Annotated in this window: 39 protein-coding genes, 4 tRNA genes and 1 pseudogene; 4 read left to right on the plus strand and 40 right to left on the minus strand. The window is 60.0% G+C overall.

Translation table 11 applies throughout. The annotated features are described in order from the left end of the window. From rfbB to DW754_RS07015, 13 genes are all read right to left on the minus strand, one after another. Window positions 1-809 (minus strand): dTDP-glucose 4,6-dehydratase (rfbB, locus tag DW754_RS06955; RefSeq protein ID WP_118072017.1); only part of this gene is annotated, 809 nt, incomplete at its 3' end. 12 nt (window positions 810-821) lie between these two features. Continuing rightward, window positions 822-1,721 carry a glucose-1-phosphate thymidylyltransferase RfbA gene (gene rfbA, locus DW754_RS06960; RefSeq protein ID WP_117833481.1) on the minus strand — a complete coding sequence of 300 codons (900 nt, stop codon included), beginning with the start codon at window positions 1,719-1,721 and terminating at the stop codon, window positions 822-824. A 27-nt stretch (window positions 1,722-1,748) separates the two neighbouring features. Next, window positions 1,749-3,164 carry a hypothetical protein gene (locus tag DW754_RS06965; RefSeq protein ID WP_117629452.1) on the minus strand — a complete coding sequence of 472 codons (1,416 nt, stop codon included), beginning with the start codon at window positions 3,162-3,164 and terminating at the stop codon, window positions 1,749-1,751. Between the two features lie 33 nt (window positions 3,165-3,197). Continuing rightward, complete coding sequence (locus DW754_RS06970; protein WP_117629451.1) at window positions 3,198-4,430, minus strand: O-antigen ligase; 1,233 nt, start codon at window positions 4,428-4,430, stop codon at window positions 3,198-3,200. Window positions 4,431-4,439: 9 nt separating this feature from the next. Further along, window positions 4,440-5,384: a glycosyltransferase gene (locus DW754_RS06975; protein WP_158561636.1), complete on the minus strand. Its 945-nt coding sequence runs from the start codon at window positions 5,382-5,384 to the stop codon at window positions 4,440-4,442. A gap of 16 nt (window positions 5,385-5,400) precedes the next feature. Then, window positions 5,401-6,618 (minus strand): glycosyltransferase family 4 protein, encoded by a 1,218-nt coding sequence (locus DW754_RS06980; protein WP_117629449.1) that lies wholly within the window; start codon window positions 6,616-6,618, stop codon window positions 5,401-5,403. After that, window positions 6,611-7,816 carry a Coenzyme F420 hydrogenase/dehydrogenase, beta subunit C-terminal domain gene (locus DW754_RS06985; protein ID WP_117629448.1) on the minus strand — a complete coding sequence of 402 codons (1,206 nt, stop codon included), beginning with the start codon at window positions 7,814-7,816 and terminating at the stop codon, window positions 6,611-6,613. The genes DW754_RS06980 and DW754_RS06985 overlap by 8 nt, the downstream gene beginning before the upstream one ends. Before the next feature lie 12 nt (window positions 7,817-7,828). After that, window positions 7,829-8,947, minus strand: a complete 1,119-nt coding sequence (locus tag DW754_RS06990) for a polysaccharide pyruvyl transferase family protein (protein WP_117629447.1) — start codon at window positions 8,945-8,947, stop codon at window positions 7,829-7,831. Next, complete coding sequence (locus tag DW754_RS06995) at window positions 8,947-10,056, minus strand: glycosyltransferase family 1 protein (protein WP_199411460.1); 1,110 nt, start codon at window positions 10,054-10,056, stop codon at window positions 8,947-8,949. The genes DW754_RS06990 and DW754_RS06995 overlap by 1 nt, the downstream gene beginning before the upstream one ends. Beyond that, complete coding sequence (locus DW754_RS07000) at window positions 10,057-10,809, minus strand: sugar transferase (protein WP_233508901.1); 753 nt, start codon at window positions 10,807-10,809, stop codon at window positions 10,057-10,059. 85 nt (window positions 10,810-10,894) lie between these two features. After that, on the minus strand, window positions 10,895-11,485 hold the full coding sequence (locus tag DW754_RS07005) for a hypothetical protein (protein WP_117758989.1): 591 nt from the start codon (window positions 11,483-11,485) through the stop codon (window positions 10,895-10,897). Between the two features lie 326 nt (window positions 11,486-11,811). Beyond that, window positions 11,812-13,575 carry a threonine--tRNA ligase gene (gene thrS / locus DW754_RS07010; protein WP_117758988.1) on the minus strand — a complete coding sequence of 588 codons (1,764 nt, stop codon included), beginning with the start codon at window positions 13,573-13,575 and terminating at the stop codon, window positions 11,812-11,814. A gap of 218 nt (window positions 13,576-13,793) precedes the next feature. Continuing rightward, a complete protein-coding gene (locus tag DW754_RS07015) occupies window positions 13,794-14,225 on the minus strand; it encodes a zinc ribbon domain-containing protein (protein WP_055251579.1) in 432 nt (143 codons plus the stop codon). Between the two features lie 486 nt (window positions 14,226-14,711). Between DW754_RS07015 and DW754_RS07020 the strand changes: the two genes are divergently transcribed. The 4 genes from DW754_RS07020 (at window position 14,712) to DW754_RS07035 (ending at window position 19,488) form a co-directional block, all read left to right on the plus strand. After that, window positions 14,712-16,175 (plus strand): NAD(P)/FAD-dependent oxidoreductase, encoded by a 1,464-nt coding sequence (locus tag DW754_RS07020; protein WP_199411459.1) that lies wholly within the window; start codon window positions 14,712-14,714, stop codon window positions 16,173-16,175. Window position 16,176: 1 nt separating this feature from the next. Further along, on the plus strand, window positions 16,177-17,529 hold the full coding sequence (locus DW754_RS07025; RefSeq protein WP_117758987.1) for an NAD(P)/FAD-dependent oxidoreductase: 1,353 nt from the start codon (window positions 16,177-16,179) through the stop codon (window positions 17,527-17,529). Window positions 17,530-17,533: 4 nt separating this feature from the next. Next, window positions 17,534-17,932: a DUF1667 domain-containing protein gene (locus DW754_RS07030; RefSeq protein ID WP_117758986.1), complete on the plus strand. Its 399-nt coding sequence runs from the start codon at window positions 17,534-17,536 to the stop codon at window positions 17,930-17,932. A 467-nt stretch (window positions 17,933-18,399) separates the two neighbouring features. Then, window positions 18,400-19,488: a Xaa-Pro peptidase family protein gene (locus tag DW754_RS07035; protein ID WP_117758985.1), complete on the plus strand. Its 1,089-nt coding sequence runs from the start codon at window positions 18,400-18,402 to the stop codon at window positions 19,486-19,488. A 343-nt stretch (window positions 19,489-19,831) separates the two neighbouring features. On the opposite strand, the gene DW754_RS07040 is transcribed toward DW754_RS07035, so the two are convergent. The 27 genes and pseudogenes from DW754_RS07040 to modA all read right to left on the minus strand — a co-directional run bounded on the left by DW754_RS07040 (window position 19,832) and on the right by modA (window position 50,949). Then, window positions 19,832-21,175, minus strand: a complete 1,344-nt coding sequence (locus DW754_RS07040; protein WP_117758984.1) for a folylpolyglutamate synthase/dihydrofolate synthase family protein — start codon at window positions 21,173-21,175, stop codon at window positions 19,832-19,834. Between the two features lie 246 nt (window positions 21,176-21,421). Continuing rightward, window positions 21,422-24,118, minus strand: a complete 2,697-nt coding sequence (locus DW754_RS07045; RefSeq protein ID WP_117758983.1) for a valine--tRNA ligase — start codon at window positions 24,116-24,118, stop codon at window positions 21,422-21,424. 286 nt (window positions 24,119-24,404) lie between these two features. Further along, window positions 24,405-25,811 carry an ATP-dependent Clp protease ATP-binding subunit ClpX gene (clpX, locus tag DW754_RS07050; protein WP_117758982.1) on the minus strand — a complete coding sequence of 469 codons (1,407 nt, stop codon included), beginning with the start codon at window positions 25,809-25,811 and terminating at the stop codon, window positions 24,405-24,407. A gap of 1 nt (window position 25,812) precedes the next feature. After that, the gene (locus tag DW754_RS07055; protein WP_022095182.1) at window positions 25,813-26,433 is read right to left on the minus strand and encodes an ATP-dependent Clp protease proteolytic subunit; all 621 of its coding nucleotides are present in this window, start codon (window positions 26,431-26,433) and stop codon (window positions 25,813-25,815) included. 163 nt (window positions 26,434-26,596) lie between these two features. Continuing rightward, window positions 26,597-27,898 (minus strand): trigger factor, encoded by a 1,302-nt coding sequence (tig, locus tag DW754_RS07060; RefSeq protein ID WP_233508902.1) that lies wholly within the window; start codon window positions 27,896-27,898, stop codon window positions 26,597-26,599. 88 nt (window positions 27,899-27,986) lie between these two features. Continuing rightward, a tRNA-Leu gene (locus DW754_RS07065) sits at window positions 27,987-28,070 on the minus strand. A gap of 140 nt (window positions 28,071-28,210) precedes the next feature. Next, window positions 28,211-30,421: a xanthine dehydrogenase family protein molybdopterin-binding subunit gene (locus DW754_RS07070; RefSeq protein WP_369832166.1), complete on the minus strand. Its 2,211-nt coding sequence runs from the start codon at window positions 30,419-30,421 to the stop codon at window positions 28,211-28,213. 177 nt (window positions 30,422-30,598) lie between these two features. Then, window positions 30,599-31,042: pseudogene (locus tag DW754_RS11290) on the minus strand ((2Fe-2S)-binding protein); the annotation flags it as partial. Continuing rightward, window positions 31,042-31,944 (minus strand): xanthine dehydrogenase family protein subunit M, encoded by a 903-nt coding sequence (locus tag DW754_RS07075; RefSeq protein ID WP_199411458.1) that lies wholly within the window; start codon window positions 31,942-31,944, stop codon window positions 31,042-31,044. The pseudogene DW754_RS11290 and the gene DW754_RS07075, both read right to left, overlap by 1 nt. Before the next feature lie 153 nt (window positions 31,945-32,097). Next, window positions 32,098-33,453 (minus strand): NADP-specific glutamate dehydrogenase, encoded by a 1,356-nt coding sequence (gene gdhA, locus DW754_RS07080; RefSeq protein ID WP_117758978.1) that lies wholly within the window; start codon window positions 33,451-33,453, stop codon window positions 32,098-32,100. Window positions 33,454-33,715: 262 nt separating this feature from the next. Continuing rightward, a tRNA-Sec gene (locus DW754_RS10975) sits at window positions 33,716-33,812 on the minus strand. A gap of 62 nt (window positions 33,813-33,874) precedes the next feature. Next, the gene (gene selB, locus DW754_RS07085; RefSeq protein ID WP_117758977.1) at window positions 33,875-35,839 is read right to left on the minus strand and encodes a selenocysteine-specific translation elongation factor; all 1,965 of its coding nucleotides are present in this window, start codon (window positions 35,837-35,839) and stop codon (window positions 33,875-33,877) included. Next, a complete protein-coding gene (gene selA / locus DW754_RS07090) occupies window positions 35,836-37,293 on the minus strand; it encodes an L-seryl-tRNA(Sec) selenium transferase (RefSeq protein WP_158558628.1) in 1,458 nt (485 codons plus the stop codon). The genes selB and selA overlap by 4 nt, the downstream gene beginning before the upstream one ends. A 184-nt stretch (window positions 37,294-37,477) precedes the next feature. Then, window positions 37,478-38,314 carry a formate/nitrite transporter family protein gene (locus DW754_RS07095; protein WP_117758999.1) on the minus strand — a complete coding sequence of 279 codons (837 nt, stop codon included), beginning with the start codon at window positions 38,312-38,314 and terminating at the stop codon, window positions 37,478-37,480. Between the two features lie 323 nt (window positions 38,315-38,637). After that, window positions 38,638-38,711: transfer RNA gene (locus tag DW754_RS07100), tRNA-Gly, on the minus strand. Window positions 38,712-38,717: 6 nt separating this feature from the next. Continuing rightward, window positions 38,718-38,794, minus strand: a tRNA-Pro gene (locus DW754_RS07105). Between the two features lie 91 nt (window positions 38,795-38,885). Further along, window positions 38,886-40,244, minus strand: a complete 1,359-nt coding sequence (brnQ, locus tag DW754_RS07110; protein WP_117758975.1) for a branched-chain amino acid transport system II carrier protein — start codon at window positions 40,242-40,244, stop codon at window positions 38,886-38,888. Between the two features lie 67 nt (window positions 40,245-40,311). Then, complete coding sequence (locus DW754_RS07115; protein ID WP_117758974.1) at window positions 40,312-41,451, minus strand: aminotransferase class V-fold PLP-dependent enzyme; 1,140 nt, start codon at window positions 41,449-41,451, stop codon at window positions 40,312-40,314. Further along, complete coding sequence (locus tag DW754_RS07120) at window positions 41,448-41,699, minus strand: DUF3343 domain-containing protein (protein WP_117758973.1); 252 nt, start codon at window positions 41,697-41,699, stop codon at window positions 41,448-41,450. The genes DW754_RS07115 and DW754_RS07120 overlap by 4 nt, the downstream gene beginning before the upstream one ends. Window positions 41,700-41,718: 19 nt before the next feature. Beyond that, window positions 41,719-42,345: a sulfurtransferase-like selenium metabolism protein YedF gene (gene yedF, locus DW754_RS07125; protein ID WP_117758972.1), complete on the minus strand. Its 627-nt coding sequence runs from the start codon at window positions 42,343-42,345 to the stop codon at window positions 41,719-41,721. A 59-nt stretch (window positions 42,346-42,404) separates the two neighbouring features. Beyond that, window positions 42,405-43,454, minus strand: a complete 1,050-nt coding sequence (gene selD / locus DW754_RS07130) for a selenide, water dikinase SelD (RefSeq protein WP_117758971.1) — start codon at window positions 43,452-43,454, stop codon at window positions 42,405-42,407. Between the two features lie 70 nt (window positions 43,455-43,524). Then, window positions 43,525-44,289 (minus strand): acyl-CoA dehydratase activase, encoded by a 765-nt coding sequence (locus DW754_RS07135; protein ID WP_117758970.1) that lies wholly within the window; start codon window positions 44,287-44,289, stop codon window positions 43,525-43,527. Between the two features lie 159 nt (window positions 44,290-44,448). After that, on the minus strand, window positions 44,449-45,612 hold the full coding sequence (locus DW754_RS07140) for a double-cubane-cluster-containing anaerobic reductase (RefSeq protein WP_117758969.1): 1,164 nt from the start codon (window positions 45,610-45,612) through the stop codon (window positions 44,449-44,451). Window positions 45,613-45,762: 150 nt separating this feature from the next. Continuing rightward, window positions 45,763-47,046: a double-cubane-cluster-containing anaerobic reductase gene (locus DW754_RS07145; protein ID WP_117646493.1), complete on the minus strand. Its 1,284-nt coding sequence runs from the start codon at window positions 47,044-47,046 to the stop codon at window positions 45,763-45,765. 445 nt (window positions 47,047-47,491) lie between these two features. Beyond that, window positions 47,492-48,562, minus strand: coding sequence for a sulfate/molybdate ABC transporter ATP-binding protein (locus DW754_RS07150; RefSeq protein WP_117758968.1), 1,071 nt, complete (start codon window positions 48,560-48,562; stop codon window positions 47,492-47,494). Window positions 48,563-48,565: 3 nt separating this feature from the next. Further along, window positions 48,566-50,008: a molybdate ABC transporter permease subunit gene (gene modB / locus DW754_RS07155; protein ID WP_233508904.1), complete on the minus strand. Its 1,443-nt coding sequence runs from the start codon at window positions 50,006-50,008 to the stop codon at window positions 48,566-48,568. 68 nt (window positions 50,009-50,076) lie between these two features. Beyond that, complete coding sequence (modA, locus tag DW754_RS07160; RefSeq protein ID WP_117758966.1) at window positions 50,077-50,949, minus strand: molybdate ABC transporter substrate-binding protein; 873 nt, start codon at window positions 50,947-50,949, stop codon at window positions 50,077-50,079. Between the last annotated feature and the right edge of the window lie 133 nt (window positions 50,950-51,082).

The raw sequence follows: 51,082 nt of genomic DNA on the forward strand, positions 1-51,082 counted from the left end.
CCGGGGTCGCGCCCCATCGCCTCGAGGATCATGCGGAGCACGGTGATGTTGTCCCTCTCCCCATTGGCGCCGATGAGGTAGGTCTCCCCCATGCGGCCCTTGGTGAGGATGTCCCAGACGGCCGAGGAGTGGTCCTCGGTGTGGATCCAGTCGCGGACGTTCTCGCCCTTCCCGTAGAGCTTGGGGCGGACACCGTCGATGATGTTGGTGATCTGGCGCGGGATGAACTTCTCCACGTGCTGGTAGGGGCCGTAGTTGTTGGAGCAGTTGGAGATCGTGGTGCGAAGGCCGTAGGTGCGGGTCCAGGCGCGCACGAGCATGTCGGAGGACGCCTTGGTGCTCGAGTACGGGCTGCTCGGGTGATACGGCGTCTCCTCGGTGAACTTGGCGGGGTCGTCGAGCGCCAGGTCGCCGTAGACCTCGTCGGTGGAGACGTGGTGGTAGCGGACGCCGTATTTGCGGACGGCCTCCAGAAGGCGGAAGGTGCCCTCGACGTTCGTGCGCAGGAAGGGCTCGGGGTCGGCGATGGAGTTGTCGTTGTGGCTCTCGGCGGCGTAGTGCACGATGGCGTCGTGGCCCGGTACCAGCCTGTCCAGCAGCTCCGCGTCGCAGATGTCGCCCACGACGAGCTCCACGCGGTCGGAGGGCAGCCCGGCGATGTTCTCGGGGTTGCCGGCGTAGGTCAGCTTGTCCAGGACGGTGACGTGAACGTCGGGGTGGCTGTCCACCACGTAGTGCACGAAGTTGCTGCCGATGAAGCCGCAGCCGCCCGTGACGATGATGTTCTTGGGTTCGAAGATCTCGGACATGAGGGGTTCCTCCTAGTACTCGCGCGGGCTGTTGACGATCTCGCCGGCGGCGACCTTCTTCAGGTGCCGCCCGTAGACCGACTTGCCGTAGGCCTTCGCTGCCTCCTCGAGCTCGGCGGTCGTGATCCAGCCGTTCTCCCAGGCGATCTCCTCGGGGACCGAGACCGGCAGGTCCTGGGAGTGCTCCACGGCGCGAACGAACTCCGCGGCCTCGTGCAGGCTCTCCATGGTGCCGGTGTCCAGCCACGCGTAGCCGCGGCCGAGGGTGACCACGGACAGCGCCCCCTCCTCCAGGTACATCTGGTTGAGCGTGGTGATCTCCAGCTCTCCGCGGGCCGACGGCTCCACCTTGTGCGCCTTGGCGGCCACGTCGCCCGGGTAGAAGTACAGGCCGGTGACGGCGTAGGAGCTCTTGGGGCGCTCGGGCTTCTCCTCGATGGAGACGGCCCTCCCCTCGCGGTCGAACTCCACGACGCCGAAGCGCTCGGGGTCGTCCACGTGGTAGCCGAAGACCGTGGCCCTCCCCGACTCGGCGTTCTGGACGGCGCGCGTCAGGTGGCGCGACAGGCCGTTGCCGTAGAAGATGTTGTCGCCCAGCACCAGCGCGCACGGCTCGCCGGCGATGAACTCCTCGCCGATGGTGAAGGCCTGCGCCAGGCCGTCGGGGCTGGGCTGCTCGGCGTATGAGAGGTTCACGCCGTAGCGCGAGCCGTCCCCGAGCAGGCGCTCGAAGTTGGGCAGGTCGGTCGGCGTGGAGATGACCAGGATGTCGCGGATGCCCGCCAGCATGAGGGTGGACAGCGGGTAGTAGATCATGGGCTTGTCGTAGACCGGCAGCAGCTGCTTGGAGGTCACGAGTGTGAGCGGGTACAGGCGGGTACCGGACCCGCCAGCGAGGATGATACCTTTCATATTAAAATCCAATCCATTTTGATGTGACTATCGCTGCTTCTTCAGTTTGGTCAAACACGAAGCAACGCTTTTCAGCGCAGAATGATTGAGCAAGAGATAGCCAACGTAGACTAATGCATACAGAATCGCCGCAGTCCCACAAGATAAAAGCTCAGTGAACAAGACGAAAGCGACTGTAAGCAGGATCTCCTGAAACGGCCTCGTTGAACCCGGGGCGCTAAGCTGTTCGTTCAGATAGAGCTCGGACCACAACGACCTGCCAATAATGCAGATAACGGCGCCACACAGGACGGCGTCGAGCGAGTTAAGGACAAGAACACCGAATATCGAAAAAACAGCACTACAAATAACAGTGACGATATTCAACTTCAGGAGCAGCTGCTCTTTACGAAGAACCTTGAAGTAGGTCGTACAGCAAAGGCTCATCTTAGTGTTGAAGACGCATATCGGGAGTAAGAGCGCAAAGTATTTGAGGCTTACGGCATATTGAGGAAGCCATATCCCCAAAAACCAAACCATAGGGAAATAGAGTAAATAGATCGCAGGGAAAATAAGCTCGATAGAATTCCTTATGCCGATGTAAAAACGAACCCTCTCATCTTCAGAGCCTGTCCTAAGGGCAGGAAATAAAACCATACTCGCCTGTGAGACGAAGGTGATGAAGAAATTCACCAGAGAGAGGGAGAACGAAATTTTTGCAAAGGCGACGATACCCCAAAAATGATCGATAAGAAACCTAGATACCCCGAGGATCAGTGTGTCGGCGATGTTCGCAATCATCAGCTTCACGCCGACGAAGATACTGCGGATACCGTCCTTAAGCGAATTACCAAAAGACACTGATTTGGCGCGTAGGATATCCCTGCCCATCCAAGAGCAATATATGAGCGCAATAATTTTCGAAACGAGATACGCGTAGACATAGGGATGGTAGTCCGAAACCTTAAATCCAATTAAAACAAGGAGCGGTGCCAGAAACACCAGCCTGTCTAACATTGTAGAAAACGAAAAAAGCTTAGTTTCGTTCATGGCCTGAAAGACAAAGCCTAAATAACTTGTCAGGTTATAGACGACGGTGTAAAGCGCAAAAGACGCGATAACAAATACACGATTTGCGTCATCGACAAGAGGCAGCGAAACAAAAGTGATGCCGAGGCAAATCACTGCCTGGAAACAAGCACCGAAGATATACTGGGATTTGATTGAGCTCTTATCGATTTCATCACGAGAGAGACCCCCGTTAATCAGGTAGACACCATCATTCAGGCCAAGGTGAAAAAAGCCGGAATAGGTCGTATAAAACATGAACAGTTGCCAGTATCCATAATCAGCAACGCCAACGATTTTCGGCACGAGCAGCGACATGACGACACTGACCGATAGAGAAATAAACTGTGCAGCAAACGCAATCATAGTGTTGCGTGCAATAGACGAATAATTCATTCAACCTCGTTTGTTTAAACTAGCAACCTTGATTTATTCAGAAATCAAAATAGGGCCCGACTCGCACAAATCTGAATACCGAGCACTCGTTCTACCCAGAACGAGTCCACAGGAAACAAACAAGATGACCGTTGGCACCCACCAACCAAGCTCGCAATAAAACATGAGCTCCGCGCAGCATATACAGGAAACGGAAAATAGTACTTGATCGAGTTCGCAACCCGACCTGAACGAACCGATGCCAGCGGAAATTAGCAAAAATACAAAACTACAAATTCCAAGAAAACCATATTCATACAGCATTGCAAGGAAACCATTATCCACCGTTGAAAAACCGCTAATTTCAACCGTCGTGCCCAGCATAGTCATGCGACTACTGCCATAACCATTTCCAGTAAGCCAAAACAGCGGCCTGCTTAAAAAGCTATGAATAATATAGGCAATGGCTCCGGAACGCTGGCTATATGAAACATCAGTTTCAAGCTCACCAAATCGAGAAGCCACAAAGTTAAACAGTCCAAACTTGTAGAGAATGAAAACGAGTAGCAATACAGCTGGAACTAAAAGCGCAATTAAATTCCATTTAGAATACTCGGGGTTCTTTAGGCGAAAGATCAGGTAAACCGATGCTAAAGCAATGAGAATAATCCACGCGCTACGACTCTTTGTCAGAAGCAGAGCGACCAAAAGAACTACAGAGCATAAGAGACGTTTCATCCTGCACGTCTCCAATTTATAGTTAATTACCACAGCAATAACTATCATTTGGCCAAATACGATTGCATGACCGAAAAAACTACGCAGTCGATACATGGATGGATTATCAATCGTTACAGTTTGTAGAAAAGAAAAGGAACCATTTGTAACTAGTCGTTGACCTAAAGCAATTTCAAGGACAAAGCTAAATAGGCAAGCGAACACCATAACGTTGCGAAGCATAAGCAATGCAGACTCAACCCAGTCATCGTTCTTTGCTTTACCGTAAATATAACCAAGAAGAATGCAAAAGAAATACGAGCAGACCGTAAGGAGGGATTCATTAATACTTCGGGACGTAAACGCAATGGCAGAAAAGAAAACCATCGCGCCCATAACGACAATGGGAATGGCGTTATTTAAAAACACTTTGTAGAGACGCCCAGAAAGAACTTCTTTGAAAACAAGCAATCCTAGAACAGAAAAAAACAGTCCTTTAACGGGAGAAATGACACTTAAGATTGCGGCAAAAATCAAAATAGTGAATTCATTAGTAAATAGCTCAAGCATTCTAAACACCTACTTACTGTCACAGGGACTGATTAAGGCCTTAAAATCACCAAGCAGGGAACGATTTGACAGTTCATACTTACGATATTTTAGAATGGTGCCTAAATCACTTAGTTTTAGGCCGCCTACGAGCAAGTGCAGACGGGCATTTAAAACAGAACCGTAATGCTCTATATGCGCAGAAGATATACGATAATCGCTAGGATTACTACTGCAGTATTCTTCTAAAACCTCAGAAAATCTCAAGCACATCATTATCTCAGCAACACGAGATTTCTTGTCAATATGTCGCATCTCAGTTGCATTAGAGTCATGCCTGCGGAACCGAATCAAGGGCTGATTTAGAAGTCTGAGGGTCCCCTTCAGTAATGAGAAGCGCCATAACATACCATCATGCGCAAAATCATCCTGCCAATATGGCATGATTTCCCTTATAAAACTCGATTTAACGGCATAGGAACATCCGGGGCGCCGTACCGACATAAACTTGCTATCGAAAACCGGAGTCTCCAAATCGTCCAGAGGTTTGGAATCATCGACGGCACCATAGACTGTTACTTTTTTACCGCCGCTCTCATAAAACGGCTCGACGGCGCAGCTGAGAACCTCAATCGAGGGGTCCTTCTCGAGGATTGAGGACATCACAGCTATTTTATCGGGTTCCCAGATATCATCCTGGTCGCACGGAAAGACGATTCCATCGTCTATAGATGCAAGGTCGAGAAGCCGCTTAAAGCTCTTGCGCCAGCCGAAATTAGAGCGGTTCTTGTTGATGGTCCAATTATCGAGTCCGTGTTCCTCGATATATTTGACAATGAGATCGAACGACCCGTCTGTCGAGCAATCATCCGCGATTAGTACTCGGTCCGGAGACACGGTCTGAAGTCGCAAGCTGTCTAGCTGCTCAGTAAGATATCGTGTGCCGTTATAGACTGACATCACAACCGTAACCATTAAAACCTTCATCCAATTAATGCTCAGCTATTAGCTGATCGTAAATACTTATAAGACGTTCAACATATGCGGTCTTTTCAAGGCAGCTGAAGTCCGCCTTCTCAACCGCTTTCCTATAACGAGAACAAACATCAGGGTCAAGCATATTGACCATTGCGTCAGATAGCGACTCGGAACTGCCCGCGCTGAAAATTTCGCCGAGGCCTTTCGACCTCACAAAGGAGGCCGCATCGCCGACATCCGAAACGATACACGGCAGGCCGGCAGCAATCATTGCTTCATAGGCGACGAGCCCAAACGTCTCTCGACAAACCGAAGGTATAACGATCGCACGTGAGCGTCCCATAACGGAAAGCACTTCATCATGGGACAGCGCGCCCATGAATTTGATATCCGGATAGCTGTCCGACAGCCTCTTCAGTTCGGTACCGTCACCGATGACGATAGCGTCCACACCGGCCCTACTGGCGGCTTCGCAAAATAAATCGCAGCCCTTTTCAGGACTCAGGCGACCAACGAATAGGTAAGCCTCGCAATCTGCATCAAACCCATGCTGGAATTTGTCCGCATCGACGTAATTTAAACAGTCGAATCGCTCGGCATCCCAGGTTAGATAGGGCTCAATCAACCGACGACTGGAATCTGAAACGAAGGCGACGGCCGGGCGCAGCGCTCTCAAAACATAGCCCTGCACGGAAAAGCGAACGGATCGATACAGTTTTTGGATATATGAGCGCTTGTCACAGTTGTGCAGCAGGCACTTCGGAGAACCGGGGGCAATTCCGCAGTTGCAATGATTCACATAATCGTAGAGTCCACCGTTGGAACAAACGAGGAAGTACTCATGGGCTGTGATCAGGCACTTGAACTCCCGTCGCCCTATGGCCGTGAATATCGAGGGAGAAAGGGAGTGCGTCCAAGAGTGAACGTGGACGACCGTCGTCTTCGGATCGAGCTGCTTCAGTAGATCATCCAGCGCCGTTTCCGAGCGCCTGTTCCAGATACCCTGGACAGCGCCGGAGATGCCCCCGTTCAGGACGTCGTTCTGCCCGCAATTGACACAAACAACACCCGATTCGATTAAGGAGGGATCGGGGTCACCCAACGCCGAAAAGAAATAGCTGTTGACACCTATCCTCGCCAGAGCAGCTGCTGTTTCGATTGCGATTTTTGAAGCTCCGCCCCCGATATGGGGACGGTCGCAAATCGTTATCACTGTGGTGAAGTTACTCATGCACGGTCCTAGGTTTGATAGATCGGACAAACCGCTTTACACGCAGGCGCATCGACGGGGGGAGCAGCATTTTCAGACGGTCGAAAAGGGTCGCATTCGGCGCCAGGACGGAATCAAAGACTTGTAATCCTGTAGCCTCGAAATGCTCGATAACGGCATCGCGCCTCTCCTCAAGATCCGAGCGCTTATTAGGATCTTCATGCAGCAGCACATCATCCGGAGCAAGGCCGTTGTTAGAGTAGGCGACGCAATCGCTTATTTCATCGATCAATTTTGCCCCGCGCTCGGTCTTCACGATAACGGCCGAAACACCCTTCTCGGGATGTCCGCAGTCTTGGACAGACTCAGAACGCCAGGAATCACCGAGGATGATGTCGGCAGGACTGTCGCTCCCTCTGAAAGGACAGCCGTAGCAAGACGATCTGCTGATCAGGCCTTTGATGTAGGAACCATAAAAGGGATCGAATGCAGCGGGCCTCTTAATAATCCTGCCGTCGGATAACTCGATTTTTATGTTATGGCCCCATCCGAATTTCGATTTATCTCTAAAAGTCAGTGCGGTGACATCGGACTTCTCCCGAAGCTCGAGCCAGTCAACATAGGAACGAAACATGGAAGAGCTTGGTACACCGTGGCAAACAACGCTGACGGTTGTCAGCCCATCCATCGGTTTACCCAAATAGAGACGCAGCGCGGAAACCTGACAAGGAGTACCGCTGAAGAGGACTCGCTTGCCGGATTTGAGATCGCTGAGCACTTCGGGATACGATTCGCTAGCATCGCTCTGGACATATTTGGACTTTTGCAGGAGCGCGATTTCGGCAAGCTCGGATATACCGATATGCCTGACGTGATCGACGCCATCCCAGGCGGCGCCGTAAACGCGCCCGCCGTCCGATAGTATACGTTTCGCAAGAAGGGAGAAGACGCCGCCGGACGAACTTTGCGCGAGCTCGTCCGGGTCATCGCTCTGCAAGACAGAGGCGCGAATGGCCTCCGAGTCCGCGTCGACTTGGTTTTCCGCCGGACAGGTACGCAGGCAAAGACCGCAGGAGGTGCATCTCGCTGCGTCCACCACGGGATATTCGAAACCGTCGGGCGAGGTACGCATAGTAATAGCGGAAAAAGGGCATTTGGCCGCGCAAGCTCCGCAACCAAAGCAGGCCCGGTGAGAAACTGTGTCGATGTTCTTGCTCAAGCTAACTTCCCCCTATTGCTCAAGAGCATCCAAGAGCCATTTTTTCGAAAACGTGATGAGCGACTCCACGTCGGACAGTCGCTTCTCATAGCCCTCGATTTCCGTAGCGTTCATGTGACTGTCATAGCCATCTAGCAGACGATCCTCGGTATTCGAGAGCCTCGAGAGGCTCTCGACTCGAGAGTTTTGAGAGCGCTTGTCGGTCTCCTCAAATCTCTTGAAGCAGTAATAGTCTTTGCGGAAAATTTGAGAAAACAGCGTACCGTGCAGCGAATCGGTTAACACGAACCGCGCGCTCGCCAGATAAGCGAGCCATTCATCGGGACCAAGCCCGTAACGCGGATTGAGCTGCTCGTCGACAGCATTTTTACCTGAACCGACAAGCGTCACGACCTCGCAGCCGAGCTCTTTTGAAATCGAATCGACAGCTTTCCTGTAAAACGGCCTATTCCCAAGGAAATAGCAGACGATTTTCCCGGGCTCAGGACATTTACCGTTGATGAGCGGGGCCCAGTCCTCTTTCGACAGGAGCAGGACAGGGTCCACAACCTGTGAAGGGCGCTCGAGACCGAGGGATTCGACAAAATCCGCGCCCGCATCTTCACGAACAGACACAGAGCTGAACGTTTTAATCAGATCAGTAATGATCTTTTTCTTCCTCTGCGTGGTGCTCGTGACACCGAAGCTGGGTGCATACGCGATTCTCTTATCGCTGTCGCTTAGAAAAGAGAGATAGAAATTCCTATTCAAAAGATAAGGGGACCAGATTTGATCAGATCCGCAGACGTATGCATCGTATTTTCCCCGTAAATCGACCAGTCCGTCTGTATCGACAATCCGATCAGTGGTCTCGATGTTCTGGCTCAAAAAGCGATTGAATACGTCAGCCGTCGAGGATCCGAAGTCATCATGTTCCTTCTTGCGATTGAATAGCTCACGTGCTTTGCCAGCAAATAAATCGAAGGAGTTCCGGTTGATCGCCCAGTTCAGTAGCTTTTCTTTAACGCAGGGAAGATAGTCGGCGTCGACAACGTCATGCCCTTCTGCCTTCAAAAACTGCTGTAGGGCATAAGCCTGAAGCAACGTACCGAAATTTTGATTATGGAGCCACGTTAAAATACAAATATTCATTAATTCACCGTTTCAAATAACTTCAGGTAGTACTCTTCGAGCTTGGGCGCTGCCCTAAAGATGTCATAAGATTCAAGCCCCAGAGATGCTTGGGGATCGGAACGATTAACGACATCCGTGCGTGTGGTAAGGACAGCATTGGACCAGCCCTCAATGCCCGCACTCAACGGAACGAAGCTGCACCGACCGGATAGCGCGACCTCGTTGGGGACCCTCTCAGAGCAGATGCACGGGAGACCGGAGACCTGGGCCTCAATCGCGACCATTCCGAGGCCCTCGTACAGACTAGGGAGAACGAATAAATCAAGCGCCTGATAGACGTCCTGTACATTGGAAATCTGACCGAGAAAACGCACCGCAGACGCAATTCCCAGCGAGCGCGCCTTTTCCTCCGCCTGCGGTCTCAACTTTCCATCGCCGCAGATAACAAGGATGGAATCAGGATTCTGAGCATAAACCGCCTTGAAAACATCAAGCAAAAACAGCTGATTCTTCTGGGGGATGAACCTACCGATATTCCCCAATACCAGCGTATCGTCCTGCGCTCCAAGCCCAGCACGTTGCTCATCCCTAATCGATCGATTGAAAGAAAAACTGCTCAAATCGATAGCATTATTAAAGACAGTAAAATGGGATGAGCCGAACAGCCATTTACCTGCATACTCAGTACAGGCCGCCAAATCAGTTGGATACCTTGTCGAAAACAGTTTCAAAAAGCCTTTAAGGGCATTTTTTGCAAACTCGCCTTTGCCGCTCGTCGAGTGGCTGTGGGCGATACGCACGGGTACCCCTGCCTTCTTCGCGGCGCGAAGCGGAAAGACGGAAAGCGCGTTGATATGGCTGTGCACTATCTTCCAGCCCTCTTGCGTAAAGAGGCTTTGAAGCTCTCGCTGATATTCAATCGCATGCTGGTAGGGCGGAATCTCAAAGATTCGACCACCAAGCGATTCGATCTCTTCACGTGGCACGAGCGTCGAATCTGAATCGACAAGAAAATCGAACTGGACTTTACTTCGGTCAATATGGCGATAATAGTTCATGACAACGGCTTCGACGCCGCCGCCAACCATCTTGCCAACAACCTGAGCCACCCTAACCGGTTCAGTCATTTAGCAAGCACCTCCACCGGTAAAGACCTCAACGACCGTGAGGAGAACAATCTTCAGGTCCGTGATTAGGCCGCGCTTGGCGATGTACTCCAAATCACGGCGGACCATGCCGTCGAAGTCGGTGTCGTTGCGGTCTGTGACTTGCCACCATCCGGTGATGCCGGGCTTCACGGCCAGGCGCTGCAGGTCATACTCGGTGTACTGCTCCACCTCGCGCGGCAGCGGCGGGCGCGGGCCCACGACGGACATCTGGCCCAGGAATACGTTGAGGAACTGCGGGAACTCGTCGATGGAGTGCTTGCGGATGAACTTCCCGATCTTGGTGACGCGGGGGTCCTCCTTCATCTTGAACATCGCGCCGGCGATCTCGTTCTGCCCCTTGAGCTCGGCGAGGCGTTCGTCGGCGTCCCTGTACATGGAGCGGAACTTCCACATGCGGAAGGTGGACAGGCTGCCATCGGGGCGGGTCTGACCCACTCGGATCTGGCTGTAGAACGGGTTGCCCTCGCTCTCCAGGCGGATGGCCGCGGCAAGCACAAGGCTGGGTACGGCGATGACGGCCAGCACGCAGCCGCTGAACACGATGTCGAACGCGCGCTTGACGGCGCGGTAGGCCAGGCGCGAGTTGTCCCAGTCCATGATGGATTGCACAGCCTTATATCGACCGGTGCATTCACGCTGGTCCATGGCCTGAGCAATCAGCGCTGCCCCCGCGGGCGCATTGCTCTCTGTCACTTCTTTATTAGCAGCCACAATAAAACTTACGTCCCTGTCCCCAGGAACCCCCCCCCCATCCACGAATTCAAAAAACGAATGAATTGCCGGTGCAACGTCTCCCTTACGTTTTGATGGGAACGTCGAGCGGAAGCACTTCCCTAAAGCTGGAATCGCCTTCGCCTACGTCCACCAAGCACCAGCGTTTACGACGGTCGATCTTGTGCACACGGGCCTCTTGCCCCACCAAGGGCCCCTGTTCTATGTGCAGCACACCGTCTTCTATGCGCGCCACGCTGTTGCGCACCACGTCGTCGTCGTCGAGCACGCTGCGGTACCAGTCCTGTGCATCGTCCGGCATGGGCGCATAGGCCCGCTCCCTGCTGCCAGCAATGCGGCAGCCAAAACTCAACTGGGCCAAAGCCCTATCGAGCGCAGCGGCATCGTGCGTGGCGACGAAGAAGTATTCCTTGTACATGGGTTTGGTTTGGAGCGACCATGCGCCGTCCCGCTTAAACCAGAACTCCTTTTGCATCACAAAAGCGTTCTGCATCAGCTCGTGTGGGATAATACGGCGCACCTTTTCGCAGGTCTCGCGCTCTTTGCCGTTGGGGGTGTGGACCAGATACCAGCGGACGCGGCCGTGCTGGCTGTTGGTGGTGGCGCCGTTAAATGCGCCCGGCAGCTTCTCTTGGCGCCGTGCCGTCTGTTCCATGTTCTCGCCCCCTCTTTTGGATTTGCGATGCACGCAAATGCAAGGGCGTTTAGAACAGGCTTCTCGCTCGCAGCTATGCGCAGTCGCAAAAGTACAGGTTTTTGTATCTTTCGACGTTGCTCATTATACGAGCAAACTGCTCACGTTTTCCCAGATTACACAAATTGCAGCGCGAACGGACACATCTCCATACGCCTCTACAAAAACCTGTACCTTTTTGCACAACAAAAAAAGCCGCCCTAACCAGCGGCTTTTCTTCTATAGATAACAAAAAAGGCGACCGCCCGCGAGGACGATCGCCTTTGTTAATTCTTGTATGGTTTGTGCTAGGCGCGAGTCTTGATCTCCTCAGTCACCTTCGCAACGAACTCGTCAACGCTCATCGGGACGGTCTCGTTGGAGCGATCGCGGACGGAAATGTTGCCGGCCTCGACCTCCTTCTCGCCCAGGATAAGCATGTAGGGCACGCGGTCGATGCTGCGGGCCTCGCGGATCTTGTAGCCGATCTTCTCGTCGCGGTCGTCGCAGACCACGCGAATGCCGGCCTCCTCCAGCTTGGCGCACACCTCGTGGGCGTAGTCGCGGCTCTTCTCAGAGACGGGAAGCGCCTTGACCTGCACGGGAGCCAGCCAGGTGGGGAACTTGCCCGCAAAGTGCTCAATCAGAATACCGATGAAGCGCTCGATGGAGCCAAAGCACACGCGATGCAGCATGATGGGGCGCTTCTTGGTGCCGTCGGCGTCCACGTACTCCAGATCAAAGTTGAGCGGCATCTGGAAGTCGAGCTGGACGGTACCGCACTGCCAGGTGCGGCCGAGCGAGTCCTCCAGATGGAAGTCGATCTTGGGGCCGTAGAAGGCGCCGTCGCCCTCGTTGACCTCGTAGTCCATGCCCAGCTTCTCCAGAGCGGTGCGCAGGCCCTCCTCGGCGCGAGCCCAGTCCTCGTCAGAACCCATGGAGTCCTCGGGGCGGGTGGAAAGCTCAACGTGATACTTAAAGCCAAACTTTTGGTACACGGAGTCGATGAGGTTAACCACGCCCACGATCTCGTCGGTCAGCTGGTCGGGACGCACAAACAGGTGGGCGTCGTCCTGGTTAAAGCAGCGCACGCGGAACAGGCCGTGCAGGGCGCCACGCAGCTCGTGGCGGTGCACCAGGCCAATCTCGCCGGCGCGGATGGGCAGCTCGCGATAGGAGTGCGGCTTGGAGGCGTACACCAGCACGCCGCCCGGGCAGTTCATGGGCTTAATGCAGTACTCCTCGTCGTCGATGACGGTGGAGTACATGTTGTCCTTGTAGTGGTCCCAGTGGCCCGAGGTCTTCCACAGCTGCTTGTTCATGATGAGCGGCGTGGAGATCTCCACGTAGCCGGCCTTGTGGTGAATCTCGCGCCAGTAGTCCAGCAGCGTGTTCTTAAGGATCATGCCGTTGGGCAGGAAGAACGGGAAGCCGGGGGCCTCGTCGCGCATCATAAAGAGGTCCATCTCGCGGCCGATCTTGCGGTGGTCGCGCTTCTTGGCCTCCTCCAACATGTGCATGTGCTCGTCGAGCTCTTCCTTGGTGGCAAAGGCGACGCCGTTGATGCGGGTGAGCATCTTGTTGTCCTTGTCGCCCTTCCAGTAGGCGCCCGAGACGCCGGTGAGCTTAAAGGCCTTCAGCGCCTTGGTGTAGCAGATGTGGGGGCCGACGCACATGTCGATGTAGTCGCCCTGCTGGTAGAAGGTGATGCGGGCGTCGTCGTCCAGGTCGCCGATGTGCTCGACCTTATACTTCTCGCCGCGCTCCTCCATAAGGGCGATGGCCTCGGCGCGGGGCTTCTCGTACACGGAGAACTTGAGGTTCTCCTTGACGATCTTTTTCATCTCGGCCTCGATCGCGGGGAAGTCGTCCTCGCTGATCTTGACGCCCTCGGGCAGGTCGACGTCGTAGTAGAAGCCGTTGTCGGTCGCGGGGCCGTAGGCAAAGTCGGCCTGGGGGTACAAGCGCTTGATGGCCTGCGCCATGATGTGCGCGGCGGAGTGGCGGATGACGTGCGTGACCTCGTCCTGCGGGAGCTCGGCCACCGAACCGTCATTGTAGAGTGCCTTCATGGGTATGTTTTCTCCTCTCGGATGCCTGATGCAAGTGCGTGCGATGCGCTCGGCGTTTTTGACTTGCATCATTATAGGCAGGTTGCCTTGGTATACAAGCGCCCGCCGCACCTTAATGGCACGGCGGGCGATTTTCTACGCATGCTTCATCGCGTGGGGGCGGGGTGCGCGTGTTTGCGGCGTGCCCGTGGCTTACGGCCGGCCCGGCGATGGATGCGTTACTGGATGCGAGTTCGGCAGTAGGGGCAGACCTTCCAGTGCGCGTCGAGCGGACGATGGCAGCTGGGGCATACGTTGCGGACCTGGGTGTCGCACACCGGGCAGACGACGAAGTCCTTCTCGATGGGCGCGCCGCACTGCGGGCAGGTGCCGTACTGGGCAAGCTGGCGCTCGCGCAGGGCCATGTCCAGCTCCTGCTCCTCGCGGTCGGACGCGTAGGAGTGCGGGCGCAGGACCAGGTAGGCAATGAGGCCCACAAACGGGATGAGGGCGATGATGCCCCATGCCACGTAGGCGCTGGCGCCGCGGCGGCGAGCGTCGATGAACACATAGACGACCGACAGCACATACAGGGCGATGATAAAGCCAACGAAGGCATAGACGACGCCCATAAGCTGCGGCGACATGAGCTCGGAGATGTACTTGGACATTACGGGTACCTTTCGGAATATTAACAGTCCGGTCAAGTTTACCACGGGGTTTGTTTATATGGGACCACGGCTAGGGGCGGGGCTGGCGCGGACACAAACATCTCAATCTGTAACAGGTGGAGGCGAAATCCGGGTCTAGATGTTACAGATCGAGACACAGGGGTCCCTCCCCGACTTCAATCTCGATCTGTAACATCTTAGGCCCCAAAACCCCTCTTACTGTTACAGATCGAGACATTCAAAATCCGCCGGAAGGTTTGTCTTGATCTGTAACATCTAGAACCCAGATCGTCAGCTAACTGTTACAGGTCGAGACGAACGGTTGCCGTAGCTGTCGGCAGACGAGGCCAACATCCGTGCCGGGTCTCCCCTCGCCTGCCGCTGGCGGGTGTTGCGGGGCTGTTCGCCGCATTGCCGCTGCACTGGGGGGTCTGCAGGCCGTAGGATAGTCCTATTGACAGCCTGTCAACTTGTCTGGGAGGCACTGTGACAGAAACGTTTGATATCGCGGTTATGGGCGCGGGCATCACCGGGTGTGCCATTGCGCGGCAACTCGCGCGCTATGACCTGACCATTTGCGTGGTCGAGGCGGCCAACGACATCGCGCTGGGCGCCACGAAGGCCAACGGCGGCCTGGTACACGCCGGCTACGATCCGGCGCCGGGCACCGTAAAGGCGCAGGTCAACGCCCGCGGCTGCGAGCTATATGGCACGTGGGCCCAGGAGCTTGGATTTTTGTTCCGCCGCACCGGGTCGATGGTGCTGGGGTTTAACGACGAAGACCGCGCACACCTAGAGAAGCTGCGCCAGAATGGCCTGGCCAACGGCGTGCCCGAGTTGTCGATTATCGGCACCGAGCGCATCCACGAGCTGGAACCGCGTGCGAGCGCCAAGGCGACGTGCGCGCTGTGGTGCCCCTCGACTGGATTTGTCGATCCCTTTGAGGTCGCCATTGCCGCGCTGGAGAACGCCGTGGCCAACGGGGTGACGTTTATTCGGTCGGCTCCGGTGGAAGCAATTGAGGTTGCTGACGGCGAGACTACCGACGGGGCTGCGCGCTTTACGCTGGTGACGCCTGTCGGCGATGTGCGCTGCCGCTACCTAATCAACGCCGCGGGCAACGGTGCCGCGAACATCTCGCATATGGCCGGCGCCGAGGAGTTCCAGATGGTCTGGCGCCAGGGAAACATTGTGGTGCTGGACAAGGAGCCGCGCGCGCTCATGCCGCTCTACCCCGTGCCCACGCCGGTGTCCAAGGGCGTTATCGTCACGGGCACCGTGCACGGCAACACCGTGATCACCGCGACCGCTGCCGTGCGCGAGCCGGGCGACACGCAGACCTATGCGGGCGACGTCAGCGCGCTGCTGAGCGGCGCGCGCAAGCTGGTGCCCGACCTGGACACGCGCCGCGTGGTACGCGCGTTTGCCGGCGGGCGTCCGGTCATTCAGGGGACCAACGACTTCTTTATTGGTCAGTCTGCCGTGGTGCCAGGGCTGTTTCAGGCGGCGGGCATTCAGTCGCCAGGCGTGGCGAGCGCGCCGGCCATTGCCGAGCGCATGGAGCAAGTGATGCGCGAGGCGGGCGTTGCTTTGCGCGGACGGGCCGATTGGGATCCGATTCGACACGCGCCGGACGACTTCGACCGAGCGCCGCTTGCACGCAAGGAGGAGCTCATTGAGTCCGACCCTGCATGGGGGCAGATCGTCTGCCGCTGCGAGACAGTGCCCGAGGCCGAAATCGTGGCCGCGATTCGATGCCGCCCGGGTGCGGTTTCGGTCGAGGGCGTCAAGCGGCGCTGCCGTGCGGGCATGGGTCGGTGCCAGAGTGGCTTTTGCCAGAGCCGCGTAGTGGCGATCCTAGCGCGCGAGCTGGGCTGCGACCCCAGCGAGGTGCTGTTGGAGGACGCTGGCTCATGGCTCGTTGAGGGACCTTTGAAGGGGGTGCGCTAGGATGGCGACGTTTGATATGCGCGACGAACGCGCGGAGACCGGAACTGCAGCGTCAGTGTCGACGCAGGCCTTCGACGTGGTCGTCATCGGAGGCGGCCCCGCCGGTATGGCAGCCGCGCTTGCCGCGCACAAGGCCGACGCGCGCGTGGCCATCGTGGAGCGCGAGCAGCATCTGGGTGGCATCCTGCGACAGTGCATTCACCCGGGCTTTGGACTGTCGCACTATAAGCAGGAACTCACCGGTCCCGAGTACGCGCAGCGCTTTATCGACCAGGTGCGCGCGACCAACATTGCGCTGTTCTTGGACAGCATGGTGATAGGGGTTGATTCGGGCGAGTCCGCTGAAGACGCCGCGGTCCACACCGTCACGCTCATGAGCCCCACCGGTATGCTGCAGCTCATCGGGCGTGCGGTCGTCCTTGCCATGGGTTGCCGCGAGCGCACCCGCAGCGAGATCAAGATTCCCGGCAGCCGACCTGCCGGCGTGTTTACGGCTGGTCTGGCGCAGCGATACATCAATATCGAGAACCTCAAACCCGGCTCGCGCGCCGTCATTTTGGGCTCGGGCGACATTGGGCTCATCATGGCGCGCCGCTGCACGCTCGAGGGGATTTCGGTCGAGGGTGTGTACGAGCTCATGCCGTACGCCAACGGGCTGCGCCGCAATGTTAAGAACTGCCTGGACGACTTTGGCATTCCGCTGCACCTGTCCACCACCGTCACGCGCGTGATCGGACACGACCGCGTAGAAGCCGTCGAGGTGAGTCGGGTCGACGAGCACCTGGCACCCATTCCGGGGACTGAGCGTGTTGTTCCGTGCGACACGCTACTGCTTTCGGTGGGCCTGATTCCCGAAAACGAGCTTTCGGTTGCCGCGGGCGTGGAGCTGGACCCACGTACGCGCGGCGCCGTGGTGAACCAGAGCCTGCAGACGGGCGTACCGGGCATCTTTGCCTGCGGCAACGTGCTGCACGTGCACGACCTGGCAGACAATGTGACGACCGAGTCCGAGAGGGCTGGCGCAGCTGCAGCGGCGTACGCGCTGGGGACCGCCGCGGGCGTCGTTCCGGACTGCGAGCTCGCCGTCTCCCCTGCCGGCATTGCGGGATACGCGCTGCCGGGACGCATTACGGCCGTGGCGCTCACCAAGCTCAACTTCCGCGTGCGCCGGCCGGTCGATACCGCTCGAGTACGCATCTTGGCCAACGGAGAAGAAGTGTTTGCGGGCAAAGTCCGCCCGTTTAAACCGAGCGTCATGGAAAGCTTCCCGCTGCCGGCAAAGGTGATTCAGCATGCGCTCGACTTGGGTGTTAGCGAGATTGTCCTGTCCGTCGACCCCGCTGAGGAGGCGTAGAGTCATGAGCACAAACGCGATTGAAACGCTGCAGTTCAACTGCACCACCTGCCCATCCGAGTGCCTCCTGACCGTGGAGGTCGAGCGCAGCGCAGACGGCGCCGTGGCAGAGGTGCGCTCCGTAACCGGCAACAGCTGCCCGCGCGGTGATAAGTTTGCACATCAGGAGCTCACCTGCCCCATGCGCGTGCTTACCACGACCGTGGCCGTATCCGGCGGCGACGAGGCGCTGCTGCCCGTGCGCACGGCCGAAGCCATCCCGCTGGCACTCCATGCCCAGGCGATGGACCTCATCCGGGGCCTAAAGGTCAAAGCCCCCATCCGCATGAGCGATGTAGTCCTCCCCAACCTCCTAGATACCGGTACCGACCTCATCGCCAGCATGGACATCGACCCCGCCTAAGCCGCTCATTTAGGACGGGGCTCTTTTAGCTACCCCGCCATCCACCCCGTCCCTCCTCAATTGCGGTGAAATAGTTCCTGATTTCCGCCAAAACCCCGGTATCCAGGAACTATTCCACCGCAACTATCATTGGAATCGGTATTTAGCCTGTGCCTACTTTAGTGCCATTTCAAAACTATGCCGGATTACGGGGCTGATTCGGAGACTCCCATCCATACCGGCATTTTACGATTTTTGATAAGCCGTCTACCTGCGGTTTTAATTTCGCAATTTTTCCCATGGTCAAGTAATACAGGTCCAGCCCCGTAATCCGCCATAGTTTTGAAAGCAGCTAATTCGGGACGACCCTCTTATGACTACTTTTACCTATCATTCCGCATGTTTGACACAGCTAAAATAGCCCCGTCCCAAATTGACTACCCTGGCGTTGGGGATACCATGGTGACACCCTAGCGAAAGGATGTTTCATGGCACATGTCGATGACCAGCGTGTGGCGCGCGTGCTCGATGCGCTCGAGGCTCAGCACCCCGGCGCGCAGCTGCTCGTAAACGACCCGTGGTCGATCTATTACCTGACCGGCTTTTATGCCGATATGTTCGAGCGTTTTTGCGGCGTGCTGCTCGCGCGCGATGCCGAGCCGGTGATCTTAGTCAACGCCCTGCATCAGCTGCCCGAGTACGACAATGCCCGCGTGGCCTACCACAACGACACCGACGTCGTGACCGACGCCATCGCTCGCGAGGTCAATCCATCCAAGCCCCTCGGCATCGATACCGTAATGTGCTCCGGCTTTTTGCTGCCCCTTATGGATCGTTACGCCGCAAGCGAGTTCTTCCTGGGCGACTTTGCCGTCACCGCAGCACGCACCCACAAGGATGCCACCGAGCAGGAGCTCATGCGCGTGTCCTCCGCCGCCAACGACGCCGTGATGGCCGATGCCATCAAACTCGTCCACGAAGGCGTGACGGAGCGCGAAATCGCCGACCAGATGCTCGGCCTGTACCGCAATCACGGCTGCGAGGGCTTTAGCTTTCCGCCCATCGTGAGCTTTGGCGCCAACGCCGGCGACCCGCACCACGAGCCCGACGACACCGTACTCAAGCGCGGCGACGTGGTGCTGTTCGACATTGGTGGACGTCGCCGCAACTACTGCTCGGACATGACGCGCACGTTCTTTTGGGGCGAGCCGGACGAGGAGACCGCGCGCATCTACGACATCGTGCGCCGCGCCAACGAGGCCGCCGAGGCGCTCATCGCGCCGGGCGTGCGTATGTGCGACCTGGACCGTGCCGCACGCGACGTGATTGAGGATGCGGGCTACGGCAAGTACTTTACGCACCGCCTGGGCCACTCGATCGGCCTGCAGGACCACGAGCCGGGCGACGTTTCCCTTGTCAACGAGCAGGTCGTAGAGCCGGGCATGACGTTCTCTATCGAGCCGGGCATCTACCTCCCCGGCCGCACCGGCGTCCGCATCGAAGACCTTGCCTTGGTTACCGAATCCGGCGTCGAGATTCTCAACGCCTACCCCCACGATCCAGTCCGCCTAGACTAGCCCCTTCCCAATAGCCCCTCAATAAGTTGCGGTGGAATAGTTCCCAGATGGGCCCACGTAGGCAAAATCCAGGAACTATTTCACCGCAACTGCCAAGGGGCCAAGTCGATCAATTTGAAAGCCTAGAGCTGCGCCACGAAAGCGGGCCATCTACTACGTTTAACCCGCATGGGTCGACCATGCGGGTCTTTTTTGAAAATCTGCAAGCCTTCTACCTGCGGTTTTAATTTCACAAGTCTCGGCGTGGTCGGGGGTATCCGGTCAAACGTAGTAGATAGGCCCATTTCGTGGCAAGCATGTCAATTCGGGGCCCCGTCCCAAATTGGCTACCCGGCAAATGGGGCTAGCGCAGCAGCCCCGCTACTTCGCCGGCTAGAGTGATTGTGCCGGCGGCTACGAAGGGCTCGCCTGCGGCCTCGAAAGCTGCAAGGGCCTCGGATACACTGGGGTATACGCCCGCGAGCTTGTCGGCATCCACCAGGGCAGCGAGCTCCTCTGCCGGCAGGGCGCGATCAGAATCGGTCTGCGTTACGACTACACGCGGGAAGGCCGGGATCAGCACGTCAACGATACCCGCCACGTCCTTGTCGGCCAGCGCGGCACACAGCAGCGTGGGGCGATTCTCTACACACGGGTCGATCTCATCCAGTGCGCTCACAAAGTTCTCGCAGCTCTGAGGGTTATGGCAGGCATCAATCAGCTTGAGCGGATCGGTTCCCAGCACATCAAAGCGACCCGGCGTGGGGCAGCCCATAAGCGAAGCGTCGAGCTTTTCATGGTCGAGCTCGCGGCCAAGATAGCCCTCACACAGCATAATCGCGCACGCGGCATTCTGCGGCTGATAGGCCGGCTTGACCATGCTCGACGTATAAATCGCGCGCGGCGTGGTGCAGCTAAACTCAACCGTATCGCCCACATGCGCCGGCACCTTGGTCGTGGCGTGGCTCACCACGAGCGGCACGACGCCGCACTCGCGGCAACGGGCATCCATCACGCGCTGAACGCTCGACTCGTGCGTGCCCTCGCCTAAAACAACCAGGCGTCCGGGCTTAATGACCGCAGCCTTCTCCCCCGCAATGGCCTCGAGCGTGTCACCCAGGATGCGCGTGTGGTCGAGCCCGATGCCCGTAATGGCAACGGCGACGGGATCGGTCGCACTCGTGGCGTCCCAACGGCCGCCCATGCCAACCTCGAGCACAGCAACATCTACCGCGGCCTCGGCAAACACCACCAGTGCGGCAGCCGTCAGCAGGTCAAACGGCGTGATGGTATAGGCGCGCTCCCCCGCCGCCACACGACGGGCATTCACGCGATGCCCCGCCTCGACGGCGGCAGAAACGCCACGGGCAAAGGCCTCGTCGCTCACAACGCGCCCATCGACCTCCATGCGCTCGGGATAGCGCACAAGCTGTGGCGACGTATACAGCGCGGTCTTTAACCCCTCACCACGAAGGATGGCAGCCGAAAAACGCGTGGTCGAAGTCTTGCCATTGGTACCGGCAACCTGAATGCAATCGAAATGCTCGTCCGGACGTCCCAACTCATCGAGCATATCGACAACCGTCTCAAGCAAAGGACCAGCATCCCCAGAAATCCGCCCCGTGTCGGCAGCAAGCCCCACAGCCTCATTAAACGAAAGCAAATCAAACTCAAAAGGAACGGTATACAAGCCAGAACGCTTAGGCATTTTTAGAACCGCCATTCATAGATAAATAAAACAGTATAGGTTGAGGATAGTCAGCGAAAACGCCTCTGATGAGCCAAGGTGCCGTGAAACAAGGGCGCATAGGGCTTATGCCCATGCGCCCGAAGTTGAACGGCAGATTGGCCATCAGAGGCGTTTGCAGCGTCGAGTCAGCCGCCGTTCGTTAGAACGGCGGAATAGGTGTCCGCAGTAGCGAGCAAAGCCCCAAACCGCGTCCCCCAGTACCGCTTACGAGAAGTCAGCAACCTGAGCAGTCAGCGCCGCAAGGATCTCCTTGAGCTCAGCTGCACGGTCCCTCTTCTTCTGGACCACCGCGGGCGCGGCCTTAGCCACAAAGCCCTCGTTGGCCAGCGTCTTCTCGCAGCCGGCGAGCTCCTTCTGGGCCGCGGCAATCTCCTTCTCCAGGCGCGCCTTCTCGGCCGAAAGGTCAACCTTGCCCTCGAGCACCACAAAGACCTCGACGCCGCTGTCGACCACGGCAATGCTCGCGGCCGGCTTCTCAACGTCAGTGCCCATGACCAGCGAGGCGGTGTTCGCCAGCGGCTCAATCGTGGAGCGCAGGCTCTCGAGCTTCTCGATGTCCTCGGCACCGGCGCGCACGACCACGTCGAGCTCGGCCTTGGGGCTCAAGCGGTAGCGCGAACGCGTGGCGCGAGCAGCGGAAACGACAGTGCGGCACAGCTCAAACGCGCGCTCAGCATCCTCGTCGACGTACTTGGCGTAGTCGACGGGCTCGGGCCACTTGGCGATCATAAGCGCCTCGGCGCGGTCCACGTTGCCCTCGGCGTCCAGGTCGAGCACGCTCGCCGGCATGTTGTCCCAGATCTCCTCGGTGACAAACGGCATGAGCGGATGCATCAGGCGAATGGAGGTGTCGAGCACAAAGATCAGGTTGCGCTGAGCCTGCAGACGGCCCTCGCCCTTCAGGCGGGCCTTGGTGACCTCGACGTACCAGTCGCAGACCTCGTTCCAGAAGAACTGCTGCACGCCGCGGGCCATGTCGCCAAAGGTGTACTGCTCGATACCCTCGGTGACCATCTTCACGGCCTTGGCCAGGCGGCTGAACATCCAAGCGTCGGCCGGCGTCTCCACGACGGGCTCGCCGGGCGTGTAGCCCTCCATGTTCATGAGCAGGAAGCGGCTGGCGTTCCAGATCTTGGTCACAAACGACTTGGCCTGGTCGGTACGCGGGCTGTCGATAAGCTTCTTGGTCTTCTTATCGATGTTCGCGTCAAACTTGACGTCCTGGTTGTTGGTGCAGAGCGTCAGCAGGTTATAGCGCATCGCGTCGGCGCCGTACATGCCGATGAGGTCCATGGGGTCAACGCCGTTACCCTTGGACTTGGACATGCGGCTGCCGTCCTTGGCAAGGATCGTCGGGTAGATGACGACGTCCTTAAACGGCACCTCGTCCAGGAAGTACAGCGAGCTCATGACCATGCGGGCGACCCACAGCGCGATGATGTCGCGTGCGGTGACGAGCGCCGTCGTGGGGTGATGGCCCTCGAGCAGCTCCGGCTTTTGCGGCCAGCCCTGCGTGGCGAAGGTCCACAGCTGCGAGCTGAACCAGGTGTCCAGCACGTTCTCGTCCTGATGGACGTGATGGCCGCCGCACTTGGGGCACACGTCGGTGTCCTCGGTGAGGGCGTCCTCCCAGCCGCAGTCCTCGCAGTAGAACACGGGGATGCGGTGGCCCCACCACAGCTGGCGGCTGATGCACCAGTCCTTGAGGTTCTCCATCCAGGTGGTGTAGGTCTGCGTCCAGCGCGCGGGGTGGAAGGTGACCTTGCCGGAGTTGACGGCGTCGAGTGCCGGCCCCTTGAGCTTGTCGACGGCCACAAACCACTGCTCGGACAGCCACGGCTCCAGAGCGGAGTCGCAACGGTAGCAGTGCATGACGGAGTGGTCGAGTTCCTCGACATGATCGAGCAGGTCGTGCTCTTCGAACCACTTGATGACGGCTTCGCGGCACTCGTCGCGGTTCATGCCGGTGAACTCGCCGTAGCCCTCGACGACCACCGCGTGCTCGTCGAAGATGTTGATCTGCGGCAGGTCGTGGGCCTGACCCATGGCGTAGTCGTTGGGGTCGTGGGCCGGGGTGACCTTGACAAAGCCGGAGCCAAAGTTGGCGTCGACGTGCCAATCCTCAAAGATGGGGATCTCGCGGTCGACGATGGGGAGCTTGACGGTCTTGCCCACAAAGGCGGCCTTCTCGGGGTCCTTCGGGGAGACGGCAACGCCCGTGTCGCCGAGCATGGTCTCGGGACGCGTGGTGGCGACGACGATGTAGTCCTGGCCGTCGACCGGCTCGGTCAGCGGGTAGCGCAGGTGCCACAGATGGCCCTTCTCGTCCTTGTACTCGGCCTCGTCGTCCGAGATAGCGGTGGTGCAGTTGGGACACCAGTTGACGATGCGCTTGCCGCGGTAGATCAGGCCGTCGTGGTACCAGTCGCAGAACACCTTGCGCACGGCCTGGGCGTAGTCCTCGTCCATGGTAAAGCGCTCGTTATCAAAGTCGACGGAGCAGCCCATGCGCTTGATCTGCTCGACGATGATGCCGCCGTACTCGTGGGTCCAGTCCCAGCAGGCGTCGACAAACTTGTCGCGGCCAATCTCCAGGCGGCTGATGCCCTCGCTCTTGAGCTTCTTGTCGACCTTGGTCTGCGTGGCAATACCGGCGTGGTCGGTGCCCAGCACCCAGCGCGTGGACTTGCCGCGCATGCGGGCCATACGGATGATGGCGTCCTGGATGGAGTCGTCGGTGGCGTGACCCATGTGGAGCTTGCCGGTCACGTTGGGAGGCGGAATGGTGACGGTGCAGTCGCCCACGCCCTCGCGGCGCTTGTAGTAGCCGCCGTCGAGCCACTTCTGTAGGATCGCCGGCTCGTTGGTCGACGGATCGTAATTCTTGGGCATCTCTTCCATATATCTCTCCCTGTCCCGCCGGGGAGGAATGTAGGCCCGATTTTCGCTCGGTCAAGTCCTGGCTCGCACGAAGAACACATTAAGTGTTCTTCGGCTCGTGCGGAATCTACGAAAATCGGGCCTACATTCCTCCCCTTAGGTATCGATTACTTCAGTCTGATATGACTTCGCTGAGGCTTAAACAAACACACAGAATAACACAGGTAGTTGGGGTTATTGCGTATATATAAAATAGCCTCCGACCGCGGATGGTCGGAGGCTATTTGCAAGCACGTTTTTGTCAGGTTTACCCGTAGATGCGTCGGGGCTGTTCTTCGCCCTTTACGGCAGCTTCGGTTACGATGACCTTGGCGACGCCCTCCTCGCTGGGGAGGTCGAACATCGTCTGCTGCAGCACGTCTTCGCAGATGGCGCGCAGGCCGCGGGCGCCGGTCTTGCGGGCAAGCGCCATGCGGGCGATCTCGTGCAGGGCCGCGTCCTCAAACTCAAGATCGACGTCCTCGAGCTGGAACATCTTACGGTACTGGCGCACCACGGCATTCTTTGGCTCGGTCAGGATCGACACCAGGTCGTCCTCGTCGAGCGCCTGCGTCTGGGTAACGACGGGCGTACGTCCCACGAACTCGGGGATCATGCCGAATGCATTGAGGTCCTGCGGGAGTACCTGGCGCAGCAGGTCGTTCTCGTCGACCGAGGTGGGGCCGGCGATCTCGGAGTTAAAGCCCACGCCCTTGTTGCCCACGCGATCGGCGATGATCTTATCCAGACCCACAAAGGCACCGCCGCAGATAAACAGGATGTTGGTCGTGTCGATCTGCAGCAGCTCCTGCTGGGGATGCTTGCGGCCGCCGGTGGGCGGAACGCTGGCCACCGTGCCCTCAAGAATCTTAAGCAGCGCCTGCTGAACACCCTCGCCCGAAACATCGCGGGTAATGGAGAGGTTCTCAGCCTTGCGGGCAATCTTGTCGATCTCGTCAACGTAGATGATGCCAACCTGTGCGCGCTCAATGTCGCCATCGGCAGCATTAATGAGCTTGAGTAGGATGTTCTCCACGTCCTCGCCCACATAGCCGGCCTCGGTGAGCGCGGTGGCATCGGCGATAGCAAACGGCACCTCAAGAATGCGCGCGAGCGTCTGGGCCAGCAGGGTCTTGCCGGTACCGGTGGGACCGAGCAGCAGGATGTTGGACTTGGCGAGCTCTACCTCGTCCATATCGTCATCGAACTGCGAGCCCATGTCGTCATCAAAGGCAGACACCGCAGCGCCGCCCTCAATCACGCGGCGATAGTGGTTGTACACGGCCACCGACATGGCGCGCTTGGCGTCCTCCTGACCCATAACATAGGCCGAAAGCTCGTCATAGATCTCGTGCGGCGTCGGCACGTGCGTGATGACCTGGCGATCGTCCTCGAGCTCAAAACCCTCGGTCTCGGGGTCCGCGGCGGGCTGGGATGCAGCCTGGCCGTGGTCGTTAAGGAAGCCCGGCAGCTTGCCGTTGCGGGCAGCGTCCATAAAGTCCGAAGCCAGCGACTCCTCAAGGATCTCGGAACAGGCGGCGACGCACTCGTCACAGATAAAGATGTTGGTCGGGCCCTTTACGAGGCGACGGACCTGGCCCTGCTCTTTTCCGCAGAAGGAGCAGCGGATGGGATTGCCGTTCTCGTCAAAGTTGTCCTGCATGTTTCCTGCCATCCTAGGCATCCTTCGCGGCAAGATCGCGCGAGGTGACGATACGGTCGATCAGACCGTAGTCGAGGGCCTCGGCAGCCGTGAGGTAGTTGTCGCGCTCGGTATCGGCCTGGACCTTCTCGATGGGCTGGCCCGAGGCGTCGGACAGGATCTGGTTGAGCTCGCGACGGGTCTTCTTGATCTCCTCGGCAACGATCTCAATCTCGGTCTGCTGACCCTGGGCACCGCCGCTGGGCTGGTGAATCATGACCTTGGAGTGCGGCAGGCAGAAGCGCTTGCCCTTGGCGCCGGCTGAAAGCAGCACGGCAGCCATAGACGCGGCCATACCGACGCAGATGGTGGAGACCTGCGGCTTGATGAAGTTCATGGTGTCAAGAATCGCCAGGCCAGAGTAAACCTCGCCACCGGGCGAATTGATGTAGAGCGAGATATCCTTCTCGGCATCCTGGCTCTCAAGATGCAGCAGCTGGGCAACGACCAGGTTGGCGCTGACGGAGTTGATCTCCTCGCCCAAGAAGATGATGCGATCGTTGAGCAGGCGCGAATAGATATCGTAGCTGCGCTCGCCGCGCGGCGTCTGCTCGATAACGTATGGCACGAGGGCGGAATCGAACTTAGCGATCATACGCATCTCCATTTCTCTCTTGCGGACCAAATTGGTTCTAGATAAACGTACGGTGCCCGCATGCTATGCATTGGCTGGCACCGTACGAAGCAACCGGATAACCGGCTATTAACTTTACCCCATCACGGGCACATACATGCGCTCGCGGGCAAGGTGGCGAGAATTACTCGGCGTCCTTGGCGGTCTCGTCGACCTCGGTCACCTTGGCGTTCTCGACCAGGTGGTCGACGACCTTGGAGCGACGGATGGACTCGCGGACGGCAGGCATGCGGCCATCGGCGATGAACTCGGCCTTGGAAGCCTCGACGTCCTTGACGCCGGCCTTCTCGAACTCGGCGTTGATGTCGTCCTCGGAGACCTCAATCTTGAGCTCACGGGCGAGGGCGTCCAGAGCCAGGGACTCACGGGCAACGTCGTCGGCCTGCTTATGCAGGTCGCCGATGAACTGCTCCATGGTCAGACCGGAAGCGGGCAGCCAGGTGTCGAGCGTCATGCCGCGGGCAGCGAGGTTGGACAGGAAGTTCTGGCCAAGCTCCTCAAAGACGGACTGCTCGTAGTCGGCGTCCATCTCGTCGAGCTGCAGACGCTCGGCGAGAGCGGAGACGCAACGGTTCTCCTTCTCGGCCGGCAGGCGGGAAGCCTTGTCCTGCTCAATCTCAATCTTGATGGCGTCGCGCATGGCGTCGATGCTGTCGAAGCCAAAGTCGGACTTGACGAGCTCGTCGGTGAGCTCGGGGGTGTTGCGGACCTTGATACCCTTGACGGTGACCTCGACGGTGTGGGTCTCGGCCTCCTCGCCCTCCTCGGCCTCGTCGGTCCAGGTGACGGTCTTGACGTCGTCGACGTTAGCGCCGATCAGGGCCTCGTTGAACTCCTTGGGGTTGCTGTCGCTACCGGCGATGAGCATGCGGCCCTCGGCAGCGAAGTTGTCGGCGTTCTCGACGGCCTTGAGGTCGACGGTAACGTAGTCCTCGGCCTCGACGGCACGGCCCTCGACGTCCTCGAAGGTAGCACGGTAGTTGAGGAGCATCTCGACCTGGTTGTTAATCTCGGACTCGGTGACCTCCGCAGGGGGCATCTCGATCTCGACAGCGTCGAAGGAGGAGAGCTCGGCAGCAGGACGCAGGGAGAACTCGACGGTGTAGGTGTAGTCCTCGTGATCCTTGGCGAGGTCAAGCTCCTTGTAGTCACCGTTCTTGGTGGGGACGATGTCCAGCTCGTTGAGGACGGCGGGCTCGTTGGCGGCGATCAGGTCGTTGGTGGCCTGAGCGAGGGTAGCCTCGGCGCCAAGAGCAGAGTCGATAACCGGACGGGGAGCCTTACCGGCGCGGAAGCCCGGGAAGCGGTACTTCTTGGCGGTGTCCTTGTAAGCCTTCTTGATCGCGGCGTCGACGTCGGCGGCCGGGATGGTGACCGTAGCGGTGAGCTTGGCGTCCTTGACGTCAGAAGCGGTGATGTTCAACACGTTCCTCCTCATACTGCCCAGCTTATCTGAGGTGCTGGTACCTTTATGCAACAAAGAGTCGCGACGGCCAGGGCCGACGCAGATGCGTTGGTGCGGGCGAAAGGACTCGAACCTTCACGGGAATCCCACCAGAACCTAAATCTGGCGCGTCTACCAATTCCGCCACGCCCGCATGAACGCACAGACTAGGAATGATAGCAGATACGAGCGACAAGCGCACGCACACGTTTTACAGGCTCACGACCTCACCACGAGTGCAAAAGGCGGGTCGAGTTGCCCCGCCCCGCCAATTACGACTTGTTTGCCGACCCGCTACTCCCCCAGCAGGGCCTTCTCGGGCGTGATGGGCAGTGAGCGGACCTGGTGGCCGGTGGCGTGCGCCACGGCCGAGGCCACGGCGGCGAGCGGCGTGTTGATGACGACCTCGCCGATCGACTTGGCGCCAAACGGGCCCGTCGGCTCGTAGCTCGGCTCAAAGGCCACGCGAATGCTGCCGATATCCAGGCGCGTAGGCAGCTTGTAGCTCATAAAGTTGCCGGTGCGCAGGCGACCGCGGTCGTCATGCTCGACGATCTCGTAGAGCGCGTGACCGATGCCCTGGGCAATGCCGCCCTCGGCCTGGACGCGCGCGAGCGCCTCGTTGATCACGGTGCCGCAATCGACGGCAGCGGCGTAATCCACCACGGTCACCTTGCCGGTGGCCTTGTCAACCTCGACCTCGGCAATGCCGGCCATAAACGGCGGGGGCGAAACGGGCAGGCAGGCAGAGGCGTGCGAGGTCAGCGCGTCGCCGCCCGCGATGTTCTTGACGCACAGGTTGGCAAAGTCGCGCAGCGTGAGGTAGCGGTTCTGCTCGCGCGCGGCGCGCTCGTCGGACAGACGCACGTACTGGCCGTCGAAGACCACGTCGGCGGCGTCAACGTCCCACATCTGAGCGGCCTTGGCGCAAATCTTCTCGCGCAGCTCGGTCGCGGCGTTCTTGGCGGCAAGGCCCGTCACGTAGGTACCAGAGCTCGCGTACGAGCCGGCGTCGAACGGCGACACGTCGGTGTCCACGCCGCGCACCACGATCAGCGAGCTCTCCACGCCCAGCTCCTCGGCGGCAATCTGCGCCAGGATCGTGTCGACACCCATGCCGTTATCGGTGGCGCCGGTCGAAAGCGTAATGAAGCCGTCCTCTTCCAGGCGCATGTCGATGCCGGCGATGTCAACGTTGGAGATGCCCGAGCCCTGCATGGTGAGCGCACAGCCCAGAGCACGCACGCGATCGCCCAGGTCAATGGCCAGCGGCTTGTCGCGCCAGCCGATCATGTCCATCGCGCGCAGCAGGCAGCGGTCGAGCGCGCAGGCGTTGAGCTTCTCGTTGTAGTACTGCGGCATGATCTCGCCCTCGCGCACGATGTTCTTAAGGCGCAGGTCGGCGGGGTCCATGTGCAGCATGTCGGCGAGCTCGTTGACGGCGCTCTCCACGGCAAACTGGCCCTGGGTGGCACCGTAGCCGCGATACGCGCCGCCGCGGTTGGTGTTGGTGTAGACGGCGTCCCAGCTAAAGCGGCTCGCCTTCACATGGTTGTAGATAGGCAGGCTCTTGTGGCCCGAGAGGCCGATCGTCGTGGTGGCGTGCTCGCCATACGCACCGGCGTTGGACAGCGTGTGCAGATCGATGGCCGTGATGGTGCCGTCGTTCATGGCGCCCAACTTGACGGTCATCTGCATCTGGTGGCGCGAGTTGCCCGCTGTGATGGTCTCCTCACGGGTGTAGCAGCAGTAGCTCGGACGGCCGGTCTGCTGCGTCACAAACGCAACGAAGATCTCGCAGCAGCCCGTCTGCTTGGAGCCAAAGCCACCGCCGATGCGCGGCTTAATGACCTGCACCTGCGACTGCGGAATATCGAGCGACTGAGCGACCATGCGGCGCACGTGGAAGGGCACCTGCGTAGAGGTGGTCACCGAGATGCGCCCAAACGCGTCGGTCGTCGCGAAGGCGCGGAAGGTCTCCATGGGCGCGGTCTGCGTGGCCTGGCTGGTGTAGGTGCGCTCAAAGACGATATCGCTCTGGGCGAAGGCCTCGTCAAGGTCGCCAAAATCGCTGGTACCGCTGCACACCAGGTTGCGCGGGACATCGCCGCCCTGCGGGAACATAAAGGTCACGTCGCCCTCGGGGTGGACCACGATGTCGTTATCGAGTGCCTTGGTAAAGTCGAGCAGCGGCTCGAGCACCTCGTAGTCGACCTTGATGAGCTTGAGTGCCTTATCGGCGGCCTCCTCGGTTTCGGCGGCAACGATCGCCACCTCCTCGTTTTGGTAGCGCACGAGGTTCTCGAGGATCAGACGGTCGTAGGGACTCGGCTGCGGATAGCTCTGACCGGCGATGGTAAAGCGGCGCTTGGGCACGTCCTCGTAAGTGTAAACGCCCACGACGCCGGGCACCTTCAGGGCGCGCGACGTATCGATGGAGCGGATCTTGGCGCGGGCATAGGGGCTGCGCTTGAGTTTGACGATCAGGGCGCCGGCGGGCACCATATCGCCCGTGTAGACGGGACGGCCCTCGAGCAGCGCCTTCGAGTCCTTCTTGGGCTGCTTATGGGTGATCTGCTTGTACGAGACACCGTCGCAGCTGGTGTCGTTGACCGGCAGCTCGGGCATCTCAAAGCCCACCTGCACGCCGGACTCGTTGAGGAAGCGGACAATGGCGCGCAGCTGGCTCTCGTAGCCGCTGCAACGGCAGAGGTTGCCGGCGAGCTGGCGCGACAGCTCCTCGCGCGTGGCGACGAGGCTCGGGTCCTCCTTGGCGGCGCGGGCAAGCGCCAGCACGTTCATGATGAGGCCGGGAGCGCAAAAACCGCACTGCTCGGCACCTTCGGCAGCCATGGCGCGGGCAAGCGCCTCGGACTCAGCCTTGAGACCCTCGAGCGTGGTGATGGTATGGCCCTCGACGCGCGCGGCGGGAACCGAGCAGCTCAGCACCGGGTAGCCGTCGAGCCACACCGTGCACAGGCCGCAGTTGGTGGTCTCGCAGGCGCAGCGCACCGACGCGCAACCCTGCTCACGCAAAAGCGAAAAGAGCATGGTATCGGGGGCAATCTGAACCTTGACCTTGCGGCCGTTGAGCGTAAAGGAAAGATCGATGAATTTGGCAGCCATTAGCGCACCTCGCTAGAATCGACGCCGGGCACGCGGCGGCAGGAATACTCGTCCGTGGCAAACTTAGGGACCTGCACGGTCTCGAGCTCGCGGGCAAGCGCGGCCGAAAGCTCGATGCCGGCGGCGCGGCGCACGGCCTGGACGGCGAGCGGGGCAGAGATGCGACGGCGGTAGTCGGCCGAGCCCCACAGGTTGGTTCCGTAGCTCAGGGCACGCACGGATGCAGCAAGGGCGCGAAGCTCGTCCTCGGAAGGCCGCTCGTTGGTAAGGCCGCACGCCACGCCCTGCAGCAGGGTCGCGCGCAGCGGGCGGGCGCCCACGGTGACGTGCCAAGTGTTGTTCCACCAGGCGGCGGTGACGTTCAACGAGGGGAAGTCGGTCGCGGCCTTGCGCACGGCCTCGTAGCTCGCACGGTACTCGTGTTTAACGACCACGATGTGCTCGATCACGTCGCGCACGTAGCCCATCCGCACGAACTCCGCGAGCGGCACGCGGCCGGCGCCCGTCAGCTCAACATACGAATCGAGCGCCAGGAACGCCGAGAGAACGTCCGAGAAGCCAAAGCGGCCGTAGATGCTGCCGCCCACCGTGGCGGTATTGCGCAGCTGCACGCCCACGATGTCGTGGACGGCGAACTCAAAGACATTGTTGACAAGCGCGTTGAGCCCGGCATGACGCTCGAGCTGGCGCAGGGTGCACATGGCACCGATGCGAAACTCGGTCTCGGTCTCCTCGATCTGATCGAGTCCGCAGGCCGAAAGGTCAATCGCCGTCGCCACGCGACGCGAACCCAGACGCATCCAAATGCCACCGCCCACAATCTTGTTGTTGCGGTTTTTCTGCAAGAGCTCATAGGCTTCGGCCGCGTTTCCAACACGGACGTAGGTACCGAACTTGAGCACGTTCTCCCCCATCTCTTTACTTGTCCAGTACCTCTAAGTGTACCAAACGAGGGCGCACGACCCTCACCACCATAGAAAAAGGCTCCCGGCAGGAATTGCCGGGAGCCTTAAGCGCATCAGCTGGTGCTGTGCGGAGTTATGTCGAGCAAAGGATTAGCAGACGCCCTGGGCAAGCATAGCGTCGGCAACCTTCAAGAAGCCGGCGATGTTGGCGCCCATGACAAAGTTGCCCTCCTGGCCATACTCCTTGGCGGTATCGTCCACGTTGTGGAACATGCCGCGCATGAGCTGCTCGAGCTTGCCGTCGACCTCCTCGAAGGTCCAGGACAGGTGCTCGGCGTTCTGGCTCATCTCCAGGCCGGACACGAGCACGCCGCCGGCGTTGGCAGCCTTACCGGGCATAAAGGCGACGCCGTTCTCCTGGAAGTAGGTCGTGGCCTCGATGGTCGTGGGCATGTTCGCGCCCTCGCCGACCACTTTGCAGCCGTTGGCGACGAGCGCCTGGGCGTCCTCGAGCAGCAGCGTGTTCTCGCGAGCGCAGGGCAGCGCGATATCGCAGGGCAGCTGCCACATGCCGCGGCCGTCGCCCTCGTGCCACACGGCGTTGGGCTTCTCATCAACGTACATGGCGAGCGTGACGCCCTTGTCGTGGCCAGAGCGCTTCTTGTTGTAGACGTGCTCGAGCACGGAGTAGTCGATGCCGTCGGGATCCTCGACCCAGCCGTGGGTATCGGAGCAGGCAAGCACCTTGCCGCCGAGCTGGGAAACCTTCTGGACGGCGTAGATGGCGACGTTGCCCGAACCGTGAACGACGACGTTCTTGCCCTCGAAGGAGTCGCCGCGGCTCTTGAGGTACTCGTCCACAAAGTAGACCAGGCCGTAGCCGGTGGCCTCAGTACGGGCGAGCGAGCCGCCAAAGGAGAGGCCCTTGCCGGTAAGGACGCCGGTCCACTCGTTGGTCAGGCGCTTGTACTGACCGAACAGGTAGGCAACCTCGCGGCCGCCAACGCCCAGGTCGCCGGCGGGAACGTCGGTGTTGGGGCCGATGTGACGATAGAGCTCGGTCATGAAGGACTGGCAGAAGTGCATGATCTCGTTGTTGGACTTGCCCTTGGGGTCAAAGTCGGAACCGCCCTTGCCGCCGCCCATGGGAAGGGTGGTCAGGCTGTTCTTGAGGATCTGCTCCAGGCCCAGGAACTTGAGCATGCCCAGGGTGACCGTCGGGTTAAAGCGCAGGCCGCCCTTGTAGGGTCCAATGGCAGAGTTGAACTCGACGCGGTAACCGCGGTTGACCTGGACCTTGCCCTGGTCGTCGACCCAGGGAACACGGAACATGACGATGCGCTCGGGCTCGACAAGGCGCTCCAGTAGGGCGGCCTCCTCGTACTCGGGGTGGGCGTCGAGCGCCGGCTGGATGGTGCCGAGGATCTCGGTCGCGGCCTGGATGAACTCAGGCTGCTCGGGATAGCGGGCCTTGAGCTCGTCGAGAACTTTCTGCGTGTAGCTCATGCTTCCTCCAATTGATGGAAAAGAAAGGTGTCGTTCGCGGCGCCCCATGCGCCGCGAGCTTTATCGAGTATGGATAATATCGCACTGTTGCAGCAAAGTTTCGCATAAGCCGACGAGCAGATGTTTCGTTTTGATTACGATGCAGGTAGAAGCGTTTTTGAGCACCCGACGTACAAATCGCGTGTTTCGAAGCTGTTTCGTCCACATGGTCCATACCACCACAAAGAGGACAGGCACCTTTGTGGTGGTTGGCAGGATGCGTTGGCGGGAACGTATGTGAATCGAACACATCCAAGACGTTTTGCACGCCTCACAACGGTTTTGAGGACCGCGGGGCCCACCGGAGCCCATCCGTTCCCAAACGTGGCGGTATTTTACCAAACCCAACAGACCACAACCGAAAAGAGCGATGCGGAAACCGCTAACGCAGCGATCTCAGACCGCCGGACTCCTTGTCGAGTACTGTAAAGCGCACGGCATCCAGGTGCTCCAAGATGCTAATGGTTCGTTTGCGCGACACGCCCAGGGCTTCGCGCAGCACACTCGTGGTGGCGGCGCCGCCAGCAGCCTCGATAGCCGTCGCAACAACCTCACGCGCATGGGCCTCGGCAGCGGCGGACAAGGCAACGTCGCGCTCGACCTTAACGATCGAGTGGTTGAGCGAAAGCTCGCGCAGTGCACGCGTCATGGTGTCGCGATCGAGCTGCAACTGTTCGCTCACCTCGGGAAGCGTCGGCGCATTAAGACCGGCCTCATCCAGCAGGGCCACGATACGCTGGCCAGCCTCGCGCACCACGCGTATCGCCGCGGCGGCGGAATGCGGGTCGAACACCTCGGCACCGTCGACGGCGCACACGCCACGTGCACAGCCCTCGGCAATAAGTGCCATCGCGACATCGTTACCGGCGCCCGGCCAAGCCGCGTGCGCGACCGCACCGGACGTAAAGCCGATCTCCTTGGGAGCCGCCGCGTGCATGGAGGACAAGGCCGCAGCCAGCACATCCATTGCAGCATCGAGAGCCGAGGCATCTGCGTAGAGCACCGCACCGCCCGCAGCAAGCTCGCACACGGCAGCCTGGTCCACAAGCCCACGCAAAACGATCTCGACCTCGCCGGTAACAAGATCGAGCGCTGCGGCAACACCGGCAGCAGCAACAGGCAGCGTTTGCAGCGCCAGCCACGCGTGTACGCCGTCCGCGACATCTCCGGACTCAAGCGCCGCATACAACGCGCGCTCCCCCGCCGACAGGACCCGCGCGCGGCGACAGCGCGATAGCAGGACGCGTCCGCCGCCAAGCAGCGAAATCGGCGAATACGACAGAATGACGGCATGATCGCCGGCGCGCAACGGCAGCGGCCGTTCCAGGCGCACCTGCACCACACGCGTCTCGCCGACCGCAATAGGCGGCTCGTCGTCTAAAAGCATAATGCGGCCGAGCACCTCAGCCGTGCCCGCCATAACGTGCACGCGTGTACCCGAAGCAAGAACGCCGGCTCGCACGCCATCGCGCCCCACATATGTCAGTTGCATCAAAAAGCGCAGCGTCTGGCCCACGCGACCCTCGACGCCGAGCATCTCGCCGCGCTTGAGGCCCGCCACGCCATCGCCCACCAGGTTCAGGGCGACGCGCTGGCCGGGAACCGCGCACTGGGTATCCCCGTGAACCTGCACCCCGCGCACGCGACAGCGCGTTTGCGACGGCAGCGCAACGAGCTCATCGCTAACCGAAACGGGACCGTCGTGCAGCGTACCCGTCACGACGGTTCCGGTGCCGCGGATGCTAAAGCAACGGTCGATGGGAAGACGGGGCGCGGCGCCCGAGCCAGCGGTCGCCTCCAGATGCTCCGACCAGCACGAACAAACCGTGTTATCGAGCGTCGTAAGCAGCTCGTCCAGGCCCTCGCCCGTCTTGGAGGACACCGGCACTATAGAGGCACCCGCAAACACGGTCCCGTCCAGAAACGCCTCGACATCGAGCTCCGCCAGCGCGGCAATCTCGTGGTCGGCCAAATCGCGCATCGTGAGTGCGACGACCATGCGCGTCACACCCAACAGCTCCAGAACCCGAACGTGCTCGCGGGTCTGCGGCATCACGCCCTCAACGGCCGAAACCGCCAGCAACGCAACGTCCACGCCGGTGGCGCCCTGCACCATGGCGCGCAGATAGTGCGCATGCCCGGGTACGTCGACCAAGCCGACAAGCTTGCCGCTGGGAAGCTCGAGCTCGCCAAAGCCGAGCTCAGTGGTCATGCCTCGGCGCCGTTCGACCTCCAGACGGTCGGGATTTTTGCCGGTCAGCGCCTCGATAAGGGCCGACTTTCCGTGGTCGACGTGTCCTGCCGTTCCGACGATAACGGGACATTCGACAAGCTCGCGCGCGGTCATCGACGCAAACCTGCCCGCACGGCATCCGCCAACGCAGACGCACACAGGTCAAGGTCGGTGTCGCGCAAAAGCGTGCGAACGTCAAAAAGCACCTGGTCGTGCCGCACGCGCGTCACAACCGGCGTATCGGGCTCCTGTACCATAGCGCGCTTTAGGCCATCGGCGGATAGACGCCCATCGACGGGACAGACGGCAACGCAAAAAGTTGGGAGCTCGACGGTCGGCAGCGAACCGCCGCCCGGAGCAGACACGCCCTCGACAACCTGCAGCTCCACCGCCTCCTCACACTGAGACTCGCGAAGCTTGCGCAGCATGCGGTCATGCAGGCGCTTGGCCTGACGCTCGAGCGGAGCCGGCGCGCCGGAAAGCATGTTGAGCACCGGGATCTCCCGATGCGCTGTATCGGATCCGGTCACATACAGGCGCAAAGTGGCCTCGAGCGCCGCGAGCGTGAGCTTGCCGGGGCGAAGCGCGCGCATAAGCGGATGCGAGGCACAGGCGGCGATTACCTGGGCGCTACCGAGAATAATGCCCGCTTGCGAGGCGCCGAGCAGCTTGTCGCCCGAGCACGAGACGACGTCAACGCCGGCGCAAAGCGAGGCGGACGTGGGCTTCTCCCCAGCATCGACGAGCACCTCATCTGTAAGCAAAGCGCCCGAGCCCTGGTCCTCGTACAGTAACAGCCCGTGCTCATGCGCCAGCGCAGAAAGCTCCGCCGCGGAAACCTCCTCGTGGAAACCCTCGATACGGTAGTTAGAAGGATGAACTTTCAAGATCATCGCCGTATTGGGCGTAATGGCGCTTCGGTAATCATCCAGATGCGTGCGGTTGGTGGAGCCCACCTCGACAAGCTTGGCACCCGAAGCCGCCATGATATCGGGAATGCGGAAGCTGCCGCCCACCTCGACAAGCTCGCCACGGCTCACGATGACCTCTTTGCCGCTTGCATGCGCGGCAAGCACCAGCAGCACCGCCGCGGCGTTGTTGTTGACAACCAGGGCGTCCTGCGCCCCCGTGAGCGTGCGCAGCAGACGCGCGGCATGCTCTTTGCGGCCCCCACGGGCACAGGTCGCGACGTCATACTCAAGCGTGCTGTAGCCGCGGGCGACATCGGCCACCGCCTGCACCGCTGCGGGAGCAAGCGGAGCACGGCCCAGATTGGTGTGAATCACAACGCCCGACGCGTTGACGGCAGGGCGCAGGGTCGGCAGCGACAGTCGGTGGCACCGCTGCTCGATGGCCAAGGCGAGCTCGCGCTTATTCCTAGCGGGGACGCCAGAGCGAATCGCCTCGCGCTCGGCATCGAGCTCGGCATCAATCGCCTCGCGCACAATCATGTCGCCCGCATCGCCGGCAGCCTTCATGACCGGCCACTCGGCCAGCAGCTCGTGAACGGCGGGAATGGAGCGCAGGCGGTCGCGCACCTCGGCAGGCATGGATTCGCAGTCGCTCATGGAAAGCCTTTCGACATGTTCAATAAAAAGCGGGTCCCCTTTGTCGTCAGCAGCAAAATGCGGCAACGCACATGCAAAAAGGGACAGGTCCATTATGGCAGCTCGTGACAAGACGGCGCAGCGCCTCGCTCAAAACCTGCCAAAATAAACCTGTCCCTTTTTGGTCGGTTATGGGTTGGGTCCTTTAGGACTCTTTGTTGGCGTAGATAAACCAGTAGCCCAGCGCCACGATCAGGGCGCCACCCACGATATTGCCCAGCGTGGCGACCGTAAGGTTGAGCGCCAACCCGGCAGCGTTGAGGGCATCGGCGCCAGCGACATCGGCTCCATAGCCGCAGGAGTGCATCAAAATACCCATGGGCAAAAAGTACATGTTGGCGACGCAGTGCTCAAAACCGCAGGCCACAAAGGCAGCGATGGGCAGCAAAATGCCCACGACCTTGTCGACCACGGTCTTGCCGGCAGTGCCGATCCATACGGCCAGGCAGACAAAGATGTTGCACAAAATGCCGCGGAAGAAGATGGTAACGGCGTCGATCGCAACCTTACCGGCGGCGACGCTCACCATGGTATTGGCAACGGCCTCGCCGTTGAGCTTATAAATAGCTGCCATGTAAATCAAAAAGACAACGAACAGGGCGCCGGCAAAGTTGCCGATCCACACAACAGCCCAAGCCTTGAACATCTGGACGAGCGTAATCTTTTTGCTCTTAAGCGCGCATACCATAAGCGAGTTACCGGTAAACAGCTCCGCGCCGCAAATGAGCACGAGCACCAGTCCCAGGCAAAAAGCAAGACCGCCCACGAAGCGCTGGGCGCCCCAGCCAAGCGTGGGATCGCTCAGAAAGACCGTGAAGAACAGGCCGCCGAAGGCGATAAACGCTCCGGCGAACATGGCGAGCAAAAAGGCCTTCGAGACCGGCAGGTTGGCCTTGGTAACGCCGGCGGCCTCGGACTTAGCCTCGATCGCGGCGGGCGCCAGGCAGTCGGGGGTGGGGTATTCTGCCTTACTCTGTGCCATGGCAATCACTACTTTCTTACGATGTGGGACAAACGCTCTTGGTTCATTTGCCCCGCGAGGTCGGACGGTATAAAAATAAACGCGAGCCAAATTAGCATATTGGCCTGCGATTATATAGCTTGGAGCGGGCGACGGGAAGTCCAAGGATTTGCTTCGCAAATCCTTGTTTCGCTGCGGGCCTTCGGCCCTTGCGTGCTGCGCTGGAAAATGCTCACGCATTTTCTCAGCTCCGCACCCTGACGGGTTCGATTCCCGTCGCCCGGCGCGTAAACGAAAACAGCTCTGATTCCCAAAGGAAACCAAAGCCGTTAAAACAATTCTTATGGAGCGGGCGACGGGAATCGAACCCGCGTCATCAGCTTGGAAGGCTGGGGTTCTACCATTGAACTACGCCCGCAAGATATGGTCGGGACGACAGGATTTGAACCTGCGACATCCTGCTCCCAAAGCAGGCGCGCTACCAAACTGCGCCACGTCCCGAAGGTGTTGAGCAGCTAAGGCATAAACCTTGCGTGTCCCAAAGCGAAGGAAATTATAGGGGAGACTCCCCGCCTGTGCAAGCGGCGATATTCTAGCTCCTCGAATGTGCGACAAACCGGCTGTGGAGCAGGCCTATCACAAACGCCACCACGGCGACCGGCGCCCACGCGGCACCGATATCCGCCAGCGGCAGCGCATCGAACGGTAGCCACGCGCCAGCAAAGAACGCGTCGCGGACCGAGGTGATCACGCTCTGCACCGCGACGACGCCGCCGACCCAGACCCATACCTGCGGATGCGCGTCGCAAAAACCGTGCACCAGGCCCATAAGCACCAGCACAATGGCGACGGGATACAAGGCGTTAAGCATGGGCACCGAGAACATAAGGATCACGTCGAGGCCCACGTTGGAGAGCACGCACGAAAACGCTGCGAACACAAACGCGAGAATTGCAAAGGGGCGGCGCATGGCCTCCTCGGAAGCCTCCGCTCCCCCTTCGACCACATACGTCTCGCAGAAATAGCGCGCGCAGCAGCTAATGAGGCCGATGCACACGTTCATGCAGGCGAGGAAGAAAATCGCAAAGACCACAACCGTGCCGGCAAGGCCAAAGTGCATGGAGGCCGAGCGAGCAAGGATGGCAGCGCCGTTAGTGGCGTCGGGCATCACGGTGCCGAGCTGCATACCGGCAAGGCCCAAGCCGCAATAGATGATGGCCATGAGCACGCCGGCGATAACACCGGAACGCGAGATCTCGAAGGCCACGCGCTTGTCATCGGTAACACCCAGCTCGTGGATGGTCTCGGCGATGATGATGCCGAAGGCAAGTGACGCGAGCAGGTCCATGGTCTGATAGCCAGTCAGAAAGCCCTGCACGGCAGCACCGGCATCGTAAGGGGCCTGCGGCGCGGCAGCCGGTCCCAGCGGCGAGATCACGGCAGCACCCACGACCAGCACGATGAGCGCAATGAGCGCAGGGCCCGTAATGCGGCCGAGCACACGCGTGATGACACCCGGGCGCAGCGTGAGCGCAAACGCGACGACGAAGAACCCGATGGCAAACACCAGACGTGCCGTGCCGAGCGAAACGCCCTCGGGTAGCAGCGGCACCAGCATCTCGAACGCCGTAGAGCTTGTGCGCGGAATGGCCAAGCACGGACCGATGGCCAGGTAGACCGCCGCAACGAAGAATTCGCCAAACTTAGGATGCACACGCCCGGCCAGCTCTCGGGCCGTGCCAGCGAGCGCGACGGCGATAAATCCCATAACGGGCAGACCGATAGCTGCAATCAAAAAGCCGATCATGGCAACCGGCGTGGCAGAACCTGCCTGCAGCGCCAGCAGCGGCGGAATAATGAGGTTACCGGCACCAAAGAGCATCGAGAACAGCGCAATGCCGACGGTAACGACATGGTCGGAACGCAGACCGCGCGGGGCGGATGAAGCCATGGGCACACCTTTCGGGTCGAAACAAAAACGGGACGGGCAAAATACCCGTCCCGCAAGTATATACGCTTTAGCAGGCTAAATCGCGCAAAGCGTCAATCGCGATGTCGACTTCCTTATCCGTGTTGAAATACCCAAACGAGAAGCGGACGACACCCTGGCGCTCGGTCCCCAGCGCACGGTGCATGAGCGGAGCGCAATGGGCACCGGGGCGCGTCGCAATCCCCCACCCTTGCATGAGCGCGTCCGAGATCTCGGCCGAGTCGATATCACCCACGTTGAGTGAGACGATCGCCGAGCGCACGGGCTGGTCAAACGCACCGTAGAGCGCAATGCCGGGGATTTCGCGAGCACCGGCGAGGAAGCGCTCTGCAAGCGCACGCTCATGCGCCGCAATCGCCTCGACCCCGCCTTGCGCCTCGATAAAGTCGAGACCGGCAGAAAGGCCCGCTATGCCGTGACCGTTGAGCGTGCCCGCCTCGAGCCGCGTGGGCCACTCAAGTGGCTGCAGTGGGTCAAAGCTGTGCACGCCCGTGCCGCCCATGGCCCACGGAGACACGTCAATGCCCTCCGCCACGGCCAGGCCGCCGGTGCCTTGGGGCCCCATGAGCCCCTTGTGGCCGGTAAAGCACACAATGTCGAGCCCCATGGCATGCATATCGATACGCGCCGTGCCGGCAGACTGAGAGGCATCGACGATCACCAGCGCACCGGCCGCATGGGCCATGGCCGCCACGCGCGCAATGTCGACCGCGTTGCCGGTCACATTTGAGGCGTGCGTCACCACCACGGCACGCGTACCGGGCGTGACTAGCCGCTCGAGCTCGTCGTAGTCGAGCGCGCCGTTCACGTCGCAACCCGCATGATCAACCGTCACACCCTGCTCTGCCGCCAAGCGATTGAGCGGACGTAGCACGGAGTTGTGCTCGAGCACCGTCGTGACCACACGGTCGCCGGGGCGCACCACGCCATTGATGACGGTGTTGAGCGCCGCGGTGGAGTTGGGCGTAAAGCACACATGGTCCGCCCTCGGGCAGCCCAAAAGGCGCGCGAGCTTGGTACGGCAAGCGTGAATCGTACGAGCGGCATCGAGGGCACCCGACGTGGCACCGCGCCCGGCATTGCCGAGCGAGCACATCGCCTGCGTCACGGCATCGATGACCGTCAGCGGCTTGTGCATGGTCGTCGCCGCGTTATCCAGGTAGATCATCGCACGACCTCCCACATATCAATCACGGTATAGCCCTCGGTGGGAACGCCCGCCGCGGCGAGTTCGCCGCGCAGCAGCTCCTCATCGGCAGGCAACGCCTTCCACGCCAGACCGCAACCGGCAGCGACCTCCCCGGGCACGGGAATCGTTCGTCCGGGAAGACCGCACTCGATGCACAGAGATTCGCAGCCCATGGCGGCCGCCGTGGTGGGAAACGTGATGACAAGCGCCGGGCGCTTCTCCCTCATGGCAACTCCAACCAATACGTTATGGGCGCACGACGCGCACGGCCTGCTCCATCTTCTCCACGATCACGTACATGTTGGTGACCTCGCCCACGGCAAGCTGGTCCTTGATGCCAAAGTGGTCCAGGCAGGTACCGCAGGTGAGAATCTCGACACCCTGTTCCGCCAGGCCCTTCAGATCATCGAGCACCGGCGACCCCTCAACGGTGAGCTTGGCGCCGCCGTTGTAGAACAACATGGTCGCAGGCAGCTCCTCCTGCTGCGTCACGGCAAAGATAAACGCCTTCATGAGCTTGTGGCCCAGCTCGTCGTCGCCACGACCCATGCAATCGGTGTAGACGGAAATGACGAGTTTGCCCTTGCCGGCGCTGGCGTCGCAGAAAGCGGCACCGTCCTGCTCGGGGTCCGCAACGGCCACGGCACCGGCGGTCGCGACAGTCACGTGCCACTCAGCGTCCGAAATCTTCTCGACCGAGGCCGTGCAGCCCTTCTCCTGTGCCATCTTGGAGATGTTCTTCACGGCCGTCTCGTTATCGACCGAAGTCACGACGGCGCCCTCGCCATCAAGCTGTTTGAGTGCCTTAAGCGTCTTGACGACGGGCAGCGGGCAGGCATCGCCCATGGCATTGACTTCAATTTTGGTAGACATAGCTTTTTTCCTTTCGAATAAATCGTTCTAGAACGGTGCATAGTTCGATAAACGTGTCGTTAACGGGCAACGCGGACGGCAGGGCCGCCTGGCACCGGCTCGCACACGCGACCGACGACGGCGGCGATACGTCCTTCGGCATGCAGACGACGCGAAAGCTCATCCACATCGGCAGCAGGCGCCGCGATGAGCAGGCCGCCCGAGGTCTGCGGATCGTACAGCGCATCCAACATGCCCGGTTCCAGGTCATCGTCGGCCGCCACGCGGGGGCCAAAGAAGTCCTGGTTGCGGTAGGCGCCGGCTGGGATAATGCCAAGACGCGCCATGTCGAGCACCTGGTCAAAGAGCGGTACGGCCCCTGACGCAAGCTCAATCTGCACGCCCGAGCCCTCGGCCATCTCGCACGCATGCCCGATCAGGCCAAAGCCCGTGACGTCGGTACAGCCGTGAAGCTCGAGTCCCTCGGCCAGACGAATCGGCGCCTCGTTGAGGGTGCGCATCGAGTCAAACATGGCTGCGGCCTCGTCCTGCTCGATAAGCTCGCCCTTAATGGCCGTGGTGATGATGCCCGAGCCAACCGCCTTGGTCAGCAGTAACGCATCGCCCACGCGCGCACCGCTGTTGGCGAGCATACGGTCGAGCGCGACAAAGCCGCTCACGGACAGGCCGTACTTGGGCTCGTCGTCGTTGATGGTGTGGCCGCCCGCGATAGAGCAGCCGGCCTCGACGCACTTGTCGGCGCCACCCGCCAGAATCTGGCCGGCAACCTCGACGCCCAGGCAACTGGGTATGCAGAGCAGGTTCATGGCATGACTCGGCCGCCCGCCCATAGCATAGATGTCCGACAGCGAGTTGGCCGCGGCGATCTGGCCAAACAGGAACGGGTCGTCGACCATCGGCGGGAAGAAGTCGATGGACTGAACGAGGCCCAGGTTATCGCCAACGCGAAAGACGCTCGCATCGTCGGAGGTATCGAACCCCACGAGCAGGTTGTCGTTATGCACATTGGGTAAGTCGCCCAGGACCTGGGCGAGGGCTCCAGGAGCCAACTTAGCGGCTCAACCGCTCGCGGCAGTCATAGACGTGAGCTTAATCTGATCGTCAGCCATCGATACCTCCTCTCATCGGTCAATCATTTTCTCCCAGTATACGCATGAATGCGAGCCTGGGGCGGATGCATTAATTGAGCGCCTGCGCGCGAATCGCCGCGCCGATGGCACCGGCAAAGCGAGCCTGGGGCGAGGTGGTCACCGGCGACCCCAGTAGCTCGCCCAACCGCTCCACCACGAAGGCGTTCTCGCACAGGCCACCGGTCAGGTAGTACGGGGCGCCTGCGGCCTGCCCGGCCATGGTCGCCACGCGCGAGACCACGCTGTCGATCACGCCACGTGCGATGTTCTCGCGCGGCTCACCGCGACCGATCAGGCTGATAACCTCGCTTTCGGCAAACACCGTGCACATGCTGCTGATCTTGGTAGGCTCGCCGGAACGCGCCAGGTCGGCCATCTGCTGCTGGGAAATGCCTAGGCGGTCGGCCATGATCTCCAAAAAGCGCCCCGTGCCGGCGGCGCACTTGTCGTTCATGGCAAACTTGGCCACGCGGCCACTTTCAAGCTGAATGACCTTGGTGTCCTGGCCGCCCACGTCGATCACCGTGCCGTGATCGCCAAACAGGCGCACGGCACCGGTGCCGTGGCAGGTGATCTCGGTCACGACCTTGTGCGCATAGGGCACCGCGATGCGACCGTAGCCAGTCGCGATCACGCGCACGTCGTCGGCTGTCACGTCATAGCCGGCCGCTGCCAGTGCCTCGCGCAGCCGCTCGGAAGCATCGACCGAGGAGAACCCGGTTGGCTGCACGCACGTCCACGCCACCGAACCCTCCCCATCGACCACAGCAGCCTTAGCCGCCGTAGACCCGATATCGACCCCGATCCCTATCATGCCTCTCTCCTAATCAGCAAGAAAATCAAACGATCAGACACTGCTGCAACAACGGCCCTCTGGCGTCTGAGGTGCCCGAGATTCCGAGCGACAAGCCCGACGAAGCGTACTCAAGGTACGCGAGGAGGGTTGGAGCCGGAAGGTCGGGTGCCTCAGACGTCAGAGGGTTTCGATAAAGGCGGCGATGCGCGTCTCGATCTGGCCCATGTCACCGTTGCTGTAGTCGGTCTCGATCTTCATATACGGAATACCCGCACCCTCGACAGCTTCCTGCATGCGCGCACTCTCCACGTTAAAGGTGTGGCAGGCCTGTAGCACGCTCTCTACCACGCCATCGACATGATACTTCTCGCACATGGCAAGCGTGTTCCCCATGCGGCTGTCGTTGGGCGTCATGACCGAGCAGTTGATGTCCAGGTAGCGGTCGGCGATGGCGTGCAGGATATCGGGAGCCTCCGGGTCGATCATCATGGCCGCCGTGCGCTCGCCCGAGCAGTCGTCCATGCACACGACCACACCGCCGTTGGACTCGATAGTACGGCCGATCTTGTTGATCACACCGCCCACCGGACAGCCGGTGATCAGAATGCGCTTGGCATCCGCCGCAACCGGGCGCTCGCCCGCGTCGTAGGCCTCGCGCAGCTTGGCAACCTTTTGCTCCAGCTGCTGCGTATAGGCCTCGATATCAAAGCTGAACGTACCGGCGAACATGGTGCTCATCAGGTCGACGCCGCTCATGACCGCCGGCTGGTTGGCCTGCAGTGCGAACATCTCGAGCTGGGCCGCACGCAAGCGATTGCGACGACGGACAGCGGCGCGCAGGTCGTCATCGGTGATCGTGATGTCGTAGAAGTTCTCGAGCTCTTCCTTGAGCAGGCGGCACTCCTCGTACCAGCCTTCACGCTCGTAGGCGCGGTCGCGACCCTGCGGCAGGTGCAGAATGTGCGTGCGCTTGAGCTCGTTGAGTAGCTCGTACATCTTCTTCTTGCCGTCGCAGGTGGTCTCGCCGATGATCATGTCGCTAAAGTACGTAAACGGGCACTTTTGCGAGAAGGCAAAGCCGTACGTCGACTTGATGAGCGGGCAGAGATTTGCCGGCAGCACCTTCTCGGCCTCGGGAATCACCTCGTCGGACGTGCCGCACAGCGCCACGCTCGCAGCCCCCGCGGCATCGATAATCTCGAGCGGCGTGTAGCTGCACAGAAAACCGATCAGGCGATTGCCCGCCTGTTTGTAATCCTTGACGCGAATAAACGCCGCCTTGCGTTGTTCGTTAAACTCCTCAAACGTGCTGGGCAACGGCTGCTCAATATTTTCCGACATATAACTCCTAAACCTTTTAACCAACCAAGGAAGCGGCTTTCCCAGGTGCCCGAGGTTGCCGTGAAAGAGACGCGCCGCGTACTTTCGCACGCAAGCGACGGTTTGAACGGCAAGATCGGGTGCCTGGGAAAGCCGCCGGGACGGATAGCCCTAAATGGTTTCCAAGAAGGCCTCGATCCTGGTTTGCAGTTGGCCTGCATCCTCACCGGCGTAGTCGGTCGTGATGTGCATAAACGGAATGCCGGCTTCCTCGGCGGCCTTCTCCACGGCGAAGGACTCCATCTCATAGAGCGTGCAGAACTGCAGGGCCACGTCGACGATGCCGTCGGCATGCAGGTCCTTGGCCATCTGGACAATGTCCTTCATACGCTGGTCGTTGGGCGTAAAGACGGCGCAGTTGATCTTAAAGTAGCGCTCGGCGATGGCATCGAGCATCTCGTCGACCGTCTCACCGGACTCGTCGACCAGGTCCTTGTAATAGCGCGAGCCCGTGCAGGACTCCTCGCCTACCACAATGCCACCGGCTTTCTCGATGAGGTTGAACAGCTTCCAGTTGGGCACGGCCATGGGCGTACCGGTGTACAGGATGCGCTTAGTCCCCTTGGGCGCCACGCCCTCGCCGACCTCGACACGCTGCTCACACTCGGCCGCCATATCGTTAATGGCTCCGGTCAGACGTGGCGTGTCGTCCATAAAGGCGGCCTGAACGGTCAGCAGGCTGTCAAGACCGCTGATGGGCGCAGGGTCGGCAGCGCGCGTGGCAGCGAGGCGCTGCAGGGCGCGACGCTTCTCATTGACGGCGTGGATGGCGGCCTTCAGACGCTCGGGCGTAATCGTGACGCCGCACTCTTCCTCGATCTTGGCGGCGAGCTTCTTGACCTCGGCCTTCCAGGTCACGAGCGTCGACTCGTCGTGTACGTTGGGAATATCCATGACGTACATGTTCTTTTGCGTGGCAAAAAACTCGTAGGCCTTCTTCTTGCCATCGCAGGTGTTCTCGCCTACCACCAAGTCACTCGACTCAATGTAGGGGCAGACCTCGCCCAGCTTAAAGCCGGCAAAGCTCTTGATAAGCGGGCAGGTGTTGCGCGGCAGATGCTCCTCGACCTTATCGGTTGCCCAATCGGCACCCGAGCACAGGCCCACGGGAATACCGTCGCAGGCGAGCACAATCTCCTCGGGCACGTACACGCAGAACGAACCGACGATCTTGGTGGCCTCGCCGGCCTCCTTCTTGTCGAGCATCTCCTTAATACGGCCGCTGTGGATGTTGGTGGCCACAAAGTCCAGGTAGGACGTGGACTTGGGGCGATTGTTCTGCGTCAAGAACATATCGCCGTACATCTGGCCCACGGCGCCCAGCAGCATGTCGTGGTCGGCAAGATTCATGCCGAGGCTCTCCCACATCGGATGGAAATCGAATTCTTCAGCCATGGCGGTTCCCCTCTCGAACCAAAAACGGATAACAGCGGTATCGATGCACGACGGGCGGCGATTGCCCTGCCGTGCTCAAACCCGGAATTTTGGGGAACCTGCTTTGCGGTTGACTATTTAATTGTGCGTCGTCTCTCCCGGAGCCGTGAACATACCTGCTCATATGCGGCTCCGAGCGATATATAGGGCACGCGCGGCAACGCGGCGAATGTATGTCGTCTGCGGCATGTGCGCACCCTCCTTAACCAGTTGAGGTCAACTATATCAACGGTCATCGACCATGCGAACACCGTTGACAATCGTACGACAGCTGCGGGATGCGAACACCTCGCTGTCTGATAAATAATTATCAGATTGACAAGATTTTGTCATATAGAAATCGGCGAGCGGTAAAGTGGAAACAAAGCGGTCGAGGACTACCTCCTCGCCCGCATCGCCCACCGCATCAACGACAAACCAAATGGATCCTGCTGGCATCAAAATGCATGCGCAGCGTCTCGCCTGCTTGCGGCAGCTCGTCGACAGGCATGCCCACTTTGTTGACCTTCCACTGCAGACGCGTGGGCGCATCAGTACGCGGCACGTCCAACAGCACCAGGCGCTCAAAGCGTGAATCGCTCACTCGGGCCACGTGCAAATCATAGCTGTTGCGACCCCGCTCCGCGCGATTGTCAACATGGAAGTAGCTTGCGCGAATGCCCAGGTACGCCACATTATCGGGAACCTCGCGACCCACGTTAAAGGTCATGCCCCAGTCGAGGGCCTCAACTTCTTCGTCGCCGATCTTGCGCGCCCGGCTTGTGTTCTTGCAGCCCGTCAGACGCAGCGCAGCCAAGGTTTGCGGCCGGCGGACCACGTCCTCGACGGAGCCGATCTCCTCCACATGCCCGTTATGCATCACGCAAATGCGCTCGCACAGGCGGCATGCCTCGTCAATATCGTGGCTCACGTAGAGCACGGTACGGTTACAGACGTCGAACAGGTCGAGCATGTTCTGCTCAAGCGCGCTCTTGAGATACGCGTCGAGCGCGCTCATGGGCTCGTCGAACATAAAAATGCCCGGGTGTGCCGCCACCATGCGAGCAAGCGCCACACGCTGCTGCTGGCCGCCCGAGAGGCGCGCGGGATAACGGTCGGCAAAGTCGGCCAGTCCAAAGATGCCCAGGTAGCGCTCGGCAAGTTGTCTACGCGCTGCGGCGTCACCTGCACCCTCAACGCCGGCGCACACGTTATCGGCCACCGTCATATTAGGGAACAGCTGATAGTTTTGAAACATCAGGGCGCATTTTCGCTCCTGGGGCGAAAGGTTGATGCCCGCCGCAGAGTCAAAGAAGGTCACGCCGTTGACGACGATCTTGCCCTCGTCGGGTGTCTCCACGCCGGCAATGCAGCGCAACGTGCAGCTCTTGCCGCAACCCGAGGCGCCCAGGAGCGCCACACGCTCCTCGCCGGCCTCAAGCTGCATGTCGAGCATAAACCCGGGATAGCGCTTTTTGATGTCCAGAACGAGCGACATGGCTTATCGACCTCCCTGCGGCGCGGCATCATCGCGCATGAGCTCGGCCAGCGCCTCGCGATCGATACGCAAGGCATCGCCGCCCGCCGAGTCGAGCGAATCGCCCCGTCCGGCGAGATCTTTGGCCTGCTTCCGCTCCGCACGAGAAAGGCCCCGCTCGCGATACTTTTGTGAATGAGCGGTGTACATATTGATAAACAGAATGACCAGGAAACTGAACACGATTACGACGATGACCCAAAAGAGGGCTACCGACGTGTTGCCGCCCATCCACTCAAAGTAGATGGCGATGGGAATGGTCTGCGTAATACCGGCGTAGTTGCCCGCAAAGAACAGGGTGCAGCCAAACTCGCCCATGGCACGCGCGAAGGCAAGCACCGCGCCGGCTGCAATCGAGGGCCAGCCAAGCGGCATCATGAGCTTAGTAAAGATGCGACGCTCGGACCATCCCAGCGTGCGCGCGGCATCGAGCATCTGCGTGTCAAGGCTCTCGAAGGCTCCGAGCGCCGTACGGTAGACCAGGGGAAACGACACCACCACGGCAGATATCACCGCCGCGGGCCAGGTAAAGACGATCGAGATGCCGTGCGCGATGAGCCACTGGCCGACCCCGGTCGAGCGGCCAAACAGCATGAGGAGCAGAAAGCCGCAGACCGTGGGCGGCAGCACCATAGGAATCGTAAAGACCGAATCGAGCAGGCCCTTGATGCGACTCGAGGTACCCATAGTCTTCCACGCGGCGAACAGGCCCAGTGCAAAGGCAATCACCAGGGCAAGGCCACTCGTTTTAATGGACACCCAAAGCGGGCGATAGTCGATGTCGCCCAAAAAGGAGGCCAGAGAGGTCAAGGGACCCTGCTCATCCCGCAACACGACAGACGATGCTTCTACCATTTGAGCGCTATCAAGCCAACGCGCGCCGCCCTTGGCATCACCCGAGGCCGATGCAATCACCACATAGCGGTCCCCATCCGCACCACGCACATCAAAGCCATAGGTATACCCGCCGGCATTAAACGTTGTTTCCGCCGTGACATACCAAGGAAGATCCACGTCCCCAAGCTGCGCACCTCCCATGCAGTTTGCGCTGTCGAGCTCACAGACGAGGGCCTTGAGACCCGATACGCACTCGTTATCCTGCGGATCCAATTCATACTTCTCGACCGCCCTGGGCGATATCCACACCACAACGCGATCGGCAGCAGGCGCCACCACAAGGTCCACGTCCTCATCAACGGGAAACCGGTAGCCCTCAGGCTGGCCCTCCATGGCACGAGCGGTCCCCTTGGCCAACCGCTCAAAACCCTCGATCCCATAGGAAAGCCCATGAGCGGTCGCAGCAACCTGGGCCCCGTCCTCAGCGACCCCAGCAAACGCAAATCCCGGCACCCAGCAAAGCGCGAAGGTCAAAGCACAGGCGACAAGCATGCGGAATCTATTAAGCACGAAAAGCTCCAAGCGAATACAAGGACGGAGTGAAACACAAAACAATGGAATTATCGCGCCAAGCCGCACTACTCGGAAAGCTCAAAGCCGTACTTAGCCCAAATCTTCTGAGCCTTCTTGTTGGACAGGCAAAAGTCGATAAACGCCTTGGCCTCGTCGGCGTGCTCGGAGCCATCGGCGACAGCGCCCGGATACACGATGGGCTTATGCGAGTCCTCGGGACACACAAAGGCCTCCTCGATGCCGTCATAGCGGAAGATATCGGAGCTGTAGACAAAACCGGCCACGCAGTCGCCCGTAGAGACGTAAGACGCAGCGGTGCCGACCTTGTCGGCCAGGGCCACCTTGTCGGCAAGCTCGGGTGCATACTCGCCGTCGTCGCCCTCGGTGCCGGTGTAGAGACCCACAGAAGCTAAGGCCTGGTTGGCGTACTTGCCGGCGGGGACGGTCTTGGCGTCGCCGATGGCGATCTTGCCGTCCAGATTCGCGACGTTGGCGATGACCTCGATCTTGGTGTCGGAACCCTCAGCACGAATGATCACAAGGTCGTTGACGAACATATCCTCACGGGTGTCGGCATCGACGAGCTCGGCGGCCTCGGCGTCGTCCATGGTGCCTTTGGAGGCGGTGATGAGCACGTCGACCGTGGCGCCGGCGCGCATCTGCTCGACAAGGTCGCCAGACGCCTTAAACTGCGTGTCTGCAAACGTGGTGCCGGTCTGGTCGGTGTAGAGCTCTTGGACCTCGGGCAGAGCCTTCTCGAGCGAGTTGGCGGCAAAGACCTGCAGCTCGACAGCTTTCTTGGAAGATGCCTTAGCAGAACCGGCATCGGAGCCAGTTGGCTCAGACGTCTTGTTGCCAGAGCAGCCGGCAAGGCCAAGGCCGGCAGCGGCGACAGCAGAGAGCCAGACGAATCCGCGGCGAGAAACCATATCGAACATGTTCAACCCTTTCGGACCTTATGCCCGGGTACCCCACCGCGGGCTTTATTCTGTAATTAGATTATACTTCGGTGCGAATAACCTTGATTATCGACTTTATCCGAACACCTCCCACATTCATCCGTACATGTAC

The organism is Collinsella sp. AM29-10AC (assembly GCF_003469085.1).
Lineage (GTDB): Bacteria > Actinomycetota > Coriobacteriia > Coriobacteriales > Coriobacteriaceae > Collinsella.

Excerpts from the sequence above, each read along its gene's own strand:
- yedF (WP_117758972.1), bottom strand. The coding sequence starts at position 42,345 with ATGTCTACCAAAATTGAAGTCAATGCCATGGGCGATGCCTGCCCGCTG.
- DW754_RS07030 (WP_117758986.1), top strand. The coding sequence starts at position 17,534 with ATGAGCACAAACGCGATTGAAACGCTGCAGTTCAACTGCACCACCTGC.
- DW754_RS07040 (WP_117758984.1), bottom strand. The coding sequence starts at position 21,175 with ATGCCTAAGCGTTCTGGCTTGTATACCGTTCCTTTTGAGTTTGATTTG.
- clpX (WP_117758982.1), bottom strand. The coding sequence starts at position 25,811 with ATGGCAGGAAACATGCAGGACAACTTTGACGAGAACGGCAATCCCATC.
- selB (WP_117758977.1), bottom strand. The coding sequence starts at position 35,839 with ATGACCGCGCGCGAGCTTGTCGAATGTCCCGTTATCGTCGGAACGGCA.
- modA (WP_117758966.1), bottom strand. The coding sequence starts at position 50,949 with ATGTTCGATATGGTTTCTCGCCGCGGATTCGTCTGGCTCTCTGCTGTC.
- DW754_RS07135 (WP_117758970.1), bottom strand. The coding sequence starts at position 44,289 with ATGATAGGGATCGGGGTCGATATCGGGTCTACGGCGGCTAAGGCTGCT.
- DW754_RS07115 (WP_117758974.1), bottom strand. The coding sequence starts at position 41,451 with ATGATCTACCTGGATAACGCGGCGACGACCATGCACAAGCCGCTGACG.
- DW754_RS06990 (WP_117629447.1), bottom strand. The coding sequence starts at position 8,947 with ATGAATATTTGTATTTTAACGTGGCTCCATAATCAAAATTTCGGTACG.
- DW754_RS06995 (WP_199411460.1), bottom strand. The coding sequence starts at position 10,056 with ATGACTGAACCGGTTAGGGTGGCTCAGGTTGTTGGCAAGATGGTTGGC.
- DW754_RS07025 (WP_117758987.1), top strand. The coding sequence starts at position 16,177 with ATGGCGACGTTTGATATGCGCGACGAACGCGCGGAGACCGGAACTGCA.
- DW754_RS07005 (WP_117758989.1), bottom strand. The coding sequence starts at position 11,485 with ATGGAACAGACGGCACGGCGCCAAGAGAAGCTGCCGGGCGCATTTAAC.
- selA (WP_158558628.1), bottom strand. The coding sequence starts at position 37,293 with ATGAGCGACTGCGAATCCATGCCTGCCGAGGTGCGCGACCGCCTGCGC.
- DW754_RS07035 (WP_117758985.1), top strand. The coding sequence starts at position 18,400 with ATGGCACATGTCGATGACCAGCGTGTGGCGCGCGTGCTCGATGCGCTC.
- DW754_RS07120 (WP_117758973.1), bottom strand. The coding sequence starts at position 41,699 with ATGAGGGAGAAGCGCCCGGCGCTTGTCATCACGTTTCCCACCACGGCG.
- DW754_RS07095 (WP_117758999.1), bottom strand. The coding sequence starts at position 38,314 with ATGGCACAGAGTAAGGCAGAATACCCCACCCCCGACTGCCTGGCGCCC.
- DW754_RS06975 (WP_158561636.1), bottom strand. The coding sequence starts at position 5,384 with ATGGTTACGGTTGTGATGTCAGTCTATAACGGCACACGATATCTTACT.
- thrS (WP_117758988.1), bottom strand. The coding sequence starts at position 13,575 with ATGAAGGCACTCTACAATGACGGTTCGGTGGCCGAGCTCCCGCAGGAC.
- DW754_RS07150 (WP_117758968.1), bottom strand. The coding sequence starts at position 48,562 with ATGTCGCTCGTTCTGGACATCAAAAAGCGCTATCCCGGGTTTATGCTC.
- DW754_RS07055 (WP_022095182.1), bottom strand. The coding sequence starts at position 26,433 with ATGATCGCTAAGTTCGATTCCGCCCTCGTGCCATACGTTATCGAGCAG.
- brnQ (WP_117758975.1), bottom strand. The coding sequence starts at position 40,244 with ATGGCTTCATCCGCCCCGCGCGGTCTGCGTTCCGACCATGTCGTTACC.
- rfbA (WP_117833481.1), bottom strand. The coding sequence starts at position 1,721 with ATGAAAGGTATCATCCTCGCTGGCGGGTCCGGTACCCGCCTGTACCCG.
- DW754_RS06970 (WP_117629451.1), bottom strand. The coding sequence starts at position 4,430 with ATGCTTGAGCTATTTACTAATGAATTCACTATTTTGATTTTTGCCGCA.
- DW754_RS07045 (WP_117758983.1), bottom strand. The coding sequence starts at position 24,118 with ATGGAAGAGATGCCCAAGAATTACGATCCGTCGACCAACGAGCCGGCG.
- DW754_RS06980 (WP_117629449.1), bottom strand. The coding sequence starts at position 6,618 with ATGAGTAACTTCACCACAGTGATAACGATTTGCGACCGTCCCCATATC.
- DW754_RS06965 (WP_117629452.1), bottom strand. The coding sequence starts at position 3,164 with ATGAATTATTCGTCTATTGCACGCAACACTATGATTGCGTTTGCTGCA.
- gdhA (WP_117758978.1), bottom strand. The coding sequence starts at position 33,453 with ATGAGCTACACGCAGAAAGTTCTCGACGAGCTCAAGGCCCGCTATCCC.
- DW754_RS07145 (WP_117646493.1), bottom strand. The coding sequence starts at position 47,046 with ATGGCTGAAGAATTCGATTTCCATCCGATGTGGGAGAGCCTCGGCATG.
- DW754_RS07140 (WP_117758969.1), bottom strand. The coding sequence starts at position 45,612 with ATGTCGGAAAATATTGAGCAGCCGTTGCCCAGCACGTTTGAGGAGTTT.
- DW754_RS07070 (WP_369832166.1), bottom strand. The coding sequence starts at position 30,421 with ATGGTGCCCGCCGGCGCCCTGATCGTCAAACTCAAGCGCAGCCCCTAT.
- DW754_RS07015 (WP_055251579.1), bottom strand. The coding sequence starts at position 14,225 with ATGTCCAAGTACATCTCCGAGCTCATGTCGCCGCAGCTTATGGGCGTC.